We start from the raw sequence: 57,671 nt of genomic DNA, 5'->3' as shown, positions 1-57,671 counted from the left end.
CGATGTCGAGCCGGTAGGCAAGGTCCTCGCGAAACCTGCCCTGCCGGGCGAGCTGATGCAGGTCCGCCTTCGTCGCGGCAACGACCTGGAGATCGACCGCAACCTCGTCGTTCGAACCGAGCCGCTCGATGACGCGCTCCTGAAGCACACGCAACAGGCGGACCTGCGCAGACAGCGGCATGGATTCGATCTCGTCGAGGAAGAGCGTGCCGCCGTCGGCATGTTCGATCTTGCCGATGCGCTTGTCCTTCGCTCCGGTGAAGGCGCCGGCCTCATGGCCGAACAGTTCCGATTCCAGCATGGTCTCCGGGATCGCGCCACAATTGACCGCGACGAAGCGGCCCTTGCGCCCACTGAAATCGTGCAGCGCCCGCGCCGTCACCTCCTTGCCGGTGCCGGTTTCCCCCAGAACGAGGATGTCGGTCGCGGCCCCGGCGATGCGCTGCAGTCGCTCACGCAGCAGCACCATCGGCGCCGAATGGCCGATCAGCCGCGCCTCCCAACCATCCGTGGCAACGGAAAGGCGCAGACGTCGGTTTTCGACGAGCAGCCGGCGATGGGCGAGCGCGCGACGTACGGTCTCGATGAGATGGACCGGGTCGGCCGGCTTTTCGAGGAAGTCCCAGGCACCATCCCGCATGGCGCGCAGTGCCATCGGGATATCGCCATGGCCTGTCATCAGCACGATGGGAATCTCCCGGTCGATGGCCCGCACGGCGGCGAGAAGGTCGAAGCCGTCCTGCTGGGGCATGCGCACATCCGACACGATCACCGCCTCGCTGTCCGCCTGCAGGCCGGAAAGCGAGGCGGCGACGGAGCCATGCGCGCTGACGCGAAATCCTTCGATCTCGAGCAGTTCGCGGCAGGCGTCTAGCACATTGGCGTCGTCGTCGACGAGAATGATGTCGGTCGATGCGGTCATGCCGCTCCTTTCAGGGACACGATGAAACGCGTGCCGCCGGGCCCGGTCTCCAGCACGCCGATGTCGGCGCCGAAGTCCTTGATAATGTTGTAGGAAATGGAAAGGCCGAGCCCGAGCCCGGCGCCGACCGGCTTGGTGGTGAAGAAGGGGTCGAAGACTGCGCCGCGATCCTTCGCGGCGATACCCGCGCCGGTATCACCGACGATCAGGCTCGCCCCCGCAACGCTTTTCTCGGCCGTCACCGTCACCATCCGTTCAGGCCGACCGGCGACGGCATCGAGCGCATTGGCGATGAGGTTCACCACGACCTGCTCCAGCCGCACCGGTTCGGCCATCACGCGCGGCATATCGGGCGGTAGGGCGAGCTTCAGTGTCACCCGCTCCTCCTCGAAGCGGTGCTCTAGAAGGCTCAGGGCTTCATGTACGACGGCCGGAAGATCGACGGGGTGCAGCTCCGCATCCGGCCGGCGCGCGAAGCGACGGATATGGCTGATCTGGCCGGCCATGCGGGCTGTCAGAGCGCGGATCTTTTCCAAATTGTTCAGCGCCTGCTCGCTGTTGCCGCGCGCAATCAGCGTCGACCCACTGTGAATATGCGCGCGGATCGCCGCGAGCGGCTGGTTCAGTTCGTGCCCGATGCCCGCCGCCATCTGGCCCAGCGCCGCCAGCTTGGCCGACTGCACCAGCTCGTCACGCGTCTGGCGAAACAGGGTAAGGGCCCGGGCGAGGTCCGCCAACTCGTCGTCACCACCGGCGGGAATCCGCACCGCCGGATTGCCCGCACTGATCGCCATCGCGGCATGGGCGAGCTGATCGATGCGCGCCAGCAGACTACGATGCACGTAGAACACGCCGATGCCGATGGCAAGCACCACCGCCAGCAGGGCGATGGCCGCAAGCAGCTTTCGACCGAGATCGATGGCCGCGGCAGCCCGCTGTGCCGCCGTACCCGCCCGTGCCTCGATCGCCACCACCTCCGCCTCGATGCGCTGGCCGAGTTCCGCGACGAGCCGGCTGTTCTCCTTTGCCAGTTCTCCGAGCCGGCCCGCCTCGCGCATTTCGGAGCGCTTCCGGTTGGGCGTGCCGGTCGCGGGATCGGATTGCTGCAGGATGCGCCGGGCGAGCTGGCGCACCGTCAGGCTGTCCGGCCAGCCCTCCAGCGTCGCAAGGCGCGCGGCAAGCTCGTCCGCGCTGTCACCGAGAAAGGCATTGGCCTCCTGAACCTCCTCCGCCGTCGCGCTGCTGACCAGCCGGGCGATCAACCCTGTGGCAAGATTGGCCTGCGACACCACGGTGAGCAGCGCCTCGCTGCGCCGCTGTTCTCCGAGCGCTGCGGCACTGCGGCCGTTGCGCGTCTCCGCCTCGATGTTGAAGCGGATATCGTCGACCAACGGATCGGCCTCTTCGATAAGATCGGCCTGAACCCAGCGCAGCTCCTCCACATCCGCGCGCATCGCCTCGGCCAGCGTGAAGCGCTTGCCGGCGGCAAGGTCGATCCGGGCGAGATTACCGTTGATCGACGCCGCCAATGGCAGCAGGGATTGTACCGACGGCTCCGGCTCGTGGTTTTCCAAAAGCGCCTGCAGCGCCGCCAACCGTTCGGCATAGACACGCCTCGTCTCGTCATATTCCGCCCGTGTCTCCGCGCCGGTCAGCGCGGCGGTGACCGAACCGATATCGGCACCCGCCTTGGAAAGCCGGGAGGCGAAAGCGAGCTGCGGCATCTGCACTTCAGCGATGCGCGAAAGCTCGCCCGACAATTCCCGGTAGGAGAGCCAGCCGACGAGGCTGGCGCAGACGGCGAGGCCGACGATGGCGACGAAGGCCGCGCCAAGACGCGCACCGATACCGAAACGCCAGCGGCTCTGCCCGTTCCATCGTGATCTCTTGCTCGTCTCCATGGCGGCGGCTTCTATCATCGCCGCCCGGCCGCGGTCGAGATGCCAACAAGCAGGCTTTCCGCCCGGGCAAGATTCCGCTCGACGGCGCCGCGGATGTCGCGTGCAAAGGCCTGCTGTTCGGTCGTGCGGGCAATGCCCCGCGGCCATTCCCCCTTCAGGCCTTCGGCCAATCTCTCGACATCCTCGGAAGAGAGCGGGGGTGTGCCGAGCAGCCGGCGCACGCTCGCCAAAGTGCTGCGCCTGCCGGCATCCCCCGCAGCCTCGCCCTCAAGCGCCCGCAGCCGTGCCCAGAGACGGGCGAGCATCGCCCGGCGACGGACGATGTAGTCGTCGAAGATCAGGTTGACGATGCCGTAGCGCTCAGCCGAAAGGCGCGCGTTGAAACCGTTCGCCGCCAGCAGCCCACCAGTATTTTCTGCGGGCAGCAACCCGGCATTCAGCGCCGCCCGCACCGGAATGCGTCCGATCGCCGGGCGCAGGAGGATGTCCTGCCCTTCCTGCGAGAACAGGAAGTCGACGAACCGCTCGGCAGCCTCCGCGTTTCTTGCTCGCGAGAGGATGGCGATGTTGGCCGGCACGTAGAGGGGATCCGGCGTCAGCACGAAGACGTTTTCCGCGCCCGAGACATCAGGCGCCTTGGCAAGGAAGTCGATCGTCACGCCGATGCCGAAGCGGCGCTGCGCAACGCCCGAGGCAACGCCGAAGCTGCGCGCCGTCACAGTCGAGAGGTTGCCACCGAGCTCCGACAGCAACGCCCAGCCTCGCTCCCAGCCGTAGGTCTGCAACAGCGCCTCGACGATCAGATGCGTGGTGCCGGAACGGGAAGGCGAGGTGATGCCGATATGGCCGGCATAGACGGGCATCAGCAGGTCCTGCCAGTTCTGTGGCACCGGCAGGTCGTATTGCGCGAGGTAGGCGGCGTTGTAGACGAGCCCATAACCGGACAGCGCGAAGCCCAGATAGAAGCCCTCCGGATCGTTGACGGGATAGCCGAGAATGCGCTCCGGCGCTCCGGTCTGCCGCGGCTGGATCGCTCGCAGGGCACCCTTGCGCTTCAGGAGTTCGAACGCGTCCGTCGCCGATGCCCAGAAGATGTCCGCTGCGACCTCGGGCTTTTCGAGGATAAAACGGCTTGCACTGCCGGTGTTGCGCTGCACGACCGTAACGCGGATATCCGGATTGCGCGCCTCGAAGGCACGCTGGAACGGCTCGTAGAAGGAAGGCGGATAGGAGGTGATGATCGACAGGTCTGCCGCCCGCGCTTCATGCGCGGAAAAAAGCAGCATGAAAGCGAGCAACAGACGCCAGCCCGCGCCGCGATGGTGTCCCGGCCGGTTCAAAACGGGCGTGCCTCCGGTGAAGATGCGAATGTGACAATGACGAAGCCGGGATATTGCCGGGACGCCGGAAGGATGTCCACCCGGCACCCACATCTCCCCTCTACTCCATCATGCCGGGCAGCCCAGCCGCCAGGGTATCGATCGCCAGCCGGACGCGCGGCAGCATGACGGGGGAGCGCGGCCAGACAGCGTGGGTTTCGAAGGTGACCGACGGCACAGCCCTCAGGACCTGTCGAAGCCGTCCAGCAGCAACATCGTTCCGAATCATCCAGCAGGGCAACCAGGCAAGCCCCAACCCGCGGCAGGCTGCATCCCGGATCGATTCGAGATCATCCAGCCTTAGGCGGGAACGGGGCAGGACGACGCGCCAGGGGTCATCGGGCGATGGAAACACCCAGGTATCGTGGCTCTCTCTCTTGCCATAGATGATGCCCTCGTGGTTTGGCAAATCCTCCAGTCGCTGTGGTTCGCCATGCATCTCGATATAGGCCGGCGAGGCACAGACCGTCAGGCGCTGGAAGGCGACCCGCCGGACGACGGTGTCGGCATCGTCCTTGAGACGGCCATTGCGCACCGCAAGATCGAACCCGTCAGCCCGCAGGTCCGCGACACGGTCGCTGAAGGACAGATCGAGTTCGAGCCCCGGATGGTGGTCCAACAGGCCGATCAGCAGCGGCGCGACGCATTGGCGGCCGAAGATGACAGGCATCGTGACCCGCAGCTTGCCGCGGACATCGCGCCGGCCCGATTCCAGTTCGGCCTCGCCGGCCCGGATCTCCTCGATCGCCCTCAGGCACCGTTCATAGAAATAGCGGCCTTCTTCCGTCATGCCCTGGCTGCGCGTCGTGCGATGAAAGAGCCTGACTTTCAGCCGCGTCTCCATGCGTGCGATCGTCTTGGCGACGGCCGAGCGTGTCAGGTTGAGCCGCTTCGCCGCTGCCGAGAACCCACCGGCATCAACCGCTTCCACGAAAACCGAGACGTCCTTCAGGTGTTCCATATTGTATCCATTCAGGAACCAGTGTGGCGAATTAATACCGCAACTGCCGATGAATTTTCAACGATAGACTTCCTTCAACACATCGAGAAGGAGATTAGCGATGACAATGGCAAGGCAGTGGAGCATGGCGGCGATCGGTCCGAAGGACTTCGCGATCCGCGCTGCGGCAATCGCGGAGCCCGGGCATGGCGAGGTTCGCGTGCGCACCGAAGCCGTTTCCCTCAACTACCGCGACAAGCTCGTTCTGGAGAGCGGCATGGGCCTGCCGCTGGACTATCCCTTCGTGCCCGCCTCCGACATGGCCGGCGTGGTCGAGGCCGTCGGCCCCGGCGTCAGCCGCTTCAAGGCGGGCGACAAGGTGATCTCCACCTTCATGCCCGGCCGGATCGAGGGCAAGGGCCTGGGCGATGCGCGCAATCCGCCCTACAGGACGCTCGGCGGTGCGCATCCCGGCGTGCTCTCGGAATATGTGACGTTCCCGGCCGACTGGTTCGTTGCCGCACCGAAGACGCTGGATGCCGGGGAAGCGAGCACGCTGCCCTGCGCCGGCCTTACAGCATGGATGGCACTCATCGAGAGCGGAAGCCTGAAGGCCGGTGAGAAGGTGCTGATCCAGGGAACAGGCGGGGTCGCTCTCTTCGCCTTGCAGATTGCACGGGCGCACGGCGCGCAGACCTTCGTCACGTCGTCGAGCGCAGAAAAGCACGAAAGGCTGCGCGCGCTCAAAGCCGACCATCTGCTCCCGCGTGACGGCTGGGTCGAGCGGCTCATCGACCTGACGGACGGCCATGGCGCCGACCACGTGCTCGATATCGCCGGCGGCGCGGGTTTTGGAGAGGCGCTGAAAGCGGTGGCTGTCGGCGGGCGGGTCTCCTTGATCGGCGTGTTCGAAGGGTTCGAAATCTCCGGTCCCGCCTCCGCGCTTCTTCTCAAGTCGCCGGTCGTGCAGGGCATTTCGGTCGGTCATCGCCGGGCACTGGAGGATTTCGTGCGGGCCGTGGACAGCATCGGCCTCAAGCCGGTGATCGACAGGCGCTATCGCTTCGAGGAGGCGGATCAGGCCTTTGCACATCTCGATCGCGGACCATTCGGGAAGGTCGTGATCGAGTTCTGACCGTCGTTGAACCGCCCGGCGCCAAAAAATACGCCGGGCGGCAGAGCCGTGTTGAACGCCTGTACGGGGCAAGGGCTATGCCGACTGGACGGCCCTGATACGCTCAACGCCGCCAACGATGGCGGAGAAATCCTGCCAGACGCCCTGCGCGCCCTTCTGCCATTCGTCAAACGCGTCCGGTTTCAGCAGCTTGCCGCCGTTCTTCAGCGATTGCTCGACGGACTTCGCTTCGTCCTCGACAATGAGCTGGTTGAAATAGGTCGCCCCCTGGCGCGATGCATCCTGGAAGACGGCCTTCTGCTCATCGTTAAGCTGGCCCCAGAAGCCGGCGGCGTAGAAGATGACGCCCGACGCCCAGATATGGCCCGTTTCCGTCATGTAGGGCACGACTTCGTAGAGCTTGAAGCCGGCATAGGCCGATTTGGTAAGGTCCATGGCATCGGCAACGCCGGTCGACAACGCATTGTAAGTCTCGGTGATCGGAATACCGACGGGCGTGGTGTCGAAAGCGCTCCACAACCTCGTGTGCAGCGGGCTCTGGATAACCCGGATCTTCTTGCCCTTCAGCTGGTCCGGGCGCGTGACCGGCTCCTTGGTGAGGAGATGGCGCGCTCCGTAGTTGATGAAGTCGCCGACCACGAAATTCTGCGCGGCAAGCTTTTGCCGGAGGTCGGCGCCGACGTCGCCATCGACCGTCTTGCGCACATGGGCGGCATCCCGGAAGAGGAAGGGCAGGTCGAGTATCTGCAGGTCCGGTACCCAGCCCGAAAGCGAGGAGACTGTCGAAAGGCTGGCGTGAACGGAACCGAGGCGGGCGCCTTCGGCCACTTCCTTCTCGCCGCCCAGTGCGCCGTTCTTGACGATATTGAAGCGGAACTGGCCCGGAAGCTGCGCCTCCACCAGTTCGCTGATCTTCACCCACACCCTGGTTTCCGGCTTGTCGTCACCCAAGAGCGAGGCGACCGTGATCGTCGTGGCGCTGGCGGATGCCGCGCGAATATAGGCCGGCGCCGCAAAGGCGAGCCCGGTGGCGGCAGCGGTCTTCAAAAGAGTACGGCGGTTGAGATTGCTCATGTCTGATGTCCCCATGACAAGATGCGTTAGAAAAGAATCGCCCAGGCGCAAAGGATCGCCAGGGAAACGAGAAGCGCGGCGAGATAGGGCACGACGGCCCGAAAGAGCGCTGTGGCGGGAATGTGGGTCACGCCGCTCACCACGAAGATGAGCATGCCGAGCGGCGGCGTCAGGCCGTGGATCATCAGATTGACCACCAGAATGACCCCGAAATGGATCGGATCGATGCCGGCGGCCACCGCGGCCGGCAGCAGGATCGGGCCGAACAGCAGGATCGCCGCGCCGATATCGAGCACGAGGCCGACGACGAGAAGGATGATGTTCGAAAGGATGAGGACCGCAAGCGCACTTCCGCCCAAAACTGTCACGAATTGGGTGACGAGGCCCGAGACGTCATCCACGGCGAGCAGGAACGCGAAGGGACCGGCGGTGCCGATCAGCAAGCCGATCGCAGCCGCTTCCGTCGCTGCCTGGCGGAAAGAAAGAAAGACGGAACCGAACCCGAGTTTCGACCAGGCCGCAAGGCCGAGCGTGTAGAGCGCAGCCAGGGCGGCAGCTTCCGTCGTCGTGACGACGCCGACGCGGATGCCCACCACGACAATGATACCAAGGCCGAAGGCCGGAATGGCCGCTATGGCGGCCCTTCCACGCTCGGCGCCCGTCGCACGGACCTGCCCTACCTGCTCCCGGACCGTCAGGTGAATGGCCACCGCAAGGCAGACGGCCATCAGCCCGCCGGCAAAGAAACCGCCGACCAGAAGCGAACCCACGGACAGGTTGGTCGCCGCAGCAAGGATCAGGAAGGCGATCGAGGGCGGAATGACGTTGTCCAGTACCGAGGTCGCGGCGATGATCGCACCGGCCTGCGCCGGCGGATAACCGTGGCGGACAAGTTCGGGCTGGAAGGTCGATGCACCGAAGGCAGCATTGGCGAAAGACGAGCCGGAGGCGCCGGAAAACAGCACGCTCGTCAGAAGCGTCGTCTGCGCCAACCCGGCCCGCCGGTGGCCGACCATGGAGGCGGCGAAACGCACGAGCTGGTTGGCGACGCCAGACGCCGTCAAGAGCCCGCCGACCAGGAGAAAGAAGGGAATGGCGAGCAGCAGGAACTTCGACATGCCGGTAACGGTCGTCGAAACGATCGCCGGTTCCGGTAGGCTGCTGCCGAAGGCGATCGCGACATAGGCCGCGGCAAGGAAGGCATGCGCCAGCGGCGCGGCCAGAAGCAGGCCAAGCCCCGCCACGACCGCCAGAAAGAGGCTTGGCGGCAGGTCCGTGCCAAATCCGGTCTCCGGGACACCGAAATAGACCGCCGCACCGAGCACGAGCGATGCGGATACGCCGCCGATCCTGCCCTCTCCGATCCGCCGCAGGACAAGCACGACGAGGACGAGGCCGCCTCCCGCGCCAAGAAAACCGAAGCGGATCCATTCCGGGATGCCAAGCGTCGGCGATACGCCGCCCAGCATGGCCATAATCTCGCTGCCGCCAAAAAGCAGGATCGACGCGGCAAGGACCGTGAACACATCCGCGAGCATCTGAGCCAGGGGCAGCAAACGCGCCGGCAGCAACCGAATGAAAACATCGAGCCGCATGGCCAGCGCGCTGCCGAGGCTGAGCGGCGCGCCAAGCGCGATCAGCGCGACATGCAGCCAGATTGCAAGATCTTCTGAGCCGACAAAGCCGGTCGAGAAGAAATAGCGCAATCCGACGCTCACCAGCACAACCGCGAGCAGCATGGTAAGAATGAAGGCCGCGAAGGCGCCGAGCGCATCTTCGATCCGCTTCAATGCATGTTCGGCAAGATTGCGCGCGGGCGCGGCCGGCGCGTCGAGGATGGAGGACTGGCTGATGGCCACGCGTTTACCTTTCCGCTCTCAGGCGCTCTTGACCGTCGAGAGGTCGCGGTCGAAGAGTGTCGACCAGGTGAATTGCCGCGCCTGCGACACCTCCCGGGAAACATCGAGCCGCGGCAGAACCGTCTCGCCAAAACGATAGGCTTCCTCGAGCAGGGGCATGCCGGAGAGGATGAAGGTTTCGACGCCGGCTTTCCGGTAGGCCTCCAGCGTCCGGATAACGGTATCGGGCGAACCGACGATCGCCGTACCCGGTCCCGGCCGGACAAGCCCGATGCCAGCCCAGAGATCCGGAGCGACTTCCAGGTCCCGCAGGTTGGTGGGCTTCAGGCCGCCGTGCATCGCGGTCATGCGCTGCTGGCCGACGGAGTCGCTCCGGCCGACGAAGCGCTGATTGGCTGCAATTGCAGTGTCGTCCATGCGGTCGTAGAGATCCGCAGCAGCCTCCCAGGCCTTGGCATCCGTGTCGCGCACGATCACGTAGAGCCGGATGCCATATTCAAGCTTGCGGCCATAGCGGTCCGCCCTCGCCTTCACCGCGTCGATCTTTTCCTTGATCTGCTCCGGCGTCTCGCCCCACGACAGATACGTGTCGACATGTCTGGCGGCGACATCGAGTGCCTTGTCGGAGGATCCGCCGAACCAGAGCGGTGGCGGCGCGATGGTCTCGCCGACCGGTAACGCCAGCCGAGCACCGTCCGTCTTGAAATACCTGCCCTGGTGCGTGACGGTTTCGCCGGCAAACAGCCGATGCCAGATCTGCAGATATTCATCCGCCATATCGTAGCGCTCGTCATGCGGCATGGTCATGCCATAGGCGCCGAGCATCTTCGCGTCGCCGGAGACGATGTTGATCAACAGCCGCCCGCGCGAGAACTCCTGCAGCGTCGCCGCCATCTTGGCGAGCAGCGTCGGCGCGACGAGGCCGGGATGGATCGCGACGAGGAGTTTCATCCGTTCCGTGGAAGACAGCAGCGCGCTTGCCAGCACCCAGACGTCGTGCGCACCGGTCGCAAACAGCGCACCGGTAAAACCGAGATGGTCATAGGCCTGGGCGAGCTGCTTGTAATATCCGAGATCGACCTTGCGGGAGCCTTCCGGCTGCCAGGGATAAGCCCCATCCGGAGCGCACATATACCAGAGAACGTTCATCGAAGGCTCCTCAAGCGGACAGGATCGATCGCTTCAATGCGACCCCGGTGGAAAAAAGACCGTGCCGGTGAAGGGTGTCGGCCTCGGCCTGCTGTTCGGCGATAATCTCCGCGCCCGCCGGACCGACGGAGAAATCCCGAGAGCGAAGGACACGCTCCCAGGCATCCGCATCGCCATCGCTGTTCTCTTCCGCGGCCAGCAGCTCCGCCGCCTTGCGGAGATCCGCCGTCACTTCCCGGCCGACACGATCGAGTTCGTCCGTGATGGTCCGGATCGTTTCGGCCGGCAGCGCGTGCCGTTCGAGCTTCCAGAAGAGGGAGCGGTTGGGAATGGTCCCGCCGCAGCGGACGAGCAGTCGCAGGTCCGGCCTGCCCGAGACCCTTTCGAGGCGTGGCGACATGGCGACCCAGGCATCGACCCGGCCCTCCAGAAGTTCCTCCAGGGAATCGTGGTGGGCGCTCTCGACCCTCGTCACATCTGCCAGGCCGAGCCCCTCGCCTTCCAGGCTGCGCGCCAGCAGATACGTGTGAAAGGAGCCATCGACGAGGGAAACCCGCTTGCCGGCAAGGCCGGCCATGGACTGGATATCGCTGTCCACCCGCACGAAAATCGCGCCATTGGCCGGGCGCGGCGCCGAAGCCGCGATGTACTGCACGCCGAGCCCCAGCGCATCGGCCTCGATCGGCGGTGTCGAGCCCGTGCCGCCAAAATGGATCCTGCCGCTTTCAAGCAAGCGGGCGGTATCGCGCCCTTCGCCATAAGGCACGAATTCCGGGTCAAGTTTCGCGAAGCTGCCCGGCCAGAGCCGGGCGAGCCGCAAATGTAGATTGTTCGGATGGACGCCGATCCGCATTTTCACTCCCGCATGTCAATTCTGCGAGACAATTTACTTTTTTATAGATTGAAAGCGAGGAAGGCTGTCCCGGCCTGCGGGCGTGATCGCAATGAGAATTCTATTAAATCGATAGAATAAGGAATATTTCTGCTTCTATCGGCGATAGCGCTGTCCCGGCCGTTGAATTTGAGCGAGAGACATTTTACTTTTTTATAGAGCAATAGGGAGTGTGTCCTTGACCAAGCCGGTCTCCAATCGAATTTGCCGCAGCGTCGGCGAGGCCAGCGAGCTCCTGAAACTGGTTGGCAATGCCAATCGCCTCGCGATCATCTGTTATCTCATGGAGACGGAGGCCTCCGTTTCTGCCCTCGAAGAGGAGCTCGGCATCCGCCAGCCAACGCTGTCGCAGCAGCTCGCCGAACTGCGTGAAGCCGGCATCGTCATGGCGCGCAGGGAGGGCAAGGCGATCGTCTATCGTGTCGGCGATCCAAGGGCCGAGGCGATCGTGCATACCCTGCGCCAGCTCTATGCAGGCCTCGACGACGTGACCGGGCGCTTCGCCATGCGGGCGCTGCCGGTCGAGGACAGGATGTTCGACTGACGATGATCGACCTCTACACCTGGATCACTCCGAACGGTCTGAAGGTCTCGATCGCGCTCGAAGAGTTCGGCCTCGACTATCGCCCCCACACGATCGATATCACCCGGGGCGACCAGTTCTCGCCGGAATACCGAAAAATCAATCCCGGTTCGAAGATCCCGGCGATCATCGACCATGACACGGGCGTCACGCTTTCCGATTCAAGCGCGATCCTTCTCTACCTTGCGGAAAAGACCGGCCGCTTGCTGCCGGCGAGCGGCCCCGCCCGGTTCGAGGCCGTCGAATGGCTCTTCTGGCAGGCAGGAGGCTTCGGCCCGACACTGGGGCACGCGCATACCTTCCTCACCTACAATCCCGGAAAGGCACCCTTCGCCGAGGCCCTGTTCGCGGGCGAAACACGCCGGCTCTACAGCACCCTCGAGGCACGGTTGGCCGGTCGCGAGCATATCGCCGGCGACTATTCGATCGCCGACATCGCGATCTGGCCATGGGTCTCGCGCTTCCAGCGCCACGTGATCGATCTTGGCGACTTTCCCGAGGTACAGCGCTGGTATCTCGCAATGGCAGGCCGCGCACCCGTGAAACGCGGCTACGCGGTCCCGCATGTCACAGGCGAGATACCGTTACCCTGAAAGCGGCAATCAGCTCTGCTGCAAGCCAGTGATCATCGCGATGATCTCGTTCTTGTCGGTCTTCTTCGTCTCGCGGATACCGATCTGCCTGCCGCGGCGCAAAACGCAGATGCGGTCGGAAAGTTTGAAGACCTGGTCGAGGCTGTGGCTGATGATCAGCACGCCGATATTGCGTGTCTTCAGCGAGGCGACGATCTCCTCCACCTTGGCGGTTTCGGCAACGCCGAGCGCGGCGGTCGGTTCGTCGAGCAGGATCAGCTTGCTGGCCCAATGGGTCGCGCGGGCGATAGCGACACCCTGGCGCTGACCGCCGGAGAGGTCACGGATCGTCGCGTGCGCGGAGGGGATGCGTACGTCCAGTTCCTTCACCAGCTTTTCCGTCTCGTCAATCATGCGGCGGCGGTCGAGCAGACCGAAAGCCCTGGTCGGCTCGCGGCCCAGAAACATGTTCATGTAGACCGTCTGCTGGTCGGCGAGCGCGAGATCCTGGTAGACGACTTCGATGCCGTGCGCACGCGCCATCGTCGCGTTCGACATGGCGACGGCCTCACCCTCGATGGCGATCGAACCCGAGGTCGGCGGGTGCACGCCGGAGATGATCTTGATCAGCGTCGACTTGCCGGCACCGTTGTCGCCGACAAGGGCGACGATTTCGCCGGGATGGACATCGAGCGAAAAGTTCTCGATGGCGACGACGCCGCCGAAGGTCTTGCGGATGTCCTTCAGCGCCAGGATGGGCTGGCCGGTCGTGGTGGCAGCGTTCGCTTTCATGCCCTTTGCTCCCAGATCGGCCAGGCGGCGGTTTCGCCAGCCGTATTCTCGACGGTCTCGACCTTCGGCGCACCGGAGGAGATGCCGGAAACGCCAACGACATAGGCACGGGTGACGAAGGCCTGGCCGCGAAAACCGAAGATAGCGGTGTCACCCGGCTTTGGTGCGCCCGGGCCGGTTGCATCGATCATCGCGTAATAGTCGATGGCCGAGGGCGGCGGGATTTCGACGCTGCGCAAGGCATTTGCGGCGACAGTCGGCTCGTCGGAGACGATGGCCTTCACGTCATAGTCCGGGAAGATCGGATCGATGTAGAAGCCGCCGCCGAAGCAATAGGCCTTGCCGCCCGAGAGGTGCGAGACCTCGGTGAGGTAGAGCATGGCGGGCAGCTCCGGCAGGTCTTCCACCACATGCAGGGCCGTCGTGCCGTGCAGACCGTTACCGGGTTCGCATTGCGTGGCGCCGGCTTCCGCCAGCGCGGCAAGCAGCACGCTGGAGGTAGTGCCGGGGGCGTTGACCTCGATGTCGCGGCGTCCGACCTTCGCCAGCGCCTCGGCGGTCTGCGTCAGCGTCGCAAGGTTCGGGGTGGGCAACACCTTGCGGGCCTGATGATCGAAGAGCAGCGCCGGGAAGGTCGTAATGCCGGCGAAGCGGCCACCTTCGAGGCCATCAAACATGTCGGCAACGGCGACCACATCGCTGGCGTCGAAGCCGCCCTCATGGCCGCGATAGAAGGTATCGCCTTCCGCGTGGATACGGGCGAGAAGGTTCTGCGTGCGGCCGGCCGCCTTGGCGCCGGCGGCGGCCTCGCGCGCCTTGGCCTCGTTGAAGACCGTCCAGTAATCCGGCTGGAGCACACCGGCGGCGCCGTTCGCCTCATGACGGGCAACCTGCTGGAGATGGCCGAGATGGCCGACCTTCAGGCCCGCCCGGTGGGTCGCCTTGGCGCAGGCCATGTCGACGGCGACGGCGCGATCGATGCCGCCGGCGAGGATTGCCTTGCAAGCCGAGCTCGACCGGCCGAACTGTTTCGTCATGGCGAAGGTTTTCAGGCCGAGCCGCGTTGCCTCGTCCTTGAGGATGCGGGCGTTGCGCTCGATCGCGTCGAGATCGATCACATAGGCATTGGCCGGGATTTTGCCCTCGCGGTGAAGTTTCTGGGCGGCTTCGATGAAACCGGGATTGCGCCGGCGCAGAACGTCGAGAAACATTCAGGTTCTCCTCAGCGGGATTTTTCGCGCAGCGACACGGCGACTGCGGCAAGGATGATGAGACCGCGAACGATCATCTGGTCGGAGACGGAAAGGCCCATCAGGATGAGGCCGTTGTTGAGCATGCCCATCATCAGCGAGCCGACGAGCGCACCGATGATCGAGCCCTTGCCGCCGTTGAGCAGCGTGCCGCCGACGATGACGGCGGCAATGACCGTCATCAGGTCGGTCTCGCCGAGCGTATACTTCGCCGCTTGAAGACGTCCGGCATAGAGAAGGCCGGCAAGCCCGGCGAGCGCGCCCGAAATCATCAGCACGGCAAGGCGCATCTTCGGTACGGAAATGCCGGAGACGCTGGCCGCCCGCGCATTGTCGCCGACCGCCAGCACATGGGCGCCGAAGCGGGTCTCGCGGTAGAGGATATGGCCGAAGGCGACGGCGATGGCCGTCCACCAGATGAGCGAGGGAATGCCCAGGAGCGCGCCGGAGCCGAAGAAGCCGGTGAAGGTCTCGTTCGTGACGGGAATGCTGCGCAGGTCCGTCATCGAGCGCGAGACGCCGGCAAAGAGGCCGAGCGTCGCCAGCGTGACGAGGAAGGACGGCAGCCGCACATAGGCGACCAGCACACCGTTGACGAGACCGATCAGCAGGCCGCAGCCGAGACCGGCGGCGATGCCAGGCACCATGCCGTAACTCTGCATGGTGACGGCCGCGGCGAGCGCCGCGACGGCGACCGTCGAGCCGATGGAAAGGTCGATCTCGCCCGCCGACATGACGAAGACGAGACCGATCGCCATGATCGTCGCCGGCGCCGTCTGCAGCACGATGTTCGAGAGGTTGCGGACCGTCAGGAACCCGCTGTCCTTCAGCACGATGGCGAAGAACAGGAAGATCGCGAGGAAGCCGAAATAGACGACATATTGCTGCAGGTTGACGCGGCCGGCCAGCCCCGCCGCACGGACCGCGGCACCCTGGTTGGTACTGGACATGATTTACCTCCGTGAATGAGAGCCGACCGGGCTTCGCTTATTTCAAGGCGTCGGCGATGGACTGCGGAACGTCCTTGTTCAGCGACGTCTTCCAGCCTTCCTTCACCGTGTCCTTGGTGACCGCCAGGGAATCGACGACGAGGAACGGGGCAGCCTCCTTGCCGAGCATCGCGCCCGCCGCGGACCGGGCCGCCGTGACGCCGATATTATAGGCCTCGTCGGCAATCAGCGCCGCGACGCTGCCGCCCTTGACCATGTCGAGCGCGGCCGGCTCGTTGAGGTCGAGCGTGACGATCCTGGTGTGGCTGTTGCCGGCCGAACGCAGTGCCGAAAGCACGCTCAGCGCCGGCTCGGCCCAGGTGACATAGATGCCGTCGAGATCGGGATGCTGCGTCACCATCGCCTGCGCGATCTCCTCGCTGCGGGCGGGATCGGCCATACCCTGCTCAGCGACGATCTTCATGTCAGGATAATCCTGCTCGATGGTCTTCTTGAAGGCCTGGTCGCGCTGGTTGGTCACGTAGAAATCGGCATCGTGGAAGATGTAGCCGACCTTGCCCTTCTTGCCCAAGGCCTCTGCCATGGCGACGCCGGCCTTGTTGCCCATCTGGAAGAGGTCGTCGGAAACAATGGTCACATAGTCCTTGCCGTGTTCGTAGCCGGCCGGCGAGTTGTCGACGAAGGCGAGCTTGACGCCAGCCGCACGGGCCGGGTCATAGACGGTAGCGGCGCTGGCCGGATCGACAGGCAGGGACACGATGATCGACGGCTTCTTCGCCAGCACCGTCTCGACATCCGCTTTCTGGCGCGCGCCGTCGAAGCCGGCATCGGTCTGTGCGACAACCTCGATGCCGAGGCGCTTGAACTCGTCCTGGGCGCCGGCATTGACCGCATTGGTGTATTCGCTCATCTCGTGCCAGACGAGGGCCGCGGTGAATTTTCCGTCCTTGATCTTCTGCTCTTCCTCGGCGGTGAGCGTGACGGTGCTGGCGGCCGTCGGCGTTTCGCCGTGCGGGCCCGTCGTCGCTCCGTCAGCGGCAAAGGCGTGCGCGCCGAAAAGGCCGGTCATCAAAGCGAGCGTGGTTGCGATACGCATGGTTTCCTCCCGTGAAACTGCAACATTGGGGCGATGGGGCTGCGGCGGTTTGGCGCCGCCGCAGTCAGGCGGTCACTTCGCTGCGTCGAGCACCGATTGCGGCGCGTCGCGGTTCAGCGAGTCTTTCCAGGCTTGGGAGACGTTCTCCTTGGTAACGGTGAGCGCCGGGGCGACGACGAAGGCCGGCGTTTCCTGGCCGAGCAGCGATTTCATGCCGGCAGCAGCCATGGCGCGGCCAAGCTCATAGGCCTTGTCGGCGACAAGTGCCGTCACATTGCCGCCCTTGACCATGTCGAGTGCCACCGGCTCGGCGAGATCGAGCGTGACGATCTTCGTCTTCGTGTTGCCCGCGCCACGCAGCGCCGCCAGCACACCGTCCGCGGGCTCGGCCCAGGTGACATAGATGCCGTCGAGATCCGGGTTCTGCAACAGCATGGCATTGGCCAGTTCCTCGGCGCGCGCCGGGTCGGAAATGCCCTGTTCCGCGACGATCTTGATATCCGGATAATCCTTCTCGATGGTCGACTTGAAAGCCTGGTCGCGCTGATTGGTGACGTAGTAGGTCGCGTCGTGGAAGATGTAGCCGACCGTGCCCTTGCCGCCGATCGACTTGGCGAGCGCATCAGCCGCCTGCTTGCCCATCTGGAAGAGGTCGTCGGTCACGATGGACGCATAATCCGCACCGTGTTTGTAGTCCTTCGGTACATTCGACAGGAAGACCAGCTTGGCACCGTCGGCGACGGCCTGGCGGAACGCTTCGGCCGACGTAACCGGATCGAGCGGCAGAGCGAGAATGACGTTCGGCTTGGCGGCAAGCGCCGTCTCGATGTCGCTGCGCTGACGCGCGGCATCGAACTGCGCATCGGTCGTCACGGCGATCTCGATGCCGGCGCGCTTGAACTCATCCGTCGCGCCCTGGCCGACCGCATTGGTGAAATCCGACGAGGTGTGCCAGAGGAGCGCCGCCTTGTAGCCCTTGTCCTTCAGCGCCGCGATATCGGCATCTGACAGCGCCACGTCGGCGCTGGGCGTCGCTGCCTCGCCGGCCGGGCCGACGGTCTGGGCGATGGCGGTTGCGGCGCTCATGATAAGACCGGCGGCCAATGCCCCGGCCAGCCATTTCGTCATCTGCATGGTCCTGTTCCCTCTTTTGCTTGAGTTGTTCATTCCACCGTTCCGCAGAAGCGCGCCATGAAGGCCGCGAAGCCGACGACTCCCGCGAGAAATTCCTCGATCTCGACATGTTCGTTGTAGGTGTGGCAGTTGCGGATATCGCCCGGCGCGCAGTAGACTGCGGGAATGCCCAGCCGGTTCACGAAGAACGGCGATTCCGACCAGAATGGTGCGCCCGCAATGTTGCCGCGGCCCGCAAGCGCCCCGCTGATCGCCTCCGACAGCATCGCAACCTCCGGCCTATCAGCATCGATCTCCGCCGCCGTACCGCCAAGCGCATGGTCGCGGCCGGCCGGATAGGAAAACGCCACCGTGATTTCGGGATCGTCGATAGCACCGCGCACGGTCGCCTCGATCTCGGCCGCCGCCTGATCGAGCGATTCACCCGGCAGGAGCTTGCGGATGAGCGAGAGTTCGCATTTTTCCGGCACCGCGATGTAGCCGCCGCCACTGAGCCCGGTGATCAGCAGAAACGAGCGGCCGACAAGCGCATGCTCGGCCCGGGCGGAAATTTCGTCGGAGTGCTTCCAGAGCGCGCTCATGACACCATGGCTGGCACGCAACGCATCCTTGCCCAGCTCCGGCACGCCGAAATAGGCCGAGCGCCCGGTGATCGTGATATCCGCGATGAAGAAGCCGATTTGTGCGGGATAGACGGCAAGCTGTGTCGGCTCGACATAGACGACGAAGTCGGGCCGCTCGACCTCCCCGGTTTCGATCCGCGTGACATAATCCTTGATGCCGGCCGAAACGCCGGTGCCCGGCTGGCCGCTCTCCTCATCGCCGACGAAGGCGAAGGAAACATCGCCGGCAAGTTTAATGCCCGCCGCATCGAGGAGAGCGAGGGCGGCGAGCGAAGACGTGATGCCGGCCTTGAGGTCTCCCGCGCCGCGTCCCCACACAGCGCCGTCGACGATGGCGGCGCCGAAGGGATCCTCGCGCTCCGTACCGGCCCAGTTTTCGCGCCAGCCATCGACATGCACGACATCCGTATGGCCGATAAAAAGCAGGTGCGGGCCACGCCCCACGCCGACGCGCTTGCCCCAGACATTCGGGCGACCGGGCAGGAAATCCACCGTCTGCAAGGCGGAAAGGTTCAGCGCGCGCATCGCCTCGGCGAGATAGGCGGCGACATTCGCCTCGTTGCCGGTAATGCTGTCATGCCGGATCGCGCCACGGAACAGGTCGATCGCCGCGTCGCGGTCGAAGGCTGCCCGAAGGCGGGCGAAGAGATCGTTCTCTGCCGTCATTCTGCGGCCTCCTGGGGCGAGTCCGTTCCGGCGGGCGGAAGGGAAAGGCTGGCGCTCGGTGTCGCCACACCGAACAACGTGTTGTGCAACTGGCTGAGACCGATAGCCGTAGCCCCGACAAGCGCTGCCCGAGCTCCGAGGTCGCTGGAGACGAGATCGACAGGATAGGGGAAACATTGCGGCAGAAAGTGCCGGGCGCGCTCCAGGATTTCGGGGCGCAGGCCGATGGAGCCGCCGAGGATCACGAGCTGCGGATTGGCGATGGCGCAGATGGCGGCGATGCCGCAGGCCACCTGGCGGCCGGTTTCGTCGATGGCGGCAACGGCCGCGGCCTCACCCGCCGCCGCACGCTCGAAGATAGCGGGGACATCGATCTTCCGACCCGCGGCAGCCTCATACCGTTCGATGATGCCGTGGGTGGCGACCGCGCGCTCATAAGCCCCGACGCGCAGGGACTCCGGATCGAAGGGATCGGTGCCGATCGGCAGGAAGCCCATTTCGCCAGCGGCGCTCGCCGCCCCACGCACGAGATGACCGCCAAGGATGAGACCGCTACCAATACCGGTGCCGAGTGCGACATAGGCAAGATTGTCGATGCCCTGCCCCTGCCCCTGCCAGCTTTCGCCGAGCGCCGCGAGATTGACATCGTTCTCCAGAACGACATCGAAGCCGAGCGCCCGCCGGAAAGCCTCCAGCACGTCCATGCTGTCGAAATCGCGGATATTGGGCGCAAGCAGCACGCGGCCGGTCCGGTTGTCGGGTGCGCCGGGAACGCCGACGACGGCAAGCCGTAGCTTCGCCCGCGGCACCGCCGCCTTCGCCGCGGCAGAAAGGGCCATATCGGCAATCTGGCTCACGAGATGGCCGCCGCCGCGCGGATCGGTCGGCGCCGCATCCTCGACCACGATCTGCCCGGCAAGATCCGTAACGGCGACGCGAACCTTCGTGCCGCCGAGATCGACCGCGACAATGAAGGCGGCATCGACCACCAATTCGTAGGTGACGGCCGTGCGACCGACATGCCCGCTGGTCCGGCCGGTTTCGCGGACCCAACCGCCATCCTCAAGGTCCCGGACGATCTCGGAGATCGTCTGTTTCGACAGACCCGTCAGCTTCGCGATGGACGCTCGCGAGATCGGACCGCCCTGAACGATCGCTTCCATGACGGCGCGTTGGGAGAACTGTCGGGAGATACGAGGCGCGTCGGTCATTGCAACCCTATTTAGTTCGTTCTGTCACCGAACTTATTAGAGGGTGACGTACCTGTCAATCCCCATCTCGAGCGTCCGGTGTGTTTAGAGGACGGCATGGCAAGGCCGATGCAGCAGCTGAAAAGCCCGACAAGCCGCACGGAGAAAGGCCCAGAGCAATACGGATTTTACGGCGAACCCAAAGAAGGCCTTGCTGAAAATCAGCCACGGCGCGCAGATCGTGGCGTGGCACCCCAATGAAATGGACGCACACAGCCCATGGATCCTGCCGATCTCTCTCGCCTCCTCGCACTACTGGCACGGGGCTTTCCGGCGATCGTATTCTTCCGCAGGCTACGGACGAACGACAATGGAGCGGCATGGCGCTCTCTGTTGGGCATGGACGGAATGGCCGGTCGGTCGATCGCCGGTGTCTTTGTCAATGACGGACACAGTCCCCGAAGCGCCGACGAAAGCTGTGACGCTGGCCACAATCCTGTTTCTGCTGGGCTGGATTGCGCCCGCCGTCATCGCCCGTCTGCGCTGGGATGTTCCTCCCATATGGTCGGCGCTGGCTTGGGGACACACCTGCGCGGCGCGCGGCATCACGGCTGCAATCTGCCTTTGCGGGAGGCTCATGTTCGCAATGCCCCAAAGCGGCGGCGGCACCGCTCTCCACCGCATCGCCACCGGCCATCACGATCGTCCGGCCGTCGATCTCCGCCACCACGTTAGAAATTTGGATATTTCCGCACGCGTCAGACCTCGTGCAGCACATGTGCGGCCTTCACCGCCGCCGAGGCGCGGTTTTCGACGCCGAGTTTCACATAGATCTGTTCGAGATGTTTCGTGACCGTGCGGGCGCTGAGGCCGAGGATCTCGCCGATGTCGCGGTTCGACTTGCCCTTGGCGATCCATAGCAGCACCTCGGATTCGCGCTGGGTCACCCCGAAATGCTGGCGCAGCACCTCGTCCTCGGACAGCCGGTTCTCGGCCGTCAGGCGGAAGAGATATTCGTCCGCGCCGATCGCGCCGAGGAAGGCGAGTTGCAGGCTCGCCTGGCCCGTCTGGCGGATGGCGAACGTGTTTTCGCGCGCGGTGCCGCGGGTCTTCATCCAGGCGTTGATATGGCCGGAGACGGCGTCGAGGCCATCGTCGCTGCCGGTCGCGGCGTTGACGAGACGCGTCGCCTGCGGCGTCGACCAGCGGATCTTTCCCTCGCCGCTGACGGCGAGCAGGTGCCGGCCCGCGGCATCCAGCGCCACCCGGGCGCTCTGGGCGGAGCGGGCGTTGGAAAGATGCACGCGGATGCGGGCGCGCAGTTCGTCGATGTTGATCGGCTTCGTCAGATAGTCGACGCCGCCGGCCTCCAGCGCCCGCACCACATGCTCGGTCTCGGTAAGGCCGGTCATGAAGACGACGGGCACGGGGCTGACGGCGGGGTTCGCCTTCAGCTTCAGGCAGGTGTCGAACCCGTCGAGGCCGGGCATGACGGCGTCGAGCAGGATGATGTCGGGCGTGATGCGATCGACGATGTTGAGCGCCGCCATGCCCGAGGTGGCGATCAGCACGGAAAATCCGGATTGTTCCAGCGCCTCCGTCAGGAAGCCGAGCGCTTCGGGGGAATCGTCGACGAGGAGCACGATGTCGCGCGGGGTGGCGGCCTCGGTCACGGGCGGCGTCCTTTCTCCGGGTCCATGGTTTTGAGGAAGGCGTCGTATCCGGCAAGGTCGAAAACCTGCACATAGGCGCGCACCGCCTCGGCAAAGGGCTGGTGTTCGGCCACGCGGGCGATTTCGGCCAGTTTCGCCTCGATGCCCCTGATATAGCCGATCTCGCCGAGCCGGATCAGCTCGTCCACATGGTCCTTTTCGGGCATGACGATGCTGGCCTCCGCCGGTTCCTGCGCCTTCGCCTCGCCGTGATAGGTCCAGGCGAGGCCGAGATGGAGGGCGAGCGTGTCGGTGAGCTGGCGCAGGTCGAAGGGCTTGGCGAGCGTGTCGTTATGGCCCGTCCGGGAGGCCGAGCCGTCGCCGATATTGGCCGAGAGCATGACGATCGGCGCGGTCTGGCCGAGCGCGCGCAACCGCTCCACCAGTTCCCAGCCGTTCATGCCGGGCATGGAGATGTCGATGAGGAAGAGGTCCGGTTTCAGCCCCTCGACCAGATCAAGGCATTCCGCCCCGCCCTTCGCCGTCAGCACGGTGAAATCGAGCGGCCGCAGCACCTCTTCCATCAGGTTGCGGTGGTCGGCATTGTCGTCGACGACGAGGATGGTGCGGCGCGCGCCGGCATAGCCCTTGATGTGGCGCACCTTCGGCGCCGTGGGGCGATCGACGGCCGACAGCATCAGCCGCACGCGGAACGCCGTGCCCTTGCCGCGCTCGCTCGTCACCGAAATCTCGCCGCCGAGCGTCTGCGTCAAAAGCCGCGTGATGGTGAGGCCGAGGCCGAGGCCCGGCATGCGGCCATGTTCGGCATCTCCGCGCTGGAACGGTTCGAAGATGCGGGAAATGTCCTTTTCGAGGATGCCGCGGCCGCTATCGGCGACGGTGAAGGTGGCGACCTGGCTGCGATAGGCGACGTCGAGGCGGATTTCGCCGGCGTCGGTGAATTTCAGCGCGTTGGAGATGAGGTTGACGAGGATCTGGCGCAGGCGCTTCTCGTCGGTCCGCACATAGGCCGGCAGGTTTTTCGCGCGCTCGTGCGTGAAGGCGACGCCCTTGGCCTGAGCCTGCGGGCGGAACATTTCTATGATCTGGTCGAGGAAATCGTGGATGTTGATCTCGTTGGAATAGACCTGAAGTTTTCCCGCCTCGATCTTGGAAATGTCGAGCAGGCCGTCGATGAGGCCGGAGAGGTGGTCGGCGCTGCGCTTGATGACGCGGATCGCCCCCTGGCGCTGCGGCGGAATGCTCTCGTCGCGCTCCAGCACCTGGGCATAGCCGAGCACGGCGTTGAGCGGCGTGCGCAGTTCGTGGCTGAGGCCGACGACGTAGCGGCTCTTGGCACGGTTCGCCGCTTCCGCCGTTTCCTTCGCCTGCTGGAGCGCCGCGTCCGTCTTCTTGTGCGCGGCGATTTCCTTCAGGAGCAGCGTCGTCTGGCGGGAGGATTCCTCCTCGGCGACCACCCGGCTGTCATGCGCCAGCACGTAAAACCAGCAGACGACGCCGGCCACCACGGCGAAGACGAAGAAGACCACGGCGATGGTGCGCTCCACCACCGCCGCCGTCTCGGGCGAATGGGTGCCGACCTGATGGGCGATCATGGCGAGGATGACGCCCATGCCGGTGATCGAAAGCACTGTGGCGATGCCGTAGCGGCCGAGGCGGGTGGCGAGCGCCGATGTCACGGGTTCCGGCAGGATGGTTTTCGCGACACCTGCGACCTGTGCGTTGAAGCGCGCCTTCGGCTTGCAGAGGTCGTGGCAGCGGCTGTCGAGCGAACAGCACAGCGAGCAGATCGGCGCGGCATAGGCCGGGCACCAGGCCATGTCCTCGGGCTCGAAGGGGTGTTCGCAGATCGAGCAGGTGATGGTCTGCCGGAGCGCCCAACTCCTGCGCGGCTTTCGCGCGAGGTAATATTTGCCGCGCGTTGCCCAGGCGATCAGCGGCGAGGCGACGAAGGCGGCGAGCGCCGCGATATAGGGGGCGAGCGAGGCGGGGATTTCGCCGAACGTGCCGAAATGCGCGACAAGCGCGACGACGGCGGAAAAGCTCATCGCGCCGAGGCCGACCGGGTTGATGTCGTAGAGATGGGCGCGCTTGAATTCAATACCGGGTGGCGAAAGGCCGAGCGGCTTGTTGACGAAGAGATCGGCCGAAATGGTGCAGAGCCAGGCCATGGCGACGATGGAGAAGACGCCCAGCGTTTCCTCCAGCAGCCGGTAGATGCCGAGTTCCATCAGGAGCAGCGCGATCGCCACGTTGAAAACCAGCCAGACGACGCGGCCGGGATGGCTGTGCGTCAGGCGCGAGAAGAAGTTCGACCAGGCGAGCGAGCCGGCATAGGCGTTCATCACGTTGATCTTGAGCTGCGAGACCACCACGAAGGCGACCATCAATAGCAGCGCCGCCATGTCCCACGGCAGCATGTAGCCGAAGGCGGTGTAGTACATCTGCGCCGGATCGCCCGCCCGCGTGGAGGGCACGCCCGATGACAGTGCCAGAACGACGAGGAAGGAGCCGGCGACCAGTTTTGGCGCGCCGACGATGACCCAGCCCGAGCCGGCGAGGAACACGGCGATGCGGTGGTGCAGCTTCCTCTGCCCGTCCGGCGGCAGGAAACGCAGGAAGTCGACCTGTTCGCCGATCTGCGCCATCAGCGCGAAGATGACGGCCGAGGCCGCGCCGAATTCCACGAGGTTGAACGGTGCATAGGTGCCGGGCGGGCCGGAGGGGTGATGCAGGCCCGAATAGGCAAGCCATTCGCCGACCTTCTCGAAATCCGCAAAGGCGATGAAGACGAAAGGCAGGATGTTGAGCACGATCCAGAACGGCTGGGTGACGAGCTGGAAACGCGAAATGAGCTGGACGCCGTGCGTGACCAGCGGGATCACCACGACGGACGAGATGATGTAGCCGATCCACAAGGGGATGCCGAGCGCCAACTCCAGCGCGCCGGACATGATCGACGCCTCGATGGCGAAGAGGATGAAGGTGAAGCTCGCATAGATCAGTGAGGTCAGCGTCGAGCCGATATAGCCGAAACTCGCGCCGCGCGTCAGAAGGTCGATATCGACGCCGTGGCGGATGGCATAGCGGCTGATCGGCAGGCCGACGAGAAGGATCATCAGGCTGGCGACGAGAATGGCGACGAGCGCGTTCGTCGTGCCGTAGGACATGGTGATCGCGCCGCCGATTGCTTCCAGCGCGAGGAAGGAAATGGCGCCGATGGCGGTCTGCGAGATGCGGTCGGACGAGAACCGCCGCGCGCTCTTGGCGGTGAAACGCAGCGCATAGTCTTCCAGCGTCTGGTTGGCGACCCAGCGATTGTATTCGCGGCGGATCGGGATGATGCGCTGGCGTGCGGCCATGGGCTGCTGTCGTTCCCCTCGGTTGTTCGGAGGCCGTGTTCACCCGACCCTCACGTACGCATCTGGGCACACCCTCTCCCCACCCTCTGTCATCCTCGGGCTTGACCCGAGGATCCATACGGCACCCGGGGCTTGGATCCTCGGGTCAAGCCCGAGGATGACAGAGGGTGGGGCGGTGCGCCCGACACGCTCTTTCGTAACACACATGCAGCGCCCCCGAAATTCCTGCTGCGCTGCAAAAACTTCCCGCTTCTCCCTCCCGTATACGCAATATGACGTATGTGCAGCGCAGCATCCCCGTCCGATAGTTTCTTAAGCAACGGTAAAAAACCAATCCGCCCCGTTGCGGTCAAAAGAACAGAGGGGTTCAGACCATGTCCATCAAGGCGCGCGCCACCGGCGCACTGCTCGCAGCCATTCTCTCGACGACGGCCTTCCACGGCGCGTTCGCGGCCGACGACACGATCAAGGTCGGCATCCTGCATTCGCTTTCCGGCACCATGGCGATTTCCGAGACCACCCTCAAGGACGCCATGTTGATGCTCATCGAGGAGCAGAACAAGAAGGGCGGCCTTCTCGGCAAGAAGCTCGAAGCCGTCGTGGTCGATCCGGCCTCCGACTGGCCGCTCTTTGCCGAAAAGGCGCGCGAGCTGGTCTCGGTCAACAAGGTCTCGGCCGTCTTCGGCTGCTGGACCTCGGTATCGCGCAAGTCGGTCCTGCCGGTCTTCGAGGAGCTGAACTCCATCCTCTTCTACCCCGTCCAGTACGAGGGTGAAGAAAGCCAGCGCAACGTCTTCTACACGGGTGCCGCGCCGAACCAGCAGGCAATCCCGGCCGTCGATTACCTCGCCGAGAACGAAGGCGTCGAGCGCTGGGTTCTGGCCGGCACGGACTATGTCTATCCGCGCACGACGAACAAGATCCTCGAAGCCTACCTGATCTCCAAGGGCGTGAAGCCCGAGGACATCATGGTCAATTACACGCCGTTCGGTCACTCGGACTGGCAGACGATCGTCTCCGACATCAAGAAGTTCGGCTCGGCCGGCAAGAAGACGGCCGTCGTCTCCACCATCAACGGCGACGCCAACGTTCCCTTCTACAAGGAACTCGGCAACCAGGGCGTCAAGGCGGAAGACATTCCGGTCGTCGCCTTCTCGGTGGGTGAGGAAGAGCTCGCCGGCCTCGACACCGGTCCGCTCGTCGGCCATCTCGCCGCCTGGAACTACTTCCAGTCCGTCGACAACCCGGCGAATGCCGAATTTATCAAGACGTGGAAGGCCTTCACCAAGAACGACAAGCGCGTCACCAACGACCCGATGGAAGCCCACTACATCGGCTTCGCCATGTGGCTGAAGGCGGTGGAAAAGGCCGGCACGACCGATACGGACGCCGTGCTCGACGCGATGATCGGCGTCTCCGTGCCGAACCTGTCGGGCGGCTTCTCCACCATGATGCCGAACCACCACATCACCAAGCCCGTGCTGATCGGCGAAATCCAGGCCGACGGCCAGTTCGAGACCGTGTGGCAGACCTCCGGCCTTGTCGTCGGCGACGAATGGTCGGACTTCCTGCCCGACTCCAAGGACCTGATCGCCGATTGGCGCAAGCCCATGGAATGCGGCAACTTCAACGTCGCCACCGGCAAGTGCGGCGGCAAGGGCTCCTGATCTGATGGCTTGAGGGGAGTGCATGAAGCCCCTTTGCTAAACCCTTCGGGTCACCTTCCTGCCGGTGCGTGGTTTGCCCCTCACCCTAACCCTCTCCCCGCAAGCGGGGAGAGGGGACGTGCCCCGAAAAAGGGCGCGGATTGGGGAAGCGGTACGGCATATTCCCTTCTCCCCGCTTGCGGGGAGAAGGTGCCGGCAGGCGGATGAGGGGCCTGCCGACCAACCGCCATCCCGCCACTCGGAATGGCCACATCACCCAACGCTTCGAGGCCATGAGATGCACATGCGGCTCATCCATCGTTTCCTGCAATGCCTGCTCATCGCCGTCTGCGTGATGGTGACGCTGCTCGCCACCGACCTTCGCGCGGCAGACGACCTGCGCAGCATGGTCAATGCGCTCGGCGGCGGCAATTTCCAGGAAAACCGGAAACAGGTCGAAGCGCTGGCGAAGACCGGCGATCCCAAGATCGTGCCCGCCCTCGAAGCGCTCGCCGAAGGTGATCTCTATCAGCGCAAGGCCGACGGCACCGTCTTCATCGTCAAGCCGGCCGGCGCCAATTTCGCGCTGATCGACGCCCTGACGGGCGATGCGGCGGGCGAGGAAGCCAAGGCCGCGCTCGAAAAGGTCAAGGTCAACAACGGGCTGCGCCGGGTGATCCGTGCCGCGCTCGGCGGCCTGACGCTGATGAGCCCCGACACGTCCGTGCGCCTTCAGGCGGCCAGCACCATTCTGCGCACGCCATCCGCCGATGCGCTCGAAGGGCTGGACGCGGCGCTTGCCGCGGAAACCGACGGTGCGGTCAAGGCCGTGCTCGAAAAGGCCCGCGCCGCCGCCATCCTGGTGTCAGATCGCCCGGTGGAGGAGAAGAAGGCCGCCGTCGCGACGGTCGTCCAGACCGGCGGGCGGGACTCGCTGTCGCTGCTCTCCGGGGCGCTCGCCTCCGCCGATGAAAGCCTGCGCCCCGATATCGAGGCCGGCATCCGAGAGATCGAGGACCAGCTTGAGCTCTGGGCCGGCGCGCAAAACATCTGGTACGGCCTGTCGCTCGGCTCGGTGCTGCTGCTCGCGGCGATCGGCCTTGCCATCACCTTCGGCGTGATGGGCATCATCAACATGGCGCATGGCGAGATGGTCATGCTCGGCGCCTACACCACCTTCGTGGTGCAGGCCTATATCCGCGCCGCCTGGCCGGGCCTGTTCGAATGGTCGCTGGCCATCGCGCTGCCGCTCGCCTTCCTCGTCACCGGCGCCGTCGGCCTCGTCATGGAGCGCGGCATCATCCGCTTCCTCTATGGAAGGCCGCTCGAAACGCTGCTCGCCACCTGGGGCGTCTCGCTGATCCTGCAACAGGCCGTGCGCTCGATCTTCGGCCCGACCAACCAGGAGGTCGGCAACCCGTCCTGGATGTCCGGCGCCTTCGAGCTCGGCGGCCTCACGGTCACCTGGAACCGCATGTGGATCATCCTCTTTGCGCTCGCCGTCTTCGCCTTCCTGCTCTTCCTCCTGAAGAAGACGCCGATGGGCCTTCAGATGCGCGCCGTCACGCAGAACCGCCGCATGGCCTCGTCCATGGGCATCCGCACGCCCTGGGTCGATGCGCTGACCTTTGCCCTGGGGTCGGGCATTGCCGGCATTGCCGGCGTCGCGCTCTCGCAGATCGACAACGTCTCGCCGAACCTCGGCCAGGGCTACATCATCGACAGCTTCATGGTCGTGGTGTTCGGCGGCGTCGGCAATCTCTGGGGCACGCTGGTCGGCGCCTTCACGCTCGGCATCCTCAACAAGTTCCTGGAACCCTATGCCGGCGCGGTGCTGGGTAAAATCCTCGTGCTCGTGCTGATCATCCTCTTCATCCAGAAGCGGCCGCGCGGGCTCTTCGCACTCAAAGGCAGGGCGGTGGAAGCATGATCACCTCGTTTCTCGCAAAAGCCCTCGGGCGCAACATCGTCATCACGGTCGCGATCCTGCTGGTCCTCGCCGCCCTCGTGCCAGCGCTGAACCTGCTGACCGCGCCGGACCACCCGCTGCACGTCCCGACCTACATCGTCTCGCTGTTCGGCAAATACCTCACCTACGCCCTCTTGGCGCTGGCGCTCGATCTCGTCTGGGGTTTCTGCGGCATCCTCTCACTCGGACACGCCGCCTTCTTCGCGCTCGGCGGCTATGCCATGGGCATGTACCTGATGCGCCAGATCGGCGCGCGCGGCTCCTACGGCAATCCGCTGCTGCCGGATTTCATGGTCTTCCTCAACTGGAAGGAACTGCCCTGGTTCTGGTACGGTTTCGACATGTTCTGGTTCGCCGCGCTGATGGCGATCCTCGTGCCCGGCCTGCTCGCCTTCGTCTTCGGCTGGTTCGCCTTCCGCTCGCGCGTCAATGGCGTCTACCTGTCGATCATCACCCAGGCGATGACCTTCGCCTTGCTGCTCGCATTCTTCCGCAACGACATGGGTTTCGGCGGCAACAACGGCCTCACCGACTTCAAGGACATTTTAGGCTTCAACATCCAGTCGAACGGCACGCGCTCGGCGCTCTTCGCCGCCTCCGCCATCGCGCTCGCCCTCTCGCTCATCATCACCTCGGGCATCGTGCGCTCGAAATATGGAACAATCCTCGTCGGCGTGCGCGATGCAGAAAGCCGCACGCGCTTTCTCGGCTACCGCGTCGAGCACATGAAGCTCTTCGCCTTCGTGGTCTCCGCCATGATGGCGGGCGTCGCGGGTGCGCTCTATGTGCCGCAGGTCGGCATCATCAATCCGGGTGAGTTCGACCCGGCCAATTCCATCGAGGTCGTCATCTGGACGGCGGTCGGCGGGCGCGGCACGCTGATCGGCCCGATCGTCGGCGCCATCCTCGTCAATGGGGGAAAAAGCATCTTCACCGCCGCCTTCCCGGAATTCTGGCTGTTTGCGCTCGGCGGGCTCTTCGTGCTCGTCACGCTGTTCCTGCCCAAGGGCATCGTCGGCACCGCGCGGCAGTTTGTCGAGCGGCGCAGGGACTATCGCAAGGCGAAAGCCGTCGAAGAGGCGCGCACCTTTGCGGCGGCAGAACCCCAGGCGGCGGAGTAATCGGCATGAACACGCTCGCAAGCAATGCAAAGCCCACCAGCATCCTCTATCTCGACGGCGTCTCCGTCTCCTTCGACGGCTTCAGGGCGCTGAACTCGCTGTCCTTCGTCATCGAGCCCGGCGAGCTACGCGCCATCATCGGCCCGAACGGTGCGGGCAAGACCACCATGATGGACATCATCACCGGCAAGACGCGGCCGGATTCCGGCGAAGTCTTCTTCAAGGGCGTAATCGACCTCACCCAGAAGGACGAGGCCGAGATCGCCCAGCTCGGCATCGGCCGAAAATTCCAGAAGCCGACGGTCTTCGAGAGCCACACCGTCTGGGACAATCTGGAACTGGCGCTGAACCGCAAGCGTGGCGTCTTCTCCACGCTGTTCTATCGCCTGACCGCCGAGGACAAGGCACGCATCGAGGAAATCCTCTCGACCGTGCGCCTGATGAACCGCAAGGACGACTTTGCGGCCAACCTCAGCCACGGCCAGAAACAATGGCTGGAGATCGGCATGCTGCTGGCGCAGGAGCCGGAACTGCTGCTGGTCGACGAACCCGTCGCCGGCATGACGGACGCCGAGACGGCGGAGACGGCGATCCTGCTGAAGGAAATCGCCAAGACGCGCTCGGTCGTCGTCGTCGAGCACGACATGGGCTTCATCCGCGATCTCGGCGTGAAGGTGACCTGCCTTGCGGAAGGCTCGGTTCTGGCGGAAGGCTCGATCGATTTCGTCAGCGCCGACCAGAAGGTCATCGAGAACTATCTGGGGAGGTGAGGATGTATTCGGTGTTTCTTTCGCTGGAGCAGGTTGCTTGGGCACCCCCCTCTGCCCTGCCGGTCTCCCCCGCAAGAGGAGGGCGATCGCCTATGGCGAGAAACCGTTGCTACATCCCCTTCTCCCCAGCGGGGAAAAGGTGCCGGCAGGCGGATGAGGGGGATGCCGAAGGCAAAAAAGCGGAAGACTCCTTCCGTATCAACCTCTCATCCGACCCTTCGGACCACCTTCTCCCCGCTGGGGAGAAGGGGAAAACGGCTACGTCGAATTCCGTATGCGACAGCCTTCCCCTTGCGGGGGAGACCGGCAAGGCAGAGGGAGATGACACGGCCTCCACCACAAAAGGAGCCGACGCATGCTGACCGTCGAAAAAGCCAACCTCCACTACGGTGCCGCCCAGGCACTGCGCGGCATCTCGCTCGCCGCCGAGATGGGCAAGATCACCTGCGTGCTCGGCCGCAACGGTGTCGGCAAATCCAGCCTCTTGCGTGCCATCACCGGCCAGCACCCGCTCTCCGCCGGCACCGTCACGTTCAACGACGTGAAGCTCGACGGCATGGCGCCCTACAACCGCGCCAAGCACGGCATCGGCTATGTGCCGCAGGGGCGAGAAATCTTCCCGCTGCTGTCAGTCAAGGAAAACCTCGAATCCGGCTATGCTCCCGTGAAGCGCTCGGAGCGTTTCATCCCGAACGAGATCTTCAGCCTGTTCCCGGTACTGCAATCCATGCTCGGCCGGCGCGGCGGCGATCTCTCGGGCGGCCAACAGCAGCAGCTCGCCATCGGCCGGGCGCTGGTGACGCGCCCAAAAATCCTCGTGCTGGACGAGCCGACCGAGGGCATCCAGCCGTCGATCATCAAGGATATCGGCCGGGCGATCAAATATCTGCGCGATTCCACCGGCATGGCCATCCTGCTGGTCGAGCAATACCTCGATTTCTGCCGCGAGCTTGCCGACCACGTCTACATCATGGACCGCGGCGAGATCGTGCACCAGGGCGCGGCCGAGACGCTCGACACGCAAGAAGCCCGCCGCCACCTGACGGTGTGAGAACACGGTCGCCGCTCAGGCCACGCGGATTGCCAAAGCGTATGGCGCAAGCCGGGCGCGCATGCCCGACAGCCAGCACAGGGGGGAATGCGTGCCGCTACGGGCTTGCCGCAACGGGTCTCGTCTTCGCGGGCCGTATCAGGACGATCACGCTGGCGATGACGCGAACGAAGCCAAGGCATGCCGTCTGGCACATGGTTCAGCGCCGATCGAAGGGTGTCAGATCCTGAGACCGAGGCTTTCAAGCGCCGCTTTCACCCGCGGCATGTCATCGGGACCGAGTGGCAGGATCGGGCGCGGCGGCGTGACGCAGCAAAGGCCGAGAAGATCGGCGATGGCATACATGACACGGAAGCTGCCGAACTCCCTGAAAAGCACCCAGAGCGGCTGGAAAAAACCGTCACGGTGCTCCGTGTCGGCCCGGTCACCGGCCATCGCGGCGCGGGTGAGCGCAAGGGCTTCGGCGGGAAGCAGGCCGGCCGAGACGCTGTACCAGGCATCGCCGCCGGAAAGCAGCGATTGCGCCGCGCCCCAATCCCCACTGTAGCCGATGGAGAAATCCTTCGGCGTCAGGACGCGCAGCCGGGCGAGTTCCGCGCAGAAATCACCGTCCGCCGGCAGCGGCATCTTGACGGCAACAATATCAGGCAATCGTGCAAGTCGTGCGATCAGGCCTTCGCCGAAGACGAAGCGGGTGGTGCCGGGATTGTTGTAAATGCAGAGCGGCAGGCCACCCGCCGTCGCAACCGCGGCCATGTGCTGGAAAACCTCCTCCTCCGTCAGGGGCGTGTAGGACATGGGGGCGAGCAGCAGGCCATCGGCCCCGGCCGACTTTGCGTCACGGGCGAGCGCCTCGGCCTCGTCGGTGCGCAGCGCGCCGACGCCGACGATGAGCGGGATCCTCCCGCCGACGCTCTTCATCGCCGCATCGACAGCCCGGCGCCGCTCGTCGCGCGACAGGAAGGCATAGCCGCCGGTGCTGCCGAGAAGGCCAACGGAATCAGCACCCGCAGCCTGGATGCGCTGGAGCAGACCGGCAAGCGCGACCGTATCAACACGGCCGGCCGTATCTGTCGGCGTGATGGAAAAGGCCGAAAGGCCGCGAAAAATAGTCATGGCTCCCCCTCTGTGCTGCCGATCATAGACCGCTGGCGAGCTTGAAGGCGATCAGCCACATTGTCACCGCGACAATCCCCTCCAGCACCCGCCAGGCGGCTGGATTGGCAAAGACCGGCCGCAGCTTCGTCGCACCATAGCCAAGCGAGAAGAAGAACAGAAACGAGGCCGTCACTGCGCCAGCGGCGAAAGAGGATTCCAGGCCGGGAAAGCGCGTCGAGATCGTGCCCAACAATACGACCGTGTCGAGGTAGACATGCGGATTGAGCCAGGTGAGCGCAAGGCAGGTGAGAAGCGCCTTGCCGAGGCCGGCAGCCTTCCCCTCCCCCGCCGAGAGCGCGCCGGAGGAGCGAAAAGCGGAACAGAGGTTTTTTGCGCCATACCAGACGAGGAACGCAGCGCCGCCATAGCGCATCACCGGCTCGAGCCAGGGAAGCACCGCGGCGATCTGCCGGAAGCTGGTGATGCCGATGAGGATCAGTATCGCGTCGGACAGGGCGCAGGTAAGGCAGATGGCGAAGACATGCTCGTTGCGCAGCCCCTGCCGCAACACGAAGGCGTTCTGCGCGCCGATGGCGAGGATCAGGCTGAGGCCCATGGAAAGGCCGGTGACATAGACGGAAAAGCTCATGCGCGGCGGTGCCCCCTCTTCGCTATGTCCCCCATAGCGCCGCAAGATTATTTAGTATAATTAATGCTTCTTACTCCAATTAAGGAAAACTAACTCGTGTTCGACTATTCCGCTCTCCGCGCCGTCGCTGCCGTGGTGCAGTCGGGTAGCTTCGAAAAGGCGGCCGGCCTTCTGGGCGTGACACCCTCCGCCGTCTCCCAGCGCGTCAAGCAGCTGGAAGAACGGCTCGGCACCGTGCTGATCGCGCGCGGCAACCCGTGCACCGCGACGGATACGGGCGAATGGCTCTGCCGGCACATGGAGAATGTCGGCATGCTGGAAAGCGAGCTGCTGCACCAGTTGCCGGCCCTCGCCCCGCCCGACGAAACCCGCAAGGCCGTCACACTGCACATTGCAACCAATGCCGACAGCCTCGCGACGTGGTTCCTCACAGCCATAGCGAACTTCTCGAAGGATGCGCCCTATCTGCTGAATGTCGCGATCGACGACGAAGATCACACCGCCGAATGGCTGCAGCGCGGCCGCGTTCTGGCAGCGGTCACCAGCCTTGAGAAACCGGTGCAGGGCTGTCGCCGCCTGTCGCTTGGCACGCTGCGCTACCATGCGACGGCGAGCCCGGACTTCATGGAGCGGCACTTCCCGGCAGGCGTCACGGTCGAGGCGCTGATGCGCGCGCCGTCGCTCGTCTTCAACCAGAAGGACCGCCTGCAGAACCGCTGGGTCCGCCAGGTCTTCGGGCAGGACCTCGCCTGCCCGGCGCATTGGCTGCCTTCAACGCAGGGCTTCATTGATGCGAGCCTTGCCGGCCTGGGGTGGGGTATGAACCCCGAACCGCTCGCTGAAGCGCATCTGAAGACGGGGCGGCTGGTGGCACTGCGCCCACAGACCCCCCTCGACATTCCGCTCTCCTGGCAGATAAACCGCCTCGCCGCGGATCGGCTGGCCGGTCTCACCCGGGAGGTGACGGCGATTGCCCGGCGTTTCCTCTTGTGACAGGAAGGCAAGCATCCTCCTGAGCCACCGAAACTGCGCGCAAGCCGTCGTGCTCGTTGCTCCGGCCAGCAATACAATTCGCCGGCAGCGGCCAGTGCGACCACGCGGCCCCGCAGACGCCGGGATTGCTCCCGGCATCGTCGATCGGCGCGTGGTGCTCACCGCCCCGAGGCCGCCGCAGCGCGCGACCCGCGCAGCTGCCGCGCCGCTTCCACCATGTTCAGGAGCGCCGGCTTTACCTCTTCCCATTTGCGGGTCTTGAGGCCGCAATCGGGATTGACCCAGATCTGGCGATCCTCAAGACGCTCCCGCGCCAGTGTGATGAGGTCTGCCATCTCCTTGACGTCGGGCACGCGCGGCGAATGGATGTCGTAGACACCGGGGCCGATCTCGTTCGGATACTTGAAGCTCCGGAAGGCATCGAGCAGCTCCATCCTGGAACGGGACGTCTCGATGGAGATAACGTCGGCATCCATCGCCGCAATGGCCGCGATGATGTCGTTGAACTCCGAATAGCACATATGGGTATGGATCTGGGTTTCGTCCGCGACGCCCGCCGAAGAAAGGCGGAAGGATTCGATCGCCCAGTCCAGATAGTGCCGCCAGTCCCTGTGGCGCAACGGCAGGCCCTCACGAAGCGCAGCCTCGTCGATCTGGATCAGCTTCGCACCAGCCCTTTCGAGATCCAGAACCTCGTCGCGGATGGCGAGCGCAATCTGCCGGCAAACCGTGCTGCGCGCAACGTCGTCCCGCACGAAGGACCAGTTGAGGATCGTCACCGGCCCCGTCAGCATGCCCTTCACCGGCTTTTCGGTGAGCGACTGGGCGTGACGCCACGACCGTACCGTCATCGGGTTGGGGCGGGAGACGTCGCCGAAAATGATCGGTGGGCGCACATAGCGCGATCCGTAGCTCTGCACCCAGGCGCACTGCGTGAAGGCGAAACCGGAGAGCTGCTCGCCGAAATATTGCACCATGTCGTTGCGCTCGAACTCGCCGTGAACGAGCACATCGAGGCCGATCTCCTCCTGCCAGCGGATGGCGTCCTCGGTCTGCTTCTGCAGGAATGCCTCGTAGTCCTTATAGCTGAGGGTACCTTTGGCATGCGCCGACCGCGCCTTGCGAACCTCGCCGGTCTGCGGGAACGAACCGATCGTCGTCGTCGGAAACAGCGGCAGCCCGATCGCCGCCGCCTGCAGGCGCCGCCGATCCTCGAAGGCATTCATACGCTTCTTCATTCCCCCGTCGATACCGGCCATGCGGCCCTGGACGAGGGGATCAGTCACCTTCGGCGAGGAGGCCCGGGCGGTGATCGCCTGCGTGGCATCGTCGACGGCTTGCCGGACGGCATCCTTGCCCGCGGCCAGGCCCCTGCCGAGGATCGCGAGTTCATCCAGCTTCTGGGTCGCGAAGGACAACCAGGCTTTCAGATCCTCGTCGAGTGCCGTCTCCAGGGAGAGGTCGACAGGGACATGCAGCAATGCGCACGACGCGGCGACCTCGATGGCATCGACCCCGCGCGCGGCAACGACCGGTGCCAACCGCTCCAGAAGGGTGGCAAGGTCTGCACGCCAGATGTTGCGGCCGTCGACGACGCCGAGCGATAGGGTCTGATCGGGACGCATAGCCGCTGCAACCGCATCAAGCTGTTCCGGAGCGCGCACCAGATCGACATGGAGGCCGGCGACCGGAAGCGCGGCCGCGGCATCGAGATTGTCGCCCAACGACCCGAAATAGGTGGTGAGCATGATCTTCAGCTCAGGAACGGCCGCCGCGAAGGCCGCGTACGCCACCTTGAAGGCATGGCGCTCGCCTTCGGTCAGGTCAAGGGCGAGGACCGGTTCGTCCACCTGCACCCAGTCCGCACCGGCGGCGTGCAACCGGCGGAACAACGCTTCATAGACCGGCAGCAGCCTTGTCAGAAGATCGAGCGGCTTGAAGGTCGCGGGACGAGCCTTGGCAAGTTTCAGAAACGTGACCGGTCCAAGCACGACCGGACGCGTATGGATGCCAAGCGTCTTGGCCTCCAGGAAATGATCGACCGGCTTCTGCCCGGTCAGCGTGAAGACCTGATCCTCGCAAACCTCCGGCACCATGTAGTGGTAGTTGGTATCGAACCACTTGGTCATTTCGAGCGCGGGAACGCCGTGGCCGTGATGGGCATGGCCGCAACCGGCGTGCCTCCCCTCCTGGCTGCCGCGCGCCATGGCGAAAGAGACGGACAGCGGCACGTCGCCGCCCTCCCAGCCATAATCCGCCGGGATTGCGCCGACCATGACCGCGGTATCGAGCACATGGTCGTAGAAGGAGAAGTCGTTCGAGGGGATTTTGGTGATCCCGCGATCGCGCTGGAGCATCCAGGCTTCCGCCCGCAGCGTCTTCGCAGTTTCAAGAAGATCGTCTTCGGTGATCCTGCCGGACCAGAAACCTTCGAGCGCGAACTTCAATTCGCGGTGGCGGCCGATGCGCGGAAAGCCGAGAGAGCCGACCGAGAGAGTTTTGTTGGACATTGTCATACCCCATTGGTTGGTGGGGGCATGGGTAAGCGGACGCGTGCGGCCATCCCCGTCAAAGACGGACCGCAGCAACCACCGGGACACCCCGCCCGTGGACGTTGTTTCGTCTTGGCAGGTCTCCTGGCTCACGGGTCGTCACTGCTGTCCGTCTTCCCAAGGCAGGCGCCTCAGTGACATCCTGGACAGCGGCTCACCGCTTACAGTTGCGGGGGCAGCCCCGGCATTGCCGAATGATCGGCGCACCGGATTCCCTCTTAGCCCTGGAGAGGCAGAGCCGCTCCAGGGAACCACGACATCAGGACTTCATGGTATCCGGGCCGGATTGTCAATAGACATAAAGAAATACTTATGCCTTTATGTATTTTTTATCACCCTGGAACTGCCCGCCCCCCCGAGGGCCTGAGCGTGGTGCAAGTCACCGGCGCATCTGCGGGAAACCGGGAACTTTCCGCGGAATTCTGCGCGGCCATCATGGTGCAATCTCGGCGCCGCCGCGGTCTTGATTTGCCGCTTCATCGACGGCGAGGACGGCAGAATACCGACGATTTCGACAACCGCGTCATCGGCATCGAACTCGACGATCTGCTCAGCCTCCCGCGGCGACTGTGCGTGGCCGGCGACGCCAACAAGACGGATGCTATCCGTGCCGTGCTCAAGGGCGGCCATGCCACCCATCTCGTCACCGACATGGCATCCACCGAGCAGTTGCGTCAGGATCAGGCACCCGACGAGTGGTGACAAGCACCAAGCACGGATAGCAGCCGTGCTGGGGTCGCCCCACCTCAGCGCCGCCTGGTGCGCTCGCCTGCCTTGACAGAGATCCCCTCAAAAGGATCAGCAAACCCTAGCGCGCCACCCAGACGACACGTCATGGCACTCCGCTAATTTCCGATTCGGCAACAAATCGTACGCCAAGGACCATATCCGGGTCATTTTCGGAAAAATTCACCCTATGCGGCTGAAATATTCTTGACACAATTCCGTTTCGGAAATTTACTGCTCAAAACAGGCCGAAATGGAACGCCCCATGACACAGCGTTATGTCGTTGACGATCTGGACCGCGAGATCATCCGTTATCTCTCAGAGGACGGGCGCCTCTCGGCGGCGGAAATCGCTGGCCGGATCGGCAGCGTCTCCGAACGCACGATCCGTAATCGCATCGCCGCCCTGCTCCAGGCGAAGATGATCGTGATCGGCGCCATTCCCGATCCCGTGGCGCTCGGACGTGACGTGCAGGTCGAGCTTCTGATCGAGGTCGAAGCCGGCAAGATAGAAGACGTTGCCATCCAGCTCGCGGAGTACGAGGAGATCGGCTACCTGGCCGCGACCAGCGGTACAGCCAATCTCAGCGCCTCGCTCTTCGTCGCCGATCACGCGGCGCTTCTCGAATTCATGGATCAGGAACTGGGCAAGCTGCCCGGCGTCAAACGCGTGACGAGTTCGGCGGTCCTGCGGCTCTACAAGGTATTCGGCACGAGAACCACCGCGATCGGCCGCGGCACGGACCTCGGCGGCAAGAAGAAAGGATGACCCATGCTGCGCATTGGGGTGGATGTGGGCGGGACCAATACGGATGCGGCGCTGCTGCGCGGCACCGAGGTTCTGGCAACGGTGAAGGCCTCGACCACGGCTGACGTGACCTCGGGCGTCGGCGCGGCAATCCGCACGGTTCTCGCCGAAGCGGGCATCACCGCCGCCGCCGTCAACGCTGTCATGATCGGCACGACGCATTTCCTCAACGCCGTCGTCGAAGGGCGCCATCTTGAAAAGGTCGGTGTTCTCAGGCTTTGCGGCGCAGCGACGCGCTCTCTGCCGCCGATGATCGACTGGCCCGACACCCTGCGTCCCATCGTCGAAGGCGGCGCAGCCATGGTGGGCGGCGGCGTGAACTACGACGGCTCCGAAATCGCCCCACTTGATGTGGCCGCAGTCCGTGCCGCCTGTCGCGACTGGCGTGCCAAAGGCATCTCCGCCGTCGCGGTCTGCTCGGTCTTCGCCCTGGTGGATCCTCGCATGGAAAACGAGGCGGCCGAAATCGTTGCCGAGGAAATGCCGGACGCCGCGATCAGCCTGTCGCACCGTGTCGGCCGTACCGGCCTTCTGCCCCGCGAGAACGCCACGATCCTCAACGCAAGCCTGCATAAGCTCGGCCACGAGACCGTCGGCGCCTTCCGCTCGGCCTTCGTCGCACTCGGCCTCGATTGCCCGCTCTACCTCACCCAGAACGACGGCACGTTGATGGCGGCGGACTTCGCCGAGCGCTATCCGGTCTTCACCATCGCCTCCGGCCCGACCAACTCCATGCGTGGAGCGGCCTTTCTGACCGGACTGTCCGACGCCGCAGTGATCGATATCGGCGGCACCACCACCGATATCGGCATGCTGGTCGCCGGCTTCCCGCGCACGCGCAGCGAAGGGGCGATGATCGGCGGTGTGCCGACCAATTTCCGCGTGCCGGACGTCTATTCCTTCGGCCTTGGCGGTGGCAGCATCGTGCGGTCCGGACCGCCCTCGACAGTCGGCCCGGATTCGGTCGGCTTCCGCCTGCCGGAAAAAGCACTCTGCTTCGGTGGCGACACGCTGACGGCGACGGACATCGCAGTGGCCGCCGGCCTCGTCGATCTCGGGGACCGCGACCGGCTCAGCCACATCACACCCGAATTCGCCCGACAGATGCTGGCGCAGATGAAAGCCAGCATCGAGACGGTTCTCGACCGCATGAAACCGAGCGCCGAGCCGATCCCGGCTATCCTCGTCGGTGGCGGCTCGGTGCTCGTGGAAGGGCTGCTGGAGGGCACCTCGGTGTCGCTGAAGCCGGATCATTTCGGCTCCGCCAATGCGATCGGCGCAGCCATCGCGCAGGTCTCCGGCGAAGTGGACAGCGTCGTCTCCCTGGAAGGCACGACACGGGAGAAGGCGCTGGACTCCATCGTTGCCGAAGCGCGCGCACGCGCTGTCGAAGCGGGTGCAGCGCACGAAACGGTGAGCCTTGCCGAAATCGAGGAAACGCCGCTGGCCTACCTGCCCGGCAACGCCGTGCGCATCGCGGCGAAAGTCATTGGAGAACTCAGGGCATGAAGTACTGGACGCTCACCGAGGCGGATATCGACCGCATCGCCATCGGCTGCGGCATTCTGGGCACCGGCGGCGGCGGCAGCACTTATCATGCGTCGCTGCGTGCCAAGGCACTGCTGCGCGAGGGCAAGCGCATCCGCATGGTGCGCCCGGCCGACATGGCGCCCGACGCACAGATCATCGGCATCGGCGGTATTGGCGCGCCAACCGTCGGCATCGAGAAGATCGCCGAAGGCGCTGAGGGCGTGCGGCTGCTCCATGCCCTCGAACACCACATGGGCCGCAAGGTCGATGCGCTGCTCGGCGACGAGGTGGGCGGCGGCAACGGCCTTTCACCCATGCTGACCGCCGCCATGGTCGACCTGCCTGTGGTGGATGCCGACGGCATGGGCCGCGCCTTCCCCGAAGTGCAGATGACCACATTCTTCATTCACGGCCAGCCCGTCCAGCCAGCGGCGCTGGCCGATGCGGACGGCAACGTCCTCATCGTCACCGAGGCGACCACGCCGAAGATGCTGGAGAAATTGCTGCGCGCCAGCACGATCGCCATGGGCTGTACGGCACTGATGACGACGGCGCCCATGTCCGGCGACTTCGTGCGCCGCTACGGCGTGCCGCACACGACGAGCCAGGCCTGGAGCCTCGGCGATGCCGTGCTGAACGCCCGCGCCGCCAAGGAAGATCCGGTGGAAGCGATCCTCAGGCAATCGGGCGGCGTGCGCCTGATGCGTGGCAAGGTCACCGATATCGCCCGTCGCATCGCAGCCGGTTTCAACCGCGGCACACTCACCGTCGCCGGGCTTGAAGACGATGCCGGCCGCTCGATCGCCATCGAGATCCAGAACGAATATCTGATCGCCCGCGAAGGCGAGGGCATCATCACCATGGTGCCGGACCTGATCTGCATCGTCGATTCCGAGACCGGCCGCGCCATCGGCACGGAGGAATTGCGCTACGGCCTGCGTATCGACGTGCTCTCCATGCCGGCCCCGGTGCTGCTGCGCAGCGCGATCGCGCTTGAATCCGTCGGTCCTCGTGCATTCGGCTATGATTTCGATTTCGTGCCACAGGGCATCAGCACCGATGCCCTCGCCGTCCCCCAATACATCGAAGAAGGCGCCTGAGCGTCCACCCCGGCCAACCTCCATGGGAGAACGAAAATGAATCGCCGCAATTTTCTGAAGACAACGGCCCTCGCAACCCTTGCTGCCGCCGGCGCGCGCTGGAACTTCGCCATGGCGGAAGGCGCTGGCAGCATCTTCACGCTTGCCTGCCCGACCAGTTTCCCGGATCTCGACCCCGCCACCTCGTTCTCCAACGACGGTGCGGTGCTCGCCAATGTCTATGAGGGCCTTGCCCGCTACATTCCGGCGACCGACATCGAGGAGGCGAAGATAGAGCCCCTGCTTGCCACCGGCTGGGACGTGAGCACCGACGGCAAGACCTGGACCTTCACCCTCCGGGACGGCGTGAAATTCCACGACGGTAGCCCGCTCACCTCCGAAGCCGTCAAGGGCTCGATCGAGCGCACCAAGAAGATCGGTGGTGGCGCGTCCTTCATCTGGGGACCGGTAACCTCCATCGAAACGCCCGAGCCGTTGAAGGTCGTCTTCCAGCTTTCCGAACCGCAGCCACTCGACCTCATCGCCTCGGCAGGCTTTGCCGCCTGGATCTACGCCCCCTCGGTCCAGGACAAGGACAACGCCTGGTTCAACGCCGGCAACGATGGCGGCACCGGCCCGTTCAAGATCAGCCGCTACGAGCCGGGCCAGCGCGCCGTACTCGAACGCGCAGACGGCTACTGGGGCAAAGTGCCGGAAAACGGCTTCAAGACCGTGTCGTTCGAGATCACCGAGGATGCAACGCTCGCCCAGAACATGATCGAGAGCGGACAGGCCGACTGGACCTACAGCCTGCCTTACGAGAACCTCGAGGCGCTGAAGTCCAATCCGGACCTCAACGTCGTCATCAATCCATCCTTCGAAACGCTGTTTGGCCTCTACAACGTCAAGCGCGCGCCGCTCGACAAGGTCAAGGTGCGCCAGGCCCTGTCGCTCGCCTTCCCCTATGACGACGTGATCACCGCGGGCACGAGCGGTTTCGGTACGCGTGCCAAGGGTGTCGTTCCCGCCGGCATCTGGGGCCACGACGCCCAAGCGCCCATCCCGAAAACCGACCTCGAAGCTGCCAAGGCGCTGCTTGCGGAGGAAGGCATCGAGCCCGGCCTGGAACTGACGATGACCTATTCCTCCGCGCAAGCGATCGAGGCCGTTGCGGGCGAACTCTGGAAGGCCAACCTGGAAACGCTCGGCATCACGCTGAAACTGCAGCCGATGGCCTGGGAGGCCCAGTGGCAACTCGGCAAGTCGAGCCCGGAAGCCGCGCAGGACATTTTCGTCATGTTCTGGTGGCCAACCTTCGTCACGCCTTACGATTATCTCTTCAACCTGTTTCACAGCGAGGAAAAGCCGAACTTCAACCTCGGCTACTACTCCAACCCCGAGGTGGATGCCAAGATCGAAGAGGCGGCCAAGCTTTCGGGCACCGACCGCCCGCGCGCAGAGGCCCTGTTCATCGAAGCGCAGCGCAAGGTGATCGAGGATGCGGCGGCGATCTTCATGCTGGATCAGCCCAACGTCCATGTCATCCGCTCGGACATCAAGGGCTATGCGGACAACCCGGCCTACGGGCACATCACCTTCGTCAACGAACTGAGCCGGTAGGGCGCGTGGGGGTCTGATGGAACTTCTACGCTATATCCTGCGCCGCACGGTCCTTTCCGCCTTCGTTGTGGTGGGCGTGACCTTTCTGGTCTTCGTGGTGGCACAGGTGGTTCCTTCGGATCCCGCAGCACTCTATGCAGGGCCCCGCCCTACGGCCGAGCAAATCGAGAAGGCGCGTCAGGAACTGAACCTCGACGCGTCCCTTCCCGCCCGCTTCGCAACGTTCGCCACAGCCATGGCATCCGGCGACTTCGGCATCTCCTACAAGTCGCGGCGCCTCATTGCCGAGGATCTGCGGGCCTATCTACCGGCGACCCTTGAGCTTGCGATCTTCTCCACCGGCCTTGCGCTGCTGATCGGCATTCCGCTCGGCGTCGTCGCAGCAGCACGGCAGGGCCGATGGCCGGACAGGATCGGCAGCTTCGGCTCCATCGCGGCCGTCGCCATGCCGACCTTCTTCCTCGCGATGATCCTCCAGCTCATTTTTGCTCAATGGCTGGGTATTCTGCCGCTTTCCGGGCGCCTATCGCGCGAGATATCGATCTCCGCACCGCTGCCGATGGTGACCGGCTTCAATATGATCGATGCGCTGCTCGCCGGCCGGCTGGACGCCTTCGGAAGTGCGCTGACCCATCTGATCCTCCCGGCCCTGACACTGGCCTCCTATCCGGCCGGCGTTGCCATGCGGCTGACGCGCTCGGCGATGATCGAAATCCTCGAACGCCGTCATGTTGTCGCCGCTCGCGCGCTCGGTCTTTCCGAACCGCGCATCCTGTTCGGCCATGCATTGCCCAACGCTATGGGGCCGGCATTGACGGTGATCGGCCTTTCCTTCGCCTACGCTCTGACGGGCGCGGTCCTAGTGGAGATCATCTTCGCCTGGCCAGGCCTCGGCCGCTATGTCTCCGAAGCGATCCTCGCCAAGGATTTCCCCGTCATCGCTGCCGTCACCATGGTGGTGACGATCTGCTATGTCGTGATGAACCTCTTGATCGACATCGCCCAGGCTCTGGTCGATCCACGGGTGGCGCTCTCATGAAGAAGCTCGTTCAACGCCTCGGCTGGCCTGGCACCATCGCGCTTGCGGTCGTCGTCCTTTTCTTCGCCGTCGCCATTCTGGCGCCCTGGATCGCGCCGTACCCGGCGCAGGGCGCCGGCGCACCCAATGTGGCGGCAAAGCTCTCCCCGCCATCCGCGGACTACTGGCTCGGTACGGACCATCTCGGCCGTGATATCCTGAGCCGCATCATCTACGCCACCCGCATATCCCTCACAAACGGCGTGCTGATCGTCGCCTTCTCGCTGCTCATCGGTCTGCCGGTCGGCCTCGCAGCCGGCTATTTCGGCGGCTGGATCGACGAGGCGCTGATGCGCGGCACGGACGTCTTCCTTGCCTTCCCAGCACTGCTACTGGCGGTGCTGATGGCCGCAGCGCTTGGCCCGGGCTTCCTTAACAGCGTCATTGCCGTCGCCGTAACCTGGTGGCCCTGGTATGCACGTCTCGCCCGGGCAGAAGTGCTGGTGTTGCGTGGCCAGCCCTATGTCGAGGCCGCACAGCTTGCCGGCGTCTCCCATCCGCGCATCATCATCCGCCATATCCTGCCGGCGACCGGGCGCCCGCTGACCGTGCAGGCTGCGCTTGACGTCGGGCCGGCGCTGCTGACGGCCGCCGCACTCTCCTTCCTCGGCCTCGGTGTGCTGCCGCCGACTGCCGACTGGGGCCAGATGGTCGATGCCGGCCGGAAGTTCTTCCCGGCGCGCTGGTGGTACTCGGCCATGCCCGGCATGACCATCTTCATCATCGCACTCGCCTTCAGCGTGCTCGGTGATGCGTTACGCGACCGCAAGGGAGGTGCTGCTCGTGGCTCTGCTTGATGTCCGCAACCTCTCCGTCAGCATCCCAACACCCGACGGCGACGTCCATGCCGTACGCTCGGTCGATCTCCAAATCGAGCGCGGCCAAATCCATGGCGTGATCGGCGAATCCGGCTGCGGCAAGACCATGACTGGCATGGCAGCCCTCGGCCTTGTGCCGAAGGGCGCCCGCATCGCTGCCGACCGGTTCCATTTCGATGGCGAAGACCTCCGGGAAAATGCCCGGGGGTTGCGCGGCCGGCGGATCGGCCTCATCTCGCAGGATCCGGCGGCCGCGCTCAATCCCGTGCTCAGCATCGCCCGCCAGCTCGACGACGTGATCCGCGCCCATCGCGACCTGCCCCGGTCGGTCCGCCAAGCAGAAGCAACGGCGCTGCTGGCCGCAACCGGCCTTCCAGACCCGGAAAAGGTGCTGAAGAGCTACCCGCACCAGCTCTCAGGCGGCATGCAGCAGCGCGTGGTCATCGCCCAGGCACTAGCGACCGGTTCGGATTTCCTGATTGCCGACGAGCCGACGACGGCACTTGACGTTTCGGTCGGCGCGCAGGTGCTGGCGCTTCTGCGCAAACTCGTCAACGAGCGCGGCCTCACGGTACTGATGATTACCCATGACATGGACGTCATTGCGGAGGCCTGCGACCGCGCCACCGTGCTCTACGCAGGGCGTTCCGTCGAAACGGGGCCGGTCGGTGCGATACTCCGGCACCCCGCCCATCCCTATACGCGTGCCCTGCTTTCGGCCCTTCCCGATGCCGCGCCGCATGGCGCGCGCCTCGCCGCCATCGAGGGCTCCATCCCGCCGCCGCGGTCTGCAATTGTCGGCTGTGCCTTCGCCCCACGCTGTCCGCAGGCGATGCCCGTCTGTTCTGCCACGGCGCCGCCGGGAAGCCGTCGTGATACCCACCACTGGCTCTGCCATCTACCGGAGGATGCGGCGTGACTTCGGCCCCCATTCTCGACATCGACACGCTTATCATCCGCTACCGCGCCGGCCTCTTCGCCGCACGTCCGAAACCGGCGGTCAACGGCGCGAGCTTCCGCCTTGAACAGGGGGAGACGCTGGGCATCGTTGGAGAAAGCGGTTCGGGCAAAACGAGCCTGCTGCGTGCCATTCTCCGGCTGCTACCGGTCGAAAGCGGTGCGATCCGCCTGGAAGGTCAGGACTGGCTGGCCCTGAAGGGCGATGCGCTCCGCCAGGCGCGGCAGAAGATCGGCGTCGTCTCGCAGAATCCCTTCCTGTCGTTGAGCCCGCGGCTGACCATCGAAGAAATCCTTGCCGAACCCATGCTGGCGGCAGGCAGGCGCAATGGCCCTGCAATGCGCGAAAGGATCGCCGGGCTTCTCTCCGACTGCGGCCTTTCCGCCGACTTCCTCGGCCGGCGCGCCCGCGAACTGTCGGGCGGCCAAGCACAGCGCGTCGCCATTGCGCGGGCACTGGCATTGGAACCTCACCTGCTTGTCCTCGACGAGCCGACATCGGCGCTCGATGTCTCCGTACAGGCACAGATCCTGAACCTGCTCTCCGATCTCAAGGCCAGCCACGGTCTCTCAATGCTCTTCGTCACCCACAACCTGAAGGTCGTCGCGCATGTTTCCGACACCCTGCTCGTCATGCGCCGCGGCGACGTCATCGAGTTCGGCAGGACCGAGGACGTGATCCGCGCGCCCACCGCGGCCTATACCCGTGAACTGCTCTCGTTTGGACGCAAAGCGGTTTCCAACTGACCAGGTGCGTGGTCTTGGCCGGATGAAGACGGGCGGCACCAAAGCCTTTTCACCTGTTCAAAGGTGCCAGCAGGACATCGAGAGCATGGACTTTCCAGCCTCTGCAGGAAGGTACAGCGAAGCGCTGCCTGTCCTTGTCCCACAACGTTTTTAGGACTGTCGATCAGGACGTTCATGGGTGGACATGCCACCGGTGCCGCAGCGGTTGGAAGAAGGTGATACGCATTGTGTCTGCTTTTCACAGTGTCGGGCACGACGAAAGCCGTGCCCGTCTCTTCGATCCCGAACTCAGCCTTCCAGGCGGGTCCAGATACGGTCGCGCAGTTCGCGCGCCTTGCCGGTGCAGTCCTGCGTCGGCACGAGACGCGAGGCGAATTCCTCCGGCATGTTGATCGCGTCCATCTTGCGCCATTGTTCGCTGAGGAACTGGTCGGCCTGGGTGGCATTGGCATAGGCGATGGCGTTGGAGACGGCAGCGGCGTTTTCCGGGGCCATCATCCAGTTGATGAAAATCTTCGCGTTTTCAGGATGAGGCGCGTTTGCCGGCACCGCGAAATTGTCGCGGAACATCGGCGTACCCTCCTTCGGATATCCGCACGAAATGTCCGGCGGCATGCGCCAGCGCGTCATGATCGCCATGGCGATCCTCTGCAAACCCGACCTCCTGATCGCGGACGAGCCGACCACGGCGCTCGACGTGACCGTGCAGGCCGAGATCCTCGCATTGCTGAAGACGATCCAGCGCGAGACCGGCATGGCCATCCTGCTCATCACCCACGACATGGGTATCGTTGCCGAGATCGCCGACAGGGTCGTGGTTATGCTGCACGGCAACGTGGTCGAGAGCGGCGATGTCGCCGCCATCTTCAACGCGCCCCGGCATGAGTATACCCGCCGGCTGCTCGACGCGGCGCCCAAGCTCAGCCTCCGCCTGGAAACCGGCGTCGAACCGGTATCGAGCCCGGCAGCGCAGCCGGCGCCCGAAATACCGCACGAGCCGAGTGCAGTTCTGAGCGTTCGCAACCTCGTGACACGTTTTGCCGTGCGCCAGGGCATGTTCCACCGCGTGGTGGCGAATGTCCACGCGGTGGAAGGCGTCTCTTTCGACCTCAAGGAAAAGGAAACGCTCTCGCTGGTGGGAGAAAGCGGTTGCGGCAAGTCGACTACCGGCAGAAGCATCATGCGGCTGATACAGCCCGACAGCGGCGAAATCCTGCTGCAGGGCAAGAACCTGCAGGAAATCAGAGCATCGGAGATGGTAGACATGCGCAAGCGTATCCAGATGGTCTTCCAGGATCCCTATGCATCGCTCAATCCCCGCATGTCCGTCGAACAGATCGTCGCCGAACCGCTGCACATCCACCGCGTGGGAAGCGCGGCTGAAATCCGGGACCGGGTCTTTACCCTGCTCGAAAGGGTGGGTCTCACGCGGGCGCAGGCAGAACTTTATCCCCACCAGTTCTCCGGCGGCCAGCGGCAGCGCATCTGCATTGCCCGAGCCCTCGCACTGAACCCCAAGGTGATCATCGCCGACGAGCCAGTCTCTGCGCTCGACGTGTCGATCCAGGGGCAGATCCTCGACCTTCTTGCGGAGCTTCAGGAGGAGTTTTCCATCTCCATCCTGTTCATCTCCCATGACATGGCAGTGGTCGAACGCGTCAGCGACCGTATCGCCGTCATGTATCTGGGAGAGATCATCGAGATCGGGCCGCGCGATGCTGTGCTCGGCTCGCCGGCCCATCCCTACACGCGGCGGCTTCTGGACGCCGTGCCGATCGTGCACCCCGATCACCGCCGCGAGCGTATGCTTGCGGCACGGGAGCTCAAGAGCCCGATCCGTCCGGTGGGATACCGGCACGAAGCGGTGCCAATGACAGCGGTCGGCGTCGGACACTACGCGCGTCTGGCCTGATCGGTGCGGCGGCGGCAAGAGCCGCCGGCCAAACCCCGAAACCGGCTCTTCATCCCACCGCCATTGCGGCGGGCTGCGCGCCATGCCGGCAAGGCGCGACGACAGGACGAAAGACATGCTGCGCCAGAACAGGCCGAACTGGATCCTCTTGATCGCCGTCGCGGCCATCGGCCTCAACCTGCGCCCTTTCCTGACGAGCATCGGACCGCTTGTCGAGGATATCAGTGTCGCAACCGGTCTTGCCTCCTACGGCATCGCCTCGCTGACATTCGTTCCGATGGCCCTGATGGGTTTCCTTGCGTTTCTGGGCCCTACCCTGCAACGCCTTGCCGGCGCGCGACGGGTGCTGATCACCGCGCTTGTCATCATCTGCATCGGCACGTTGTCGCGGCTGTTTGTCACCAGCGCCTGGGTGATGGTGGCAAGCGCCGCGGTGACCGGGCTTGGCGTCGCCATCGTCCAGGCGATCTTTCCCGGCGTCATCAAGCAGCTGTTTCCCGGGCGCGTGGCCTTCGTGATGGGCCTCTACTCCGCCATGCTGCTCGGTGGCGGCGCGATCGGTGCCCAGATCCCGCCAATGATTGCCGAAAGGACCGGGGATTGGCGCATCGGGCTCGGGTCTCTCGCCATTCTGGGGGTTCTGGCGGTGTCGCTTGTCTGGTTTGCCCTGCCGGGCGGGAACGTCCCGGCGCCGGAGCGGAACATCGTCGGGACTCTCCTTGGCCGTCCGCGAACCTGGTTGCTGATGGTCTTCTTCGGGTTGGCGAACGGCGGCTACTCCTCGGTGGTCGCCTGGCTCGCCTCCTACTACAGGGAGCACGGCTGGACCGCATCGGCCAGCGGCAGCCTCCTTGCGATCATGGCGATCTGCCAGGCGTTCGCCGCATTGGCGGTTCCGATGCTCGCCAGCCGGACCGGACGTGACCATCGCCCCTGGCTGTGGCTCACTCTTGCCTGCCAGTTCATCGGCTTTTCCGGCTTCGCTTTGGCCCCGGACGCCGCTCCCTTGCTGTTCGTGGTGCTGACCGGCATGGGCTTCGGCGGCTGCTTCGCCCTGTCCCTTGTTGTGACGCTCGATCATTTTTCCGATCCGGCCCGCGCCGGCGCCCTGTCGGCATTGGTGCAGGGCGGCGGGTTCCTCCTGACGGCGCTCCCGCCCCTGATCGTTTCAAGCCTGCACGACCTGACGGGCGGCTTTGAAGCGGGCTGGAAGTGGCACATGGGTGCGATCGCCGTTGCAGCCATCCTGTCGGTTCGTTTCTCTCCAAAAAGATATGACCGTTCACGGCAATGCCCGTGATGACGAGAAAGCCCGGCCGGAATCGCGCCCGGCAACCCGCCCCAAAAATCCAGGTATGTTCTCTCTTCCGTTTGATGCCCCCCCATGAGAGATGATAGATCGTTCTCGGCTGAGCGCGGCCACACCGCAGGAACACGCTTTGGGAGGAGCCGTTTCATGTGCCGATTACAGTGTCGGGCCACGACGCATCTGTGTGGCGTTTGATGGAAACGCCACAGCTGCCAGCCTTGCGATCATACCATTCCTGGATCGCGAACGAGACACTGGAAGACTATTCTCTCCGATACGCGGCCACGTCGTTTCGCCGCTGGTCGCCATTTGTCATCGCCAACACCGCGCTCGGCGGTATTTCGTTCCTCGCCCTTGAGGCTATCGGCGGTGCGATCACGCTCAGCTACGGCTTCGCCAACGCCTTTCCGGCAATCCTGGTAACCTGCCTGTTCGTTTTCGTGACAAGCCTGCCGATCGCCTACTATTCCAGCCGCTACAACATCGATATGGATCTGTTGACGCGCGGCGCGGGCTTTGGCTACATCGGGTCCACGATCACCTCGCTGATCTACGCAACCTTCACCTTCATATTCTTCGCGCTCGAAGGCGTGATCATGGCGCAGGCGCTCAATCTGTTCGCCGATGTGCCGCTCGTTCTGGGCTATGTCATCTCCTCGGTCGTCATCATCCCTATCACCTTCATGGGCGTCACGCTGATCAGCAAACTGCAGCTTCTGTCGCAGCCGATCTGGATCGCCCTGCATTTGACGCCTTTTGCCTACATCCTGCTCGCGCATCCCGACACGCTCGACGAATGGGCCGCCTTCGTCGGCAGCGACATGGGCAGCGAAGGGTTCAATTTCCTTGCTTTCGGCTCGGCCATCGGCGTTCTGTGCGCCCTGTCCATCCAGATCGGCGAACAGGTCGACTACTTGCGCTTCCTGCCCGACAAGACACGCGAGAACCGTTTTCGCTGGTGGGCGGCGGTGGTCGCCGCAGGTCCGGGCTGGATTGTCGTCGGCGGCTTCAAGATCCTGTGCGGCAGCCTGCTGGCGGTGCTCGCGATCCAGGCCGGCCTGTCGCGGTCGACAGCACTTGAACCCATCCACATGTACATCATCGCCTACCAGTATGTGAGCACGGACCCGCGCATCGTGCTCGCCCTTGCCGCGGTTTTCGTGCTGATCTCGCAGGTAAAGATCAACGTCACCAACGCCTATGCCGGCTCGCTGGCGTGGTCCAATTTCTTCTCGCGCGTCACCCACTACCACCCGGGCCGGGTCGTCTGGCTGGTGTTCAACATCCTGATCTCGCTGCTGTTGATGCTGCTCGGTATCTTCCAGACGCTGGAATTGGTGCTGGCAGTCTATTCGATCATTGCGGCAGCCTGGATCGGCTCGATCTTCGCTGATCTCGCCATCCTGAAGCCGCTGGGGATCAGCCCGGCATACCCGGAGTTCCGGCGCGCCTATCTCTACAACTTCAATCCTGTCGGCTGCGGCTCGATGGCGCTGGCATCGTTCGTTGCGCTTGTCTGTTTCTCCGGCGTTCTCGGCGTCATGATGCAGGCCTATGCCGCGCCGATCGCTTTTGCCACGGCCCTTGTCAGCGCCGTGGCGATCGGCATCGCCACCAAGGGGCGCTACTATCTCGCACGCCCGCCCGTCGATCTACCGGCGGCGAAGTTGGATGCCAATCTCTGCGCCATCTGCGGCGTCACATACGAACGTTCCGACATGGTGCACTGCACCTTCTACGAGCAGCCGATATGCTCGCTGTGCTGCAGCCTGGATTCGCATTGCCATGACGTCTGCAAGTCGCCAGGCGGCGGCCTCGAAAGTTCGCGCTATTTCGGCCAGACGCTGCCGCACATGCGCGACAAGATCGCGCCCCGCATGGGGCAGCGTCTGCTCAAGGTGGCAGGCGTGCTGTTTGCCCTGGCGGTGATTGCCGGCGGCGTGTTCCTGCTGACCTACCGGTTGATCGAGCCGGGGTCGGAACAGCCGCATCTGGCAAACGGCCAACTGCTTCTCAGGGTCTTTCTCGCGCTGTTGCCGCTGCTCGGTATCGGCGCCTGGTGGATCGTCCTGTCGCAGGAGAGCCGTGAGCTCGCCGAACGCGATCTCGTCGCCTCCCTGGAAAAGCTGCGCCAGACACAGAGGGACCTTGCGAGCAACGAACGCCTCGCAGCCATCGGCCAGATCACCGCAACCGTCAGCCACGAACTGCGCAACCCCCTGGGCACCTTGGTGACGTCAGCCGATGTCTTGCGCCGCTCGTTGAAGAGTGCCGACGAACCTGTGCTCTCCGAATTGCAGCGTCTGCAACGAAACGCCTGGCGCTGTGTCCGAATCATCGAAGACCTGCTCGACTTCTCGCGCCGGCACGCACTGACGCTGACACCAATCCTGATCGACCGGTGGGTCGCCCAGCAGGTCGCCGAGCAGGATAATGCGCGGCCGATCCAGCTGGAACTTGCCGCCGGATGCAGGATATCCGCCGATGGCGAGCGGCTGCGGCAGGCCTTTTGCAATGTCCTGGCCAATGCCGTCCAGGCTTGCGAGGGGAACGCGGATAACGCGGTGATCACCGTTTCGACCCGCTGCGAGGCCGACAGCGCTATCATCTGCGTCGCCGACAACGGCGCCGGCATGTCGCGCGAAACGGCGGCACGGGTGTTCGAGCCGCTGTTCAGCACCAAGGCATTTGGCGTGGGGCTGGGCATGCCCCTGGTCAAGCGTATCGTCGAGCAGCATGGCGGCTCGGTGCTGATTGAAAGCGAACAGGGCGCGGGCACGCGCGTATCGATCGTTCTCCCGCGGGCGGGTGCGGCCTCATCATGACGGACCTGACCGACCTGCAGAGCGATCTTGTTGGCGACGATGTCATCCCGCATGGGACGGACCCGGCGGAAAGGAAGCGTGTCCTCATCGTCGACGACGACGAGGACTTCGCCGCAAGCCTCGCCGGATTGCTCGAACTCGAGGGTTACCAGACGATCACGGCCCACGATCCACCGACCGCCCAAAGCGCTCTGGCCTCGTGCCGGCCGGCCGTTGCCCTGGTCGATGTGCGGTTGGGTATCGGCAACGGTGTCGAGCTGGTCCGGGCGTTCCGGCAGCAGAGCCCCGACCTTATCTGCCTGATGGTGACGGCCTATGCCTCGGTCGAGACGGCAGTTGAGGCGTTGCAGGCCGGCGCCTACGACTACTTGTGCAAGCCATTCCACAGCGCCGACCTGCTGGCGACCCTCGAGCGCTGTTTCGAGCGGACCCGGCTGATGGAGGAAAGGCGCCTGGCCGCCGAGCGGCTCGGCCAGATGCAGCGCATCGAGGCGATGGGCCAGCTGACCGGTGGTATCGCACATGACTTCAACAACATCCTGGCCGTCCTGCTGGCCAATTTGCGCTGGCTGCAGGAGCATGTGCAGGCTGAGCCCCACCTAGCCGAGATGGTCGACGACGCGCTCGAGGCCGTGAAGGCCGGGACGGACCTGACCTCCCGGCTGCTCAATTTCGGCCGCCGTGAAGGAGGCGATACCGTCTGCATTCGCCTAGATGAAGCGCTGCCGGACCTGATGCGCGTGTTGCGCCGTACGCTGGATGGCAAGATCGATTTGTCGCTCCAACTGGCTGATGGCCTGCACGCTGTCGAGGTTCATCCGGCGCAGCTCGAAACCAGCTTGCTCAACCTGGCGCTCAACGCGCGCGATGCGATGCCGGACGGCGGCACGCTTCGGTTCGAGGCCTGCAATCTTGCCCTCCGGCCAGACGATGCCCGCGTGGCGTCAGGCCTGCCGCCTGGTCAATATGTGGTCATTTCGGTCATCGACACCGGGCACGGGATGCCCGCGGCGGTGCAACGCCGGGCGCTCGAACCGCTCTTCAGTACCAAGCCTGCTGGAAAGGGCAGCGGCCTCGGCCTGTCGATGGTGGATGGCTTCGCCCGCCAGTCCGGTGGGCGCCTCGGCATTTCCAGCAAGCCCGACGAGGGGACCCGGATCAATCTCTACCTGCCTCGCGCGCCTCAGTCCCTCACCTGAGGGGTAAACATGTAGCCAACGCCGCGAATGGTCTTGATGAGCTGCGGATCGCGCGGATTGTCTCTGAGCTTGCGACGTATCTTGCCGATCAGCACGTCGATGCTGCGGTCATAGGGAGACCAGTTGCGGTTGGCGACGATATCGAGGATCTGTTCACGCGACAGAATGCGGCCGCGCCGCTCGACAAGCGCCGAGAGTATCTGGAACTCCTGGCTGGTGAGCCGAACATTCTCGCCGTTCGGCGACGCCAGTTTGTAACGCGCCGGATCGAGCCGCCATCCATCGAAACAAACGGCCTCCGAGGGATCGGCCTCCATCGCCTCGGGAAGGACGATCCGCTTGGCAAAGCGCCGCATCACCGTGCGGACGCGCGCCAGAAGCTCGCGCGGTTCGAAGGGTTTGGTGATATAGTCGTCGGCACCCAGTTCGAGACAGACGACCTTGTCAATCGTGCTGTTCTTGCCCGATAGCATGATAAGCGGCAGATCATATTGCGAGCGCATGCTGCGCGCGAGCGTTACCCCATCCTCCCCGACCGGAAAGCCGAGATCGAGGATAACGAGATCGAACGCCTCATCGGCTAATGCACGCCGCATCGAGCGCCCGTCATGGGCGCTGACAGTCGCATAGCTTTCGCTCGTCAGGAATTTTTCCAGAAAGCTGCACAGCCGGCGATCGTCGTCGACAATAAGGATGCGTGATCTCAGTTCGGCAACGGACATGCCGCTACGATAGTCGCAATTCGGGGGCGCGGTCGAGAAGGGAAGATGGCATTTGGTCGCGACCTGCATCGCGCAAGAACAGGCGAAGGCGGACCTGCACCTTCCAAATACGGGAGGGATTTCATAATAAATTGAAAATACTATCTAAAACGAGACAATCGCAGCACGCAGCGCGCACTGCCCGCACCCATTCCGGTTACAAAAAATTACAAAGCAGCCTGCATTCCGATGCATGGCGATTACATGCGGTTCCTATCGTGGTCACGCACGGTGATGCCGGGCGGCACTGCCCAGCGCAAGAACGAGGGAGGCGTACGCCACCTCTTGCACACCGGCATTGAGGAGGAACAGCCGCATGCCACAGACAGTATTCTCAGTCGATCTGAACAAAGCGCCCGAAGATCATGCCATCAAGACACACAATCGGTGGCATCCGGATATTCCGATGGTCGATCACCTCAAGCCCGGACATACCTACCGGGTGGAGTGCCATGACTGGACGGGAGGCCAGATTGGCAACAACGACAGCGCCAACGATGTCCGCGACGTCGATCTGACCCGCGTCCACTATCTCAGCGGCCCGTTCGGCGTCGATGGCGCGGAACCCGGCGACCTGCTGGTCGTCGACATTCTCGACCTCGGTGCGAAACCCGACTCGGAATGGGGCTTCAACGGCCTGTTCGCCAAGGAAAACGGCGGCGGCTTCCTGACCGAGCATTACCCCGAAGCCAGCAAGTCCTGCTGGGATTTCCACGGGATCTACACGACGTCGCGCCACATTCCGGGCGTGCGTTATCCCGGCATCATCCATCCCGGCCTGATCGGCTGCCTGCCGGACCACAAGCTGCTCGCCGAAGCCAACCGGCGCGAAGCCGAACTGGTGGCGACCGATCCCGGCCGCGTCCCGCCACTGGCAGCGCTGCCCTATGCCGACACCGCATTGATGGGGCAACTGAAGGGCGACGCTGCCAAGAAGGCCGCCGCCGAGGCATGGCGCACGGTTCCGCCGCGCGAACATGGCGGCAACTGCGACATCAAGAACCTGTCGCGCGGCTCGAAAGTCTATTTCCCTGTTTATGTGAAGGGTGGCGGCCTCTCGATGGGCGACATCCATTTCTCGCAGGGCGATGGCGAGATCACCTTCTGCGGCGCCATCGAGATGGCCGGCTGGGTCGACATCAGCGTCGATGTCATCAAGGGCGGCATGGCGAAATACGGTGTCATCAACCCGATCTTCAAACCGAGTCCGATCGACCCGCATTTCGATGACTATCTCATCTTCGAAGGCATCTCGGTCGATGAGCACACCGGCGAACAATATTACCTCGACGCCCATGTCGCCTATCGCCGGGCCTGCCTCAACGCGATCGAGTATCTCAAGAAGTTCGGCTATTCCGGCGAGCAGGCCTACATGATCCTGGGAACGGCGCCGGTGGAGGGGCGCATTGCCGGCATCGTCGACATCCCCAACGTCTGCGCCACGCTGGCCATACCGACGGCGATCTTCGACTTCGACATAAACCCCAATGCGCTCGGGCCGAAGAAGCAGAACTTCAAGGCAGACGTCGCCAAGACGAGTTGATCAGACCGCACAACAACAATGAAGCGACGGTCAGGCCCTGCCCTGGCCGTTGCTCTCCTGGGAGGGGGTTTCATGCTGCTCGGATTTGCCTTGCTTTATGTCGGCGCAGTCCTGTTTCTCAACGGGCTTTGGCTTCTCGGAAAAATCGAGGACCGGGAAATCATCGTCATCAATGTCGTCTCCGGTTTCGTGACGCTGTCCGCGTCGCTGGTCTGGGCGTTCGGTCCCAATGCCGACGCGGCCTCCATCAAGGGTGCCGCGCTGACGATTCTGTTTTCGGCAACCTATTTCTGGGTGGCCTACAACAGGGTGGTGAAGGTGGACGGACGCGGCCTCGGCTGGTTCAGCCTGTTTGTCGCCATCACCACCATTCCGGTGTCTGTGCAGGGGCTTTCCTCCGCCCAGACATCGACCGATTTCTGGCTGGCGTCCAACTGGGTGATCTGGGGGATCCTGTGGTTCCTGTATTTCCTGTTGCTCGCAATGCAGCGGCCGATCCTGCGCCTGACAGCGGTCGTCACGCTGCTGGCCGGCATCGTCACCGGCTGGTTGCCAGGTTTCCTGCTGCTGGACGGCAAGCTGTGATGCCGGGTCGGCTCACCGCGCGGCAACACGATTGATCGCGGGCGGGCGGCAAGGACTGGCGTGCCCGCCCATTTTCTAGATTCATGACTTTTGGGGAGACTGGCAATGCCGCTCTACAACTACGTTTGCAACGATTGCGGACCGTTTGAAGAATGGGTGTCGATGCAGGATGCGCTCAAAGCCTGCGCATGCCCGCAATGCGAAGAACAGAGCAACCGGGACATGGCTGCACCACGCCTCAGCCTGATGAACGGCAAACTGCGCGGTGCCCTCACACGTTCGGAAGCAAGCGGCAGCGAGCCGAAGGTGGTGAAGAAGGCACATCTCGCCGGTTGCGGTTGTGCCTTGTGCAAGATCGGCAACAAGCCGACGCCGACCCGCAAGAAGTGGATGATCGGCCACTGAGCGCGAGAGCACCCGATGTGTCAACGGCGGAGTAAAAACCGGCCACGGGGCGGAGCAAAAGTCGGCCACTGTGGCGCCGGCCTGAGACCGCCGGGAGGGCATAGCCCGAGCGGGGGTCTCAGGCCGGCGCGGCGATTTTTTCAGGAGCGTTTCAGCCGGCCTTTCGGGCGCGACTTTGTGCGAGACGATAGCTGTCGCCGTTCATCTCGAGGATGTTGACGTGGTGGGTGATGCGATCGAGCAGCGCGCCGGTGAGACGTTCGGATCCCAGTGTTTCCGTCCATTCATCGAAGGGCAAATTGCTGGTGATCAGGGTGGCACCGTGCTCGTAGCGTTGCGAGATCAGCTCGAACAGCAACTCCGCACCGGTCTTCGACAGCGGCACAAAGCCCAGCTCGTCGATGATGAGCAGCTTGTAGGCTGCCATCTGCTTCTGGAACCGAAGCAGACGCCGCTCATCACGCGCCTCCATCATCTCACTGACCAGGGCGGCGGCCGTCGTGAAGCCGACGGACAAGCCTTTCTGGCATGCGGCCAGGCCGAGGCCGAGAGCCACATGCGTCTTTCCCGTGCCGCTCGGGCCCAGCGCAATGACGTTCTCGCGGCGCTCGATCCATTCGCAACGGGAAAGCTCTAGGGTCCGGACCCAATAATTAGCTTTCCTTGAGCGCTGGGGCATGATTCATTGCCGCGACGAAAGGGCGGTGAGATGTCTGATTTCTTTTGGTTTTCCGATGCGCAGTGGGAACGGGTCGAACCGCTCCTGCCAACGGATGTG

At 64.2% G+C, this 57,671-nt stretch carries 47 protein-coding genes, 1 pseudogene and 1 riboswitch (1 of these 49 running past the window's edge); of the genes and pseudogenes, 25 read left to right on the top strand and 23 right to left on the bottom strand.

From position 1 onward, the window contains the following. The 4 genes from EXZ48_RS19285 to EXZ48_RS19270 form a co-directional block, all read right to left on the bottom strand. On the bottom strand, positions 1–922 hold the 5' portion of the coding sequence (locus EXZ48_RS19285; protein WP_050745697.1) for a sigma-54 dependent transcriptional regulator. Its footprint begins 407 nt before the window's first position; the window shows 922 of its 1,329 coding nt (coding positions 1–922); it begins with the start codon at positions 920–922; the stop codon falls past the left edge of the window. Further along, entirely contained in the window at positions 919–2,823 is a 1,905-nt protein-coding gene (locus tag EXZ48_RS19280; protein ID WP_050745698.1) for an ATP-binding protein, read from the bottom strand. Before EXZ48_RS19280 ends, EXZ48_RS19285 begins: the two co-directional genes overlap by 4 nt. 14 nt (positions 2,824–2,837) lie before the next feature. Continuing rightward, the gene (locus tag EXZ48_RS19275) at positions 2,838–4,109 is read right to left on the bottom strand and encodes an ABC transporter substrate-binding protein (RefSeq protein ID WP_157255829.1); all 1,272 of its coding nucleotides are present in this window, start codon (positions 4,107–4,109) and stop codon (positions 2,838–2,840) included. Between the two features lie 154 nt (positions 4,110–4,263). Continuing rightward, entirely contained in the window at positions 4,264–5,163 is a 900-nt protein-coding gene (locus tag EXZ48_RS19270; protein WP_050745700.1) for a LysR family transcriptional regulator, read from the bottom strand. 100 nt (positions 5,164–5,263) lie between these two features. Between EXZ48_RS19270 and EXZ48_RS19265 the strand changes: the two genes are divergently transcribed. Then, on the top strand, positions 5,264–6,277 hold the full coding sequence (locus EXZ48_RS19265) for an NAD(P)-dependent alcohol dehydrogenase (RefSeq protein WP_050745701.1): 1,014 nt from the start codon (positions 5,264–5,266) through the stop codon (positions 6,275–6,277). A gap of 75 nt (positions 6,278–6,352) precedes the next feature. Here EXZ48_RS19265 and EXZ48_RS19260 read toward each other — a convergent pair whose 3' ends face one another. From EXZ48_RS19260 to EXZ48_RS19245, 4 genes are read right to left on the bottom strand one after another with little or no spacing between them, the layout of a single operon-like run. Beyond that, positions 6,353–7,351: a TRAP transporter substrate-binding protein gene (locus EXZ48_RS19260; protein WP_050745702.1), complete on the bottom strand. Its 999-nt coding sequence runs from the start codon at positions 7,349–7,351 to the stop codon at positions 6,353–6,355. Between the two features lie 26 nt (positions 7,352–7,377). Next, positions 7,378–9,210, bottom strand: coding sequence for a TRAP transporter large permease subunit (locus tag EXZ48_RS19255; protein ID WP_371687666.1), 1,833 nt, complete (start codon positions 9,208–9,210; stop codon positions 7,378–7,380). An 18-nt stretch (positions 9,211–9,228) separates the two neighbouring features. Beyond that, positions 9,229–10,359 (bottom strand): LLM class flavin-dependent oxidoreductase, encoded by a 1,131-nt coding sequence (locus EXZ48_RS19250; protein WP_050745703.1) that lies wholly within the window; start codon positions 10,357–10,359, stop codon positions 9,229–9,231. Between the two features lie 10 nt (positions 10,360–10,369). Beyond that, the gene (locus tag EXZ48_RS19245; protein ID WP_130517683.1) at positions 10,370–11,212 is read right to left on the bottom strand and encodes an ABC transporter substrate-binding protein; all 843 of its coding nucleotides are present in this window, start codon (positions 11,210–11,212) and stop codon (positions 10,370–10,372) included. Positions 11,213–11,429: 217 nt separating this feature from the next. Here EXZ48_RS19245 and EXZ48_RS19240 point away from each other — a divergent pair, with 217 nt between their 5' ends. Then, on the top strand, positions 11,430–11,795 hold the full coding sequence (locus EXZ48_RS19240; RefSeq protein WP_023512576.1) for a helix-turn-helix transcriptional regulator: 366 nt from the start codon (positions 11,430–11,432) through the stop codon (positions 11,793–11,795). A 2-nt stretch (positions 11,796–11,797) separates the two neighbouring features. Beyond that, the gene (locus tag EXZ48_RS19235) at positions 11,798–12,427 is read left to right on the top strand and encodes a glutathione S-transferase family protein (RefSeq protein WP_050745705.1); all 630 of its coding nucleotides are present in this window, start codon (positions 11,798–11,800) and stop codon (positions 12,425–12,427) included. 9 nt (positions 12,428–12,436) lie between these two features. Here the strand turns inward: EXZ48_RS19235 and EXZ48_RS19230 are convergent, their stop codons facing one another. The 9 genes from EXZ48_RS19230 to EXZ48_RS19190 form a co-directional block, all read right to left on the bottom strand. Then, complete coding sequence (locus EXZ48_RS19230; protein ID WP_050745706.1) at positions 12,437–13,198, bottom strand: ATP-binding cassette domain-containing protein; 762 nt, start codon at positions 13,196–13,198, stop codon at positions 12,437–12,439. Next, positions 13,195–14,409, bottom strand: a complete 1,215-nt coding sequence (locus EXZ48_RS19225; RefSeq protein ID WP_130517681.1) for an alanine racemase — start codon at positions 14,407–14,409, stop codon at positions 13,195–13,197. The genes EXZ48_RS19230 and EXZ48_RS19225 overlap by 4 nt, the downstream gene beginning before the upstream one ends. Positions 14,410–14,420: 11 nt before the next feature. Further along, positions 14,421–15,398, bottom strand: coding sequence for an ABC transporter permease (locus EXZ48_RS19220; RefSeq protein WP_023512572.1), 978 nt, complete (start codon positions 15,396–15,398; stop codon positions 14,421–14,423). Between the two features lie 37 nt (positions 15,399–15,435). After that, complete coding sequence (locus EXZ48_RS19215) at positions 15,436–16,494, bottom strand: substrate-binding domain-containing protein (protein ID WP_050745709.1); 1,059 nt, start codon at positions 16,492–16,494, stop codon at positions 15,436–15,438. A 72-nt stretch (positions 16,495–16,566) separates the two neighbouring features. Beyond that, positions 16,567–17,628 carry a substrate-binding domain-containing protein gene (locus tag EXZ48_RS19210; protein WP_050745710.1) on the bottom strand — a complete coding sequence of 354 codons (1,062 nt, stop codon included), beginning with the start codon at positions 17,626–17,628 and terminating at the stop codon, positions 16,567–16,569. A 29-nt stretch (positions 17,629–17,657) separates the two neighbouring features. Continuing rightward, the gene (locus tag EXZ48_RS19205) at positions 17,658–18,917 is read right to left on the bottom strand and encodes a M20 family metallopeptidase (protein WP_050745711.1); all 1,260 of its coding nucleotides are present in this window, start codon (positions 18,915–18,917) and stop codon (positions 17,658–17,660) included. After that, the gene (locus EXZ48_RS19200) at positions 18,914–20,128 is read right to left on the bottom strand and encodes an ROK family transcriptional regulator (protein WP_050745712.1); all 1,215 of its coding nucleotides are present in this window, start codon (positions 20,126–20,128) and stop codon (positions 18,914–18,916) included. The genes EXZ48_RS19205 and EXZ48_RS19200 overlap by 4 nt, the downstream gene beginning before the upstream one ends. Positions 20,129–20,865: 737 nt before the next feature. Continuing rightward, positions 20,866–21,780, bottom strand: coding sequence for a DNA-binding response regulator (locus EXZ48_RS19195; RefSeq protein WP_023512567.1), 915 nt, complete (start codon positions 21,778–21,780; stop codon positions 20,866–20,868). After that, positions 21,777–25,142, bottom strand: coding sequence for an ATP-binding protein (locus EXZ48_RS19190; RefSeq protein ID WP_050745713.1), 3,366 nt, complete (start codon positions 25,140–25,142; stop codon positions 21,777–21,779). The genes EXZ48_RS19195 and EXZ48_RS19190 overlap by 4 nt, the downstream gene beginning before the upstream one ends. A 374-nt stretch (positions 25,143–25,516) precedes the next feature. On the opposite strand from EXZ48_RS19190, the gene urtA reads away from it, so the two are divergent. The 5 genes from urtA (at position 25,517) to urtE (ending at position 31,699) form a co-directional block, all read left to right on the top strand. Further along, positions 25,517–26,809, top strand: coding sequence for an urea ABC transporter substrate-binding protein (gene urtA / locus EXZ48_RS19185; protein ID WP_050745714.1), 1,293 nt, complete (start codon positions 25,517–25,519; stop codon positions 26,807–26,809). A 277-nt stretch (positions 26,810–27,086) separates the two neighbouring features. Continuing rightward, positions 27,087–28,718 carry an urea ABC transporter permease subunit UrtB gene (gene urtB, locus EXZ48_RS19180; RefSeq protein WP_050745715.1) on the top strand — a complete coding sequence of 544 codons (1,632 nt, stop codon included), beginning with the start codon at positions 27,087–27,089 and terminating at the stop codon, positions 28,716–28,718. Beyond that, positions 28,715–29,878 carry an urea ABC transporter permease subunit UrtC gene (urtC, locus tag EXZ48_RS19175; RefSeq protein WP_050745716.1) on the top strand — a complete coding sequence of 388 codons (1,164 nt, stop codon included), beginning with the start codon at positions 28,715–28,717 and terminating at the stop codon, positions 29,876–29,878. The genes urtB and urtC overlap by 4 nt, the downstream gene beginning before the upstream one ends. Positions 29,879–29,883: 5 nt before the next feature. Next, positions 29,884–30,648, top strand: coding sequence for an urea ABC transporter ATP-binding protein UrtD (urtD, locus tag EXZ48_RS19170; RefSeq protein ID WP_050745717.1), 765 nt, complete (start codon positions 29,884–29,886; stop codon positions 30,646–30,648). A gap of 355 nt (positions 30,649–31,003) precedes the next feature. Beyond that, positions 31,004–31,699, top strand: coding sequence for an urea ABC transporter ATP-binding subunit UrtE (gene urtE / locus EXZ48_RS19165; protein ID WP_050745718.1), 696 nt, complete (start codon positions 31,004–31,006; stop codon positions 31,697–31,699). A gap of 219 nt (positions 31,700–31,918) precedes the next feature. Here urtE and EXZ48_RS19160 read toward each other — a convergent pair whose 3' ends face one another. Further along, complete coding sequence (locus EXZ48_RS19160; RefSeq protein WP_050745719.1) at positions 31,919–32,815, bottom strand: dihydrodipicolinate synthase family protein; 897 nt, start codon at positions 32,813–32,815, stop codon at positions 31,919–31,921. A gap of 22 nt (positions 32,816–32,837) precedes the next feature. Continuing rightward, the gene (locus EXZ48_RS19155; protein WP_023512952.1) at positions 32,838–33,446 is read right to left on the bottom strand and encodes a LysE/ArgO family amino acid transporter; all 609 of its coding nucleotides are present in this window, start codon (positions 33,444–33,446) and stop codon (positions 32,838–32,840) included. A 96-nt stretch (positions 33,447–33,542) separates the two neighbouring features. On the opposite strand from EXZ48_RS19155, the gene EXZ48_RS19150 reads away from it, so the two are divergent. Then, a complete protein-coding gene (locus tag EXZ48_RS19150; protein WP_050746688.1) occupies positions 33,543–34,439 on the top strand; it encodes a LysR family transcriptional regulator ArgP in 897 nt (298 codons plus the stop codon). A 158-nt stretch (positions 34,440–34,597) separates the two neighbouring features. On the opposite strand, the gene metE is transcribed toward EXZ48_RS19150, so the two are convergent. Next, the gene (gene metE, locus EXZ48_RS19145) at positions 34,598–36,949 is read right to left on the bottom strand and encodes a 5-methyltetrahydropteroyltriglutamate--homocysteine S-methyltransferase (RefSeq protein ID WP_050746689.1); all 2,352 of its coding nucleotides are present in this window, start codon (positions 36,947–36,949) and stop codon (positions 34,598–34,600) included. Between the two features lie 98 nt (positions 36,950–37,047). Next, positions 37,048–37,262, bottom strand: a riboswitch (cobalamin riboswitch). 98 nt (positions 37,263–37,360) lie between these two features. On the opposite strand from metE, the gene EXZ48_RS19140 reads away from it, so the two are divergent. The 9 genes from EXZ48_RS19140 (at position 37,361) to EXZ48_RS19100 (ending at position 46,354) form a co-directional block, all read left to right on the top strand. Continuing rightward, on the top strand, positions 37,361–37,693 hold the full coding sequence (locus EXZ48_RS19140; RefSeq protein WP_245290284.1) for a sugar-binding domain-containing protein: 333 nt from the start codon (positions 37,361–37,363) through the stop codon (positions 37,691–37,693). Between the two features lie 289 nt (positions 37,694–37,982). Then, positions 37,983–38,486: an Lrp/AsnC family transcriptional regulator gene (locus tag EXZ48_RS19135; protein ID WP_023515766.1), complete on the top strand. Its 504-nt coding sequence runs from the start codon at positions 37,983–37,985 to the stop codon at positions 38,484–38,486. Positions 38,487–38,489: 3 nt separating this feature from the next. After that, the gene (locus EXZ48_RS19130) at positions 38,490–40,034 is read left to right on the top strand and encodes a hydantoinase/oxoprolinase N-terminal domain-containing protein (protein WP_130517677.1); all 1,545 of its coding nucleotides are present in this window, start codon (positions 38,490–38,492) and stop codon (positions 40,032–40,034) included. Beyond that, positions 40,031–41,155, top strand: coding sequence for a DUF917 domain-containing protein (locus EXZ48_RS19125; protein ID WP_130517675.1), 1,125 nt, complete (start codon positions 40,031–40,033; stop codon positions 41,153–41,155). Before EXZ48_RS19130 ends, EXZ48_RS19125 begins: the two co-directional genes overlap by 4 nt. A 36-nt stretch (positions 41,156–41,191) precedes the next feature. Beyond that, positions 41,192–42,754 carry an ABC transporter substrate-binding protein gene (locus EXZ48_RS19120; protein ID WP_130517673.1) on the top strand — a complete coding sequence of 521 codons (1,563 nt, stop codon included), beginning with the start codon at positions 41,192–41,194 and terminating at the stop codon, positions 42,752–42,754. Positions 42,755–42,770: 16 nt separating this feature from the next. Further along, on the top strand, positions 42,771–43,793 hold the full coding sequence (locus EXZ48_RS19115) for an ABC transporter permease (protein WP_023515762.1): 1,023 nt from the start codon (positions 42,771–42,773) through the stop codon (positions 43,791–43,793). Next, positions 43,790–44,629, top strand: a complete 840-nt coding sequence (locus EXZ48_RS19110) for an ABC transporter permease (protein WP_130517671.1) — start codon at positions 43,790–43,792, stop codon at positions 44,627–44,629. The genes EXZ48_RS19115 and EXZ48_RS19110 overlap by 4 nt, the downstream gene beginning before the upstream one ends. Continuing rightward, positions 44,616–45,569, top strand: coding sequence for an ABC transporter ATP-binding protein (locus EXZ48_RS19105; protein ID WP_165909376.1), 954 nt, complete (start codon positions 44,616–44,618; stop codon positions 45,567–45,569). The genes EXZ48_RS19110 and EXZ48_RS19105 overlap by 14 nt, the downstream gene beginning before the upstream one ends. Then, positions 45,566–46,354: an ABC transporter ATP-binding protein gene (locus EXZ48_RS19100; RefSeq protein WP_165909375.1), complete on the top strand. Its 789-nt coding sequence runs from the start codon at positions 45,566–45,568 to the stop codon at positions 46,352–46,354. Before EXZ48_RS19105 ends, EXZ48_RS19100 begins: the two co-directional genes overlap by 4 nt. A 288-nt stretch (positions 46,355–46,642) precedes the next feature. Here the strand turns inward: EXZ48_RS19100 and EXZ48_RS19095 are convergent, their stop codons facing one another. After that, positions 46,643–46,993: an extracellular solute-binding protein gene (locus EXZ48_RS19095; RefSeq protein ID WP_207900455.1), complete on the bottom strand. Its 351-nt coding sequence runs from the start codon at positions 46,991–46,993 to the stop codon at positions 46,643–46,645. Between EXZ48_RS19095 and EXZ48_RS19090 the strand changes: the two genes are divergently transcribed. The 4 genes from EXZ48_RS19090 to EXZ48_RS19075 all read left to right on the top strand — a co-directional run bounded on the left by EXZ48_RS19090 (position 46,968) and on the right by EXZ48_RS19075 (position 53,599). Further along, complete coding sequence (locus tag EXZ48_RS19090) at positions 46,968–48,266, top strand: ABC transporter ATP-binding protein (protein WP_305850516.1); 1,299 nt, start codon at positions 46,968–46,970, stop codon at positions 48,264–48,266. The two genes, EXZ48_RS19095 and EXZ48_RS19090, sit on opposite strands and share 26 nt — an antisense overlap. A 115-nt stretch (positions 48,267–48,381) precedes the next feature. Continuing rightward, positions 48,382–49,566, top strand: coding sequence for a cyanate transporter (locus EXZ48_RS19085; RefSeq protein ID WP_130517663.1), 1,185 nt, complete (start codon positions 48,382–48,384; stop codon positions 49,564–49,566). Between the two features lie 203 nt (positions 49,567–49,769). After that, positions 49,770–52,400 carry an ATP-binding protein gene (locus EXZ48_RS19080; RefSeq protein ID WP_130517661.1) on the top strand — a complete coding sequence of 877 codons (2,631 nt, stop codon included), beginning with the start codon at positions 49,770–49,772 and terminating at the stop codon, positions 52,398–52,400. After that, positions 52,397–53,599 carry a sensor histidine kinase gene (locus tag EXZ48_RS19075; RefSeq protein WP_130517659.1) on the top strand — a complete coding sequence of 401 codons (1,203 nt, stop codon included), beginning with the start codon at positions 52,397–52,399 and terminating at the stop codon, positions 53,597–53,599. The genes EXZ48_RS19080 and EXZ48_RS19075 overlap by 4 nt, the downstream gene beginning before the upstream one ends. Here the strand turns inward: EXZ48_RS19075 and EXZ48_RS19070 are convergent. Further along, positions 53,584–54,321: a winged helix-turn-helix domain-containing protein gene (locus tag EXZ48_RS19070; protein ID WP_037408894.1), complete on the bottom strand. Its 738-nt coding sequence runs from the start codon at positions 54,319–54,321 to the stop codon at positions 53,584–53,586. The genes EXZ48_RS19075 and EXZ48_RS19070 overlap by 16 nt on opposite strands. 355 nt (positions 54,322–54,676) lie before the next feature. On the opposite strand from EXZ48_RS19070, the gene fmdA reads away from it, so the two are divergent. The 3 genes from fmdA (at position 54,677) to EXZ48_RS19055 (ending at position 56,893) form a co-directional block, all read left to right on the top strand. Beyond that, entirely contained in the window at positions 54,677–55,903 is a 1,227-nt protein-coding gene (gene fmdA, locus EXZ48_RS19065) for a formamidase (RefSeq protein WP_024271341.1), read from the top strand. A gap of 72 nt (positions 55,904–55,975) precedes the next feature. Further along, positions 55,976–56,488, top strand: a complete 513-nt coding sequence (locus EXZ48_RS19060; RefSeq protein WP_130517657.1) for an AmiS/UreI family transporter — start codon at positions 55,976–55,978, stop codon at positions 56,486–56,488. A gap of 105 nt (positions 56,489–56,593) precedes the next feature. Then, on the top strand, positions 56,594–56,893 hold the full coding sequence (locus EXZ48_RS19055) for an FmdB family zinc ribbon protein (RefSeq protein WP_023515595.1): 300 nt from the start codon (positions 56,594–56,596) through the stop codon (positions 56,891–56,893). Between the two features lie 151 nt (positions 56,894–57,044). Here the strand turns inward: EXZ48_RS19055 and istB are convergent. Continuing rightward, positions 57,045–57,530: pseudogene (gene istB, locus EXZ48_RS19050) on the bottom strand (IS21-like element helper ATPase IstB); the annotation flags it as partial. Between the last annotated feature and the right edge of the window lie 141 nt (positions 57,531–57,671).

The sequence above is a fragment of the Shinella sp. JR1-6 genome (assembly GCF_004284735.1).
GTDB lineage: Bacteria > Pseudomonadota > Alphaproteobacteria > Rhizobiales > Rhizobiaceae > Shinella.
Note: the sequence above shows the minus strand (reverse complement) of the source record. Positions and strands in the feature narration are given on the sequence as shown.

Bases quoted from the DNA above. Each gene is read 5' to 3' on its own strand.
- EXZ48_RS19225 (WP_130517681.1), bottom strand. From the start codon at position 14,409: ATGTTTCTCGACGTTCTGCGCCGGCGCAATCCCGGTTTCATCGAAGCC.
- EXZ48_RS19095 (WP_207900455.1), bottom strand. From the start codon at position 46,993: ATGGCGATCATGACGCGCTGGCGCATGCCGCCGGACATTTCGTGCGGA.
- urtD (WP_050745717.1), top strand. From the start codon at position 29,884: ATGAACACGCTCGCAAGCAATGCAAAGCCCACCAGCATCCTCTATCTC.
- EXZ48_RS19215 (WP_050745709.1), bottom strand. From the start codon at position 16,494: ATGCGTATCGCAACCACGCTCGCTTTGATGACCGGCCTTTTCGGCGCG.
- EXZ48_RS19080 (WP_130517661.1), top strand. From the start codon at position 49,770: ATGGAAACGCCACAGCTGCCAGCCTTGCGATCATACCATTCCTGGATC.
- EXZ48_RS19210 (WP_050745710.1), bottom strand. From the start codon at position 17,628: ATGCAGATGACGAAATGGCTGGCCGGGGCATTGGCCGCCGGTCTTATC.
- urtB (WP_050745715.1), top strand. From the start codon at position 27,087: ATGCACATGCGGCTCATCCATCGTTTCCTGCAATGCCTGCTCATCGCC.
- EXZ48_RS19075 (WP_130517659.1), top strand. From the start codon at position 52,397: ATGACGGACCTGACCGACCTGCAGAGCGATCTTGTTGGCGACGATGTC.
- urtC (WP_050745716.1), top strand. From the start codon at position 28,715: ATGATCACCTCGTTTCTCGCAAAAGCCCTCGGGCGCAACATCGTCATC.
- EXZ48_RS19280 (WP_050745698.1), bottom strand. From the start codon at position 2,823: ATGGAGACGAGCAAGAGATCACGATGGAACGGGCAGAGCCGCTGGCGT.
- EXZ48_RS19250 (WP_050745703.1), bottom strand. From the start codon at position 10,359: ATGAACGTTCTCTGGTATATGTGCGCTCCGGATGGGGCTTATCCCTGG.
- EXZ48_RS19120 (WP_130517673.1), top strand. From the start codon at position 41,192: ATGAATCGCCGCAATTTTCTGAAGACAACGGCCCTCGCAACCCTTGCT.
- EXZ48_RS19275 (WP_157255829.1), bottom strand. From the start codon at position 4,109: ATGCTGCTTTTTTCCGCGCATGAAGCGCGGGCGGCAGACCTGTCGATC.
- EXZ48_RS19245 (WP_130517683.1), bottom strand. From the start codon at position 11,212: ATGCGGATCGGCGTCCATCCGAACAATCTACATTTGCGGCTCGCCCGG.
- EXZ48_RS19115 (WP_023515762.1), top strand. From the start codon at position 42,771: ATGGAACTTCTACGCTATATCCTGCGCCGCACGGTCCTTTCCGCCTTC.
- EXZ48_RS19260 (WP_050745702.1), bottom strand. From the start codon at position 7,351: ATGAGCAATCTCAACCGCCGTACTCTTTTGAAGACCGCTGCCGCCACC.
- fmdA (WP_024271341.1), top strand. From the start codon at position 54,677: ATGCCACAGACAGTATTCTCAGTCGATCTGAACAAAGCGCCCGAAGAT.
- EXZ48_RS19205 (WP_050745711.1), bottom strand. From the start codon at position 18,917: ATGACGGCAGAGAACGATCTCTTCGCCCGCCTTCGGGCAGCCTTCGAC.
- EXZ48_RS19155 (WP_023512952.1), bottom strand. From the start codon at position 33,446: ATGAGCTTTTCCGTCTATGTCACCGGCCTTTCCATGGGCCTCAGCCTG.
- EXZ48_RS19055 (WP_023515595.1), top strand. From the start codon at position 56,594: ATGCCGCTCTACAACTACGTTTGCAACGATTGCGGACCGTTTGAAGAA.
- EXZ48_RS19200 (WP_050745712.1), bottom strand. From the start codon at position 20,128: ATGACCGACGCGCCTCGTATCTCCCGACAGTTCTCCCAACGCGCCGTC.
- EXZ48_RS19090 (WP_305850516.1), top strand. From the start codon at position 46,968: ATGCGCCAGCGCGTCATGATCGCCATGGCGATCCTCTGCAAACCCGAC.
- urtA (WP_050745714.1), top strand. From the start codon at position 25,517: ATGTCCATCAAGGCGCGCGCCACCGGCGCACTGCTCGCAGCCATTCTC.
- EXZ48_RS19130 (WP_130517677.1), top strand. From the start codon at position 38,490: ATGCTGCGCATTGGGGTGGATGTGGGCGGGACCAATACGGATGCGGCG.
- urtE (WP_050745718.1), top strand. From the start codon at position 31,004: ATGCTGACCGTCGAAAAAGCCAACCTCCACTACGGTGCCGCCCAGGCA.
- metE (WP_050746689.1), bottom strand. From the start codon at position 36,949: ATGTCCAACAAAACTCTCTCGGTCGGCTCTCTCGGCTTTCCGCGCATC.
- EXZ48_RS19085 (WP_130517663.1), top strand. From the start codon at position 48,382: ATGCTGCGCCAGAACAGGCCGAACTGGATCCTCTTGATCGCCGTCGCG.
- EXZ48_RS19235 (WP_050745705.1), top strand. From the start codon at position 11,798: ATGATCGACCTCTACACCTGGATCACTCCGAACGGTCTGAAGGTCTCG.
- EXZ48_RS19070 (WP_037408894.1), bottom strand. From the start codon at position 54,321: ATGTCCGTTGCCGAACTGAGATCACGCATCCTTATTGTCGACGACGAT.
- EXZ48_RS19190 (WP_050745713.1), bottom strand. From the start codon at position 25,142: ATGGCCGCACGCCAGCGCATCATCCCGATCCGCCGCGAATACAATCGC.
- EXZ48_RS19265 (WP_050745701.1), top strand. From the start codon at position 5,264: ATGACAATGGCAAGGCAGTGGAGCATGGCGGCGATCGGTCCGAAGGAC.
- EXZ48_RS19160 (WP_050745719.1), bottom strand. From the start codon at position 32,815: ATGACTATTTTTCGCGGCCTTTCGGCCTTTTCCATCACGCCGACAGAT.
- EXZ48_RS19125 (WP_130517675.1), top strand. From the start codon at position 40,031: ATGAAGTACTGGACGCTCACCGAGGCGGATATCGACCGCATCGCCATC.
- EXZ48_RS19220 (WP_023512572.1), bottom strand. From the start codon at position 15,398: ATGTCCAGTACCAACCAGGGTGCCGCGGTCCGTGCGGCGGGGCTGGCC.
- EXZ48_RS19135 (WP_023515766.1), top strand. From the start codon at position 37,983: ATGACACAGCGTTATGTCGTTGACGATCTGGACCGCGAGATCATCCGT.
- EXZ48_RS19270 (WP_050745700.1), bottom strand. From the start codon at position 5,163: ATGGAACACCTGAAGGACGTCTCGGTTTTCGTGGAAGCGGTTGATGCC.
- EXZ48_RS19060 (WP_130517657.1), top strand. From the start codon at position 55,976: ATGCTGCTCGGATTTGCCTTGCTTTATGTCGGCGCAGTCCTGTTTCTC.
- EXZ48_RS19110 (WP_130517671.1), top strand. From the start codon at position 43,790: ATGAAGAAGCTCGTTCAACGCCTCGGCTGGCCTGGCACCATCGCGCTT.
- EXZ48_RS19230 (WP_050745706.1), bottom strand. From the start codon at position 13,198: ATGAAAGCGAACGCTGCCACCACGACCGGCCAGCCCATCCTGGCGCTG.